The 57,671-nt window shown below is 46.4% G+C and carries 53 protein-coding genes and 2 tRNA genes (2 of these 55 running past the window's edge); 20 read left to right on the top strand and 35 right to left on the bottom strand.

The genetic code is table 11. The features are described from left to right. The 3 genes from J07HQW2_RS07965 to J07HQW2_RS07955 all read right to left on the bottom strand — a co-directional run. On the bottom strand, window positions 1-929 hold the 5' portion of the coding sequence (locus J07HQW2_RS07965) for a transglutaminase TgpA family protein (protein WP_021054930.1). It extends 1,396 nt beyond the left edge of the window; only the first 929 of its 2,325 coding nucleotides appear in the window; its start codon is at window positions 927-929; its stop codon lies off the left edge, out of view. Window positions 930-988: 59 nt separating this feature from the next. After that, the gene (locus J07HQW2_RS07960; RefSeq protein ID WP_021054929.1) at window positions 989-2,179 is read right to left on the bottom strand and encodes a DUF58 domain-containing protein; all 1,191 of its coding nucleotides are present in this window, start codon (window positions 2,177-2,179) and stop codon (window positions 989-991) included. Window positions 2,180-2,362: 183 nt separating this feature from the next. After that, window positions 2,363-3,292, bottom strand: coding sequence for an AAA family ATPase (locus J07HQW2_RS07955; protein ID WP_021054928.1), 930 nt, complete (start codon window positions 3,290-3,292; stop codon window positions 2,363-2,365). Between the two features lie 941 nt (window positions 3,293-4,233). Between J07HQW2_RS07955 and mutS the strand changes: the two genes are divergently transcribed. Both mutS and mutL read left to right on the top strand, forming a co-directional pair. Then, on the top strand, window positions 4,234-7,095 hold the full coding sequence (gene mutS / locus J07HQW2_RS07950; RefSeq protein ID WP_021054927.1) for a DNA mismatch repair protein MutS: 2,862 nt from the start codon (window positions 4,234-4,236) through the stop codon (window positions 7,093-7,095). After that, window positions 7,088-8,878, top strand: coding sequence for a DNA mismatch repair endonuclease MutL (gene mutL / locus J07HQW2_RS07945; protein WP_021054926.1), 1,791 nt, complete (start codon window positions 7,088-7,090; stop codon window positions 8,876-8,878). The genes mutS and mutL overlap by 8 nt, the downstream gene beginning before the upstream one ends. A gap of 142 nt (window positions 8,879-9,020) precedes the next feature. Here the strand turns inward: mutL and J07HQW2_RS07940 are convergent, their stop codons facing one another. Continuing rightward, window positions 9,021-9,416 carry a DUF7573 domain-containing protein gene (locus tag J07HQW2_RS07940; protein WP_021054925.1) on the bottom strand — a complete coding sequence of 132 codons (396 nt, stop codon included), beginning with the start codon at window positions 9,414-9,416 and terminating at the stop codon, window positions 9,021-9,023. A 327-nt stretch (window positions 9,417-9,743) separates the two neighbouring features. On the opposite strand from J07HQW2_RS07940, the gene J07HQW2_RS18135 reads away from it, so the two are divergent. Continuing rightward, on the top strand, window positions 9,744-9,875 hold the full coding sequence (locus J07HQW2_RS18135) for a hypothetical protein (protein WP_303704027.1): 132 nt from the start codon (window positions 9,744-9,746) through the stop codon (window positions 9,873-9,875). Between the two features lie 18 nt (window positions 9,876-9,893). On the opposite strand, the gene J07HQW2_RS07935 is transcribed toward J07HQW2_RS18135, so the two are convergent. Together J07HQW2_RS07935 and J07HQW2_RS07930 are read right to left on the bottom strand one after the other, a co-directional pair. Continuing rightward, complete coding sequence (locus J07HQW2_RS07935; protein ID WP_021054924.1) at window positions 9,894-10,898, bottom strand: 5,10-methylenetetrahydromethanopterin reductase; 1,005 nt, start codon at window positions 10,896-10,898, stop codon at window positions 9,894-9,896. Then, the gene (locus J07HQW2_RS07930) at window positions 10,891-11,631 is read right to left on the bottom strand and encodes a coenzyme F420-0:L-glutamate ligase (RefSeq protein ID WP_021054923.1); all 741 of its coding nucleotides are present in this window, start codon (window positions 11,629-11,631) and stop codon (window positions 10,891-10,893) included. The genes J07HQW2_RS07935 and J07HQW2_RS07930 overlap by 8 nt, the downstream gene beginning before the upstream one ends. 1,537 nt (window positions 11,632-13,168) lie before the next feature. Between J07HQW2_RS07930 and J07HQW2_RS07925 the strand changes: the two genes are divergently transcribed. After that, entirely contained in the window at window positions 13,169-13,552 is a 384-nt protein-coding gene (locus J07HQW2_RS07925) for a rhodanese-like domain-containing protein (RefSeq protein ID WP_021054922.1), read from the top strand. A 358-nt stretch (window positions 13,553-13,910) separates the two neighbouring features. Further along, the gene (locus tag J07HQW2_RS18130) at window positions 13,911-14,078 is read left to right on the top strand and encodes a Mov34/MPN/PAD-1 family protein (protein ID WP_021054920.1); all 168 of its coding nucleotides are present in this window, start codon (window positions 13,911-13,913) and stop codon (window positions 14,076-14,078) included. Between the two features lie 240 nt (window positions 14,079-14,318). On the opposite strand, the gene engB is transcribed toward J07HQW2_RS18130, so the two are convergent. The 4 genes from engB to J07HQW2_RS07900 all read right to left on the bottom strand — a co-directional run bounded on the left by engB (window position 14,319) and on the right by J07HQW2_RS07900 (window position 18,873). Further along, window positions 14,319-14,939 carry a GTP-binding protein EngB gene (engB, locus tag J07HQW2_RS07920; protein WP_021054919.1) on the bottom strand — a complete coding sequence of 207 codons (621 nt, stop codon included), beginning with the start codon at window positions 14,937-14,939 and terminating at the stop codon, window positions 14,319-14,321. A 306-nt stretch (window positions 14,940-15,245) separates the two neighbouring features. Then, on the bottom strand, window positions 15,246-16,175 hold the full coding sequence (gene cofC, locus J07HQW2_RS07915) for a 2-phospho-L-lactate guanylyltransferase (protein WP_021054918.1): 930 nt from the start codon (window positions 16,173-16,175) through the stop codon (window positions 15,246-15,248). 420 nt (window positions 16,176-16,595) lie between these two features. After that, a complete protein-coding gene (locus J07HQW2_RS07910; RefSeq protein WP_303704026.1) occupies window positions 16,596-17,165 on the bottom strand; it encodes a hypothetical protein in 570 nt (189 codons plus the stop codon). A 781-nt stretch (window positions 17,166-17,946) separates the two neighbouring features. Continuing rightward, complete coding sequence (locus J07HQW2_RS07900; RefSeq protein ID WP_021054915.1) at window positions 17,947-18,873, bottom strand: complex I NDUFA9 subunit family protein; 927 nt, start codon at window positions 18,871-18,873, stop codon at window positions 17,947-17,949. A 229-nt stretch (window positions 18,874-19,102) separates the two neighbouring features. On the opposite strand from J07HQW2_RS07900, the gene tmk reads away from it, so the two are divergent. Continuing rightward, window positions 19,103-19,723 (top strand): dTMP kinase, encoded by a 621-nt coding sequence (tmk, locus tag J07HQW2_RS07895; protein WP_021054914.1) that lies wholly within the window; start codon window positions 19,103-19,105, stop codon window positions 19,721-19,723. 111 nt (window positions 19,724-19,834) lie between these two features. Here tmk and J07HQW2_RS07890 read toward each other — a convergent pair whose 3' ends face one another. After that, the gene (locus tag J07HQW2_RS07890; protein WP_021054913.1) at window positions 19,835-20,152 is read right to left on the bottom strand and encodes a DUF7991 family protein; all 318 of its coding nucleotides are present in this window, start codon (window positions 20,150-20,152) and stop codon (window positions 19,835-19,837) included. Between the two features lie 169 nt (window positions 20,153-20,321). Next, the gene (locus J07HQW2_RS07885) at window positions 20,322-20,603 is read right to left on the bottom strand and encodes an Lrp/AsnC ligand binding domain-containing protein (RefSeq protein WP_021054912.1); all 282 of its coding nucleotides are present in this window, start codon (window positions 20,601-20,603) and stop codon (window positions 20,322-20,324) included. A gap of 134 nt (window positions 20,604-20,737) precedes the next feature. Here J07HQW2_RS07885 and J07HQW2_RS07880 point away from each other — a divergent pair, with 134 nt between their 5' ends. From J07HQW2_RS07880 to J07HQW2_RS07870, 3 genes are all read left to right on the top strand, one after another. Further along, on the top strand, window positions 20,738-21,406 hold the full coding sequence (locus tag J07HQW2_RS07880; RefSeq protein WP_021054911.1) for a potassium channel family protein: 669 nt from the start codon (window positions 20,738-20,740) through the stop codon (window positions 21,404-21,406). A 123-nt stretch (window positions 21,407-21,529) separates the two neighbouring features. Next, window positions 21,530-22,039 (top strand): DUF5813 family protein, encoded by a 510-nt coding sequence (locus tag J07HQW2_RS07875; RefSeq protein WP_021054910.1) that lies wholly within the window; start codon window positions 21,530-21,532, stop codon window positions 22,037-22,039. 226 nt (window positions 22,040-22,265) lie between these two features. Beyond that, window positions 22,266-23,675: a TIGR00341 family protein gene (locus J07HQW2_RS07870; protein ID WP_021054909.1), complete on the top strand. Its 1,410-nt coding sequence runs from the start codon at window positions 22,266-22,268 to the stop codon at window positions 23,673-23,675. 95 nt (window positions 23,676-23,770) lie between these two features. On the opposite strand, the gene J07HQW2_RS07865 is transcribed toward J07HQW2_RS07870, so the two are convergent. From J07HQW2_RS07865 to serS, 3 genes are all read right to left on the bottom strand, one after another. Beyond that, window positions 23,771-24,745, bottom strand: a complete 975-nt coding sequence (locus tag J07HQW2_RS07865) for an NOG1 family protein (RefSeq protein ID WP_021054908.1) — start codon at window positions 24,743-24,745, stop codon at window positions 23,771-23,773. 53 nt (window positions 24,746-24,798) lie between these two features. Beyond that, on the bottom strand, window positions 24,799-25,359 hold the full coding sequence (locus tag J07HQW2_RS07860) for a DUF367 family protein (RefSeq protein WP_021054907.1): 561 nt from the start codon (window positions 25,357-25,359) through the stop codon (window positions 24,799-24,801). Window positions 25,360-25,536: 177 nt separating this feature from the next. Further along, window positions 25,537-26,919, bottom strand: coding sequence for a serine--tRNA ligase (gene serS / locus J07HQW2_RS07855; protein WP_021054906.1), 1,383 nt, complete (start codon window positions 26,917-26,919; stop codon window positions 25,537-25,539). A 780-nt stretch (window positions 26,920-27,699) separates the two neighbouring features. On the opposite strand from serS, the gene J07HQW2_RS07850 reads away from it, so the two are divergent. Together J07HQW2_RS07850 and J07HQW2_RS07845 are read left to right on the top strand one after the other, a co-directional pair. Next, window positions 27,700-28,497: a transposase gene (locus J07HQW2_RS07850; RefSeq protein ID WP_343122480.1), complete on the top strand. Its 798-nt coding sequence runs from the start codon at window positions 27,700-27,702 to the stop codon at window positions 28,495-28,497. A gap of 174 nt (window positions 28,498-28,671) precedes the next feature. Further along, window positions 28,672-29,589 (top strand): MBL fold metallo-hydrolase, encoded by a 918-nt coding sequence (locus J07HQW2_RS07845; protein WP_048075553.1) that lies wholly within the window; start codon window positions 28,672-28,674, stop codon window positions 29,587-29,589. Between the two features lie 321 nt (window positions 29,590-29,910). Here the strand turns inward: J07HQW2_RS07845 and J07HQW2_RS07840 are convergent, their stop codons facing one another. Further along, window positions 29,911-31,128: a hypothetical protein gene (locus J07HQW2_RS07840; RefSeq protein ID WP_021054902.1), complete on the bottom strand. Its 1,218-nt coding sequence runs from the start codon at window positions 31,126-31,128 to the stop codon at window positions 29,911-29,913. Between the two features lie 203 nt (window positions 31,129-31,331). Between J07HQW2_RS07840 and J07HQW2_RS07835 the strand changes: the two genes are divergently transcribed. Then, window positions 31,332-32,438, top strand: coding sequence for an archaeosine biosynthesis radical SAM protein RaSEA (locus J07HQW2_RS07835; RefSeq protein WP_021054901.1), 1,107 nt, complete (start codon window positions 31,332-31,334; stop codon window positions 32,436-32,438). 56 nt (window positions 32,439-32,494) lie between these two features. Here the strand turns inward: J07HQW2_RS07835 and purQ are convergent, their stop codons facing one another. Both purQ and purS read right to left on the bottom strand, forming a co-directional pair. Then, window positions 32,495-33,181: a phosphoribosylformylglycinamidine synthase I gene (gene purQ, locus J07HQW2_RS07830; protein ID WP_021054900.1), complete on the bottom strand. Its 687-nt coding sequence runs from the start codon at window positions 33,179-33,181 to the stop codon at window positions 32,495-32,497. Next, window positions 33,181-33,453, bottom strand: a complete 273-nt coding sequence (gene purS, locus J07HQW2_RS07825) for a phosphoribosylformylglycinamidine synthase subunit PurS (RefSeq protein WP_021054899.1) — start codon at window positions 33,451-33,453, stop codon at window positions 33,181-33,183. Before purS ends, purQ begins: the two co-directional genes overlap by 1 nt. A gap of 760 nt (window positions 33,454-34,213) precedes the next feature. On the opposite strand from purS, the gene J07HQW2_RS07820 reads away from it, so the two are divergent. Next, the gene (locus J07HQW2_RS07820) at window positions 34,214-35,197 is read left to right on the top strand and encodes a formyltetrahydrofolate deformylase (protein ID WP_021054898.1); all 984 of its coding nucleotides are present in this window, start codon (window positions 34,214-34,216) and stop codon (window positions 35,195-35,197) included. Between the two features lie 113 nt (window positions 35,198-35,310). Here the strand turns inward: J07HQW2_RS07820 and J07HQW2_RS07815 are convergent, their stop codons facing one another. Beyond that, window positions 35,311-36,384 (bottom strand): phosphoribosylaminoimidazolesuccinocarboxamide synthase, encoded by a 1,074-nt coding sequence (locus J07HQW2_RS07815; protein ID WP_021054897.1) that lies wholly within the window; start codon window positions 36,382-36,384, stop codon window positions 35,311-35,313. Window positions 36,385-36,729: 345 nt separating this feature from the next. Here J07HQW2_RS07815 and cofH point away from each other — a divergent pair, with 345 nt between their 5' ends. After that, window positions 36,730-38,142 carry a 7,8-didemethyl-8-hydroxy-5-deazariboflavin synthase subunit CofH gene (gene cofH, locus J07HQW2_RS07810; protein ID WP_048075552.1) on the top strand — a complete coding sequence of 471 codons (1,413 nt, stop codon included), beginning with the start codon at window positions 36,730-36,732 and terminating at the stop codon, window positions 38,140-38,142. A 419-nt stretch (window positions 38,143-38,561) separates the two neighbouring features. Next, window positions 38,562-39,110, top strand: a complete 549-nt coding sequence (locus tag J07HQW2_RS07805) for a membrane protein (RefSeq protein WP_048075198.1) — start codon at window positions 38,562-38,564, stop codon at window positions 39,108-39,110. A 36-nt stretch (window positions 39,111-39,146) separates the two neighbouring features. Here the strand turns inward: J07HQW2_RS07805 and cofG are convergent, their stop codons facing one another. The 7 genes from cofG to J07HQW2_RS07770 form a co-directional block, all read right to left on the bottom strand. Continuing rightward, the gene (gene cofG / locus J07HQW2_RS07800; RefSeq protein ID WP_021054894.1) at window positions 39,147-40,325 is read right to left on the bottom strand and encodes a 7,8-didemethyl-8-hydroxy-5-deazariboflavin synthase subunit CofG; all 1,179 of its coding nucleotides are present in this window, start codon (window positions 40,323-40,325) and stop codon (window positions 39,147-39,149) included. Window positions 40,326-40,649: 324 nt separating this feature from the next. After that, window positions 40,650-40,826, bottom strand: coding sequence for a hypothetical protein (locus tag J07HQW2_RS07795; RefSeq protein WP_303704025.1), 177 nt, complete (start codon window positions 40,824-40,826; stop codon window positions 40,650-40,652). A gap of 4 nt (window positions 40,827-40,830) precedes the next feature. Then, complete coding sequence (locus tag J07HQW2_RS07790) at window positions 40,831-41,031, bottom strand: hypothetical protein (protein WP_048075197.1); 201 nt, start codon at window positions 41,029-41,031, stop codon at window positions 40,831-40,833. Between the two features lie 100 nt (window positions 41,032-41,131). Further along, window positions 41,132-41,216 (bottom strand) — tRNA-Leu (locus J07HQW2_RS07785). Between the two features lie 193 nt (window positions 41,217-41,409). Beyond that, on the bottom strand, window positions 41,410-41,817 hold the full coding sequence (locus tag J07HQW2_RS07780) for a ferredoxin (protein ID WP_021054891.1): 408 nt from the start codon (window positions 41,815-41,817) through the stop codon (window positions 41,410-41,412). A gap of 92 nt (window positions 41,818-41,909) precedes the next feature. Beyond that, window positions 41,910-42,449, bottom strand: a complete 540-nt coding sequence (locus J07HQW2_RS07775; RefSeq protein ID WP_021054890.1) for a peptidylprolyl isomerase — start codon at window positions 42,447-42,449, stop codon at window positions 41,910-41,912. A gap of 222 nt (window positions 42,450-42,671) precedes the next feature. Further along, window positions 42,672-43,751 carry an anthranilate phosphoribosyltransferase gene (locus J07HQW2_RS07770; RefSeq protein ID WP_048075550.1) on the bottom strand — a complete coding sequence of 360 codons (1,080 nt, stop codon included), beginning with the start codon at window positions 43,749-43,751 and terminating at the stop codon, window positions 42,672-42,674. 242 nt (window positions 43,752-43,993) lie between these two features. Here J07HQW2_RS07770 and J07HQW2_RS07765 point away from each other — a divergent pair, with 242 nt between their 5' ends. Beyond that, window positions 43,994-45,064: a siroheme decarboxylase subunit beta gene (locus J07HQW2_RS07765; RefSeq protein ID WP_021054888.1), complete on the top strand. Its 1,071-nt coding sequence runs from the start codon at window positions 43,994-43,996 to the stop codon at window positions 45,062-45,064. A 79-nt stretch (window positions 45,065-45,143) separates the two neighbouring features. Here J07HQW2_RS07765 and J07HQW2_RS07760 read toward each other — a convergent pair whose 3' ends face one another. The 6 genes from J07HQW2_RS07760 to trpD all read right to left on the bottom strand — a co-directional run bounded on the left by J07HQW2_RS07760 (window position 45,144) and on the right by trpD (window position 51,686). Continuing rightward, on the bottom strand, window positions 45,144-45,923 hold the full coding sequence (locus J07HQW2_RS07760; protein WP_021054887.1) for a PHP-associated domain-containing protein: 780 nt from the start codon (window positions 45,921-45,923) through the stop codon (window positions 45,144-45,146). A gap of 58 nt (window positions 45,924-45,981) precedes the next feature. Continuing rightward, window positions 45,982-47,091, bottom strand: a complete 1,110-nt coding sequence (locus J07HQW2_RS07755) for an NAD(P)/FAD-dependent oxidoreductase (RefSeq protein WP_021054886.1) — start codon at window positions 47,089-47,091, stop codon at window positions 45,982-45,984. A 296-nt stretch (window positions 47,092-47,387) separates the two neighbouring features. Beyond that, window positions 47,388-48,131 carry an aminodeoxychorismate/anthranilate synthase component II gene (locus tag J07HQW2_RS07750; protein ID WP_021054885.1) on the bottom strand — a complete coding sequence of 248 codons (744 nt, stop codon included), beginning with the start codon at window positions 48,129-48,131 and terminating at the stop codon, window positions 47,388-47,390. Then, window positions 48,128-49,921, bottom strand: a complete 1,794-nt coding sequence (trpE, locus tag J07HQW2_RS07745; RefSeq protein ID WP_021054884.1) for an anthranilate synthase component I — start codon at window positions 49,919-49,921, stop codon at window positions 48,128-48,130. The genes J07HQW2_RS07750 and trpE overlap by 4 nt, the downstream gene beginning before the upstream one ends. After that, window positions 49,918-50,661, bottom strand: coding sequence for a phosphoribosylanthranilate isomerase (locus J07HQW2_RS07740; protein WP_021054883.1), 744 nt, complete (start codon window positions 50,659-50,661; stop codon window positions 49,918-49,920). The genes trpE and J07HQW2_RS07740 overlap by 4 nt, the downstream gene beginning before the upstream one ends. Further along, window positions 50,661-51,686 (bottom strand): anthranilate phosphoribosyltransferase, encoded by a 1,026-nt coding sequence (gene trpD / locus J07HQW2_RS07735; RefSeq protein ID WP_021054882.1) that lies wholly within the window; start codon window positions 51,684-51,686, stop codon window positions 50,661-50,663. The genes J07HQW2_RS07740 and trpD overlap by 1 nt, the downstream gene beginning before the upstream one ends. 158 nt (window positions 51,687-51,844) lie before the next feature. Here trpD and J07HQW2_RS07730 point away from each other — a divergent pair. Next, a tRNA-Val gene (locus J07HQW2_RS07730) sits at window positions 51,845-51,919 on the top strand. Between the two features lie 162 nt (window positions 51,920-52,081). Here the strand turns inward: J07HQW2_RS07730 and J07HQW2_RS07725 are convergent. Then, window positions 52,082-52,516, bottom strand: coding sequence for a low molecular weight phosphatase family protein (locus J07HQW2_RS07725; RefSeq protein WP_021054881.1), 435 nt, complete (start codon window positions 52,514-52,516; stop codon window positions 52,082-52,084). A gap of 541 nt (window positions 52,517-53,057) precedes the next feature. Between J07HQW2_RS07725 and fer the strand changes: the two genes are divergently transcribed. Further along, window positions 53,058-53,861 (top strand): ferredoxin Fer, encoded by an 804-nt coding sequence (fer, locus tag J07HQW2_RS07720; RefSeq protein ID WP_343122435.1) that lies wholly within the window; start codon window positions 53,058-53,060, stop codon window positions 53,859-53,861. A 90-nt stretch (window positions 53,862-53,951) separates the two neighbouring features. After that, window positions 53,952-55,100: a CBS domain-containing protein gene (locus J07HQW2_RS07715; RefSeq protein WP_021054879.1), complete on the top strand. Its 1,149-nt coding sequence runs from the start codon at window positions 53,952-53,954 to the stop codon at window positions 55,098-55,100. 445 nt (window positions 55,101-55,545) lie between these two features. Here the strand turns inward: J07HQW2_RS07715 and J07HQW2_RS07710 are convergent, their stop codons facing one another. Then, complete coding sequence (locus J07HQW2_RS07710; RefSeq protein WP_021054878.1) at window positions 55,546-56,325, bottom strand: AAA family ATPase; 780 nt, start codon at window positions 56,323-56,325, stop codon at window positions 55,546-55,548. Window positions 56,326-56,589: 264 nt separating this feature from the next. Between J07HQW2_RS07710 and J07HQW2_RS07705 the strand changes: the two genes are divergently transcribed. After that, window positions 56,590-57,333, top strand: coding sequence for a hypothetical protein (locus J07HQW2_RS07705; RefSeq protein WP_021054877.1), 744 nt, complete (start codon window positions 56,590-56,592; stop codon window positions 57,331-57,333). A gap of 43 nt (window positions 57,334-57,376) precedes the next feature. Here the strand turns inward: J07HQW2_RS07705 and larC are convergent, their stop codons facing one another. Further along, a protein-coding gene (gene larC, locus J07HQW2_RS07700; RefSeq protein WP_021054876.1) for a nickel pincer cofactor biosynthesis protein LarC crosses the window boundary here: on the bottom strand, window positions 57,377-57,671 show its end. The gene runs 1,184 nt beyond the window's last position; the window shows 295 of its 1,479 coding nt (coding positions 1,185-1,479); its start codon lies off the right edge, out of view; its stop codon occupies window positions 57,377-57,379.

Raw genomic sequence — 57,671 nt, 5'->3', positions numbered from 1 at the left:
ATTCTGATTGGTTTCCATGCCGCTGGAAGAATCGATATCGGTTGTTGTGTCGTTATTGTCTGTTGAACGGGTTGTGATGACCCGGGCGGAGATGAAAGTTGTCCCCGATATGGCTGTGCCTCCCCAGTCCGGACCCAACCATCGCCAGTATATCGATTGTAAGCTCCCGTCCGCCAATATGACGGGCGAGAGCTCTCGACGGTAAATCGAACTTGTGGTGAAAGATCAATACTCCCTAATACCTCAATTCGCTGATCGGCGCTGGTGAGACTTGCATCAACCGTCTGCGGAGTTTTTTCAGGAACGAGTGGCGAATTTCCGCTGCCAGGAACAGCAGAGACCGATGTTGACAGGACAATAATGACCGAAAGAAGGACGATTATCGTATCAAATTGGTCTATGCCACCATCGTACTGATTAACTGTTGCCGCTGCGACTGTAACAAGAAATCCAACGACACCAGTCAGTGCTGTGATCAGACTGGCATCGCCCGTGAGGATAACAAGTCCAAGTGCAACGCCACCCGCCGCTGCACTAAGCACGTATCGACCAGCGCTCAAGAGCGCCCACGAAAGAAATACCGGAGCTGGAACGACAGCAATAGCCCATGCACCGGCGCGAACAAAGCGTAGAATTGAGAGACCAGTAAACAATGCAGCGGTGTCAGCAAGCAACCGCTGTGCTGTGAGGAGCTGTTGCTGTGCTTGCGAAAGGGTATAGATGTATACGATCAACCCGACAAGCAAAAGACCGACTGTCAGCACAAACGCCGACCTGGCACGCCCAACGATCCCAACTGTAGCACCGAGAGCACCAGCAAGGACGACAATAATTAAAAATGGCACTCGCCAGCCTGTGACTGTCGCGATGTCCGCAAGAACGCTCACATATGACCATGTTATCGCTATGATACCGCTAGTAGCGAGCATACTGGGACGAGACGCTACTCTGCCGATCTTAGCTACATTACTTGATATGTGCGATCGGTTCATGTGTACTTGCTTTGTGTTTTTGAATCATCTGAGGGCGGCTCTGATGAGATATTACTTGACTCAGAACGAACATCTGAGTATGCGTCGGTATCAACAGTGATGTTACTATCGTGATTATGATCCAGGGTCTGTGCCTTCGGATTATCAATCATATTCGCAGCGATGGACACGGCCTCATTATCTTGAGATTCTACATTTTCGATACTCAGTAAGTCCACAAAGTCAACAGTATGTTCTCCAAAGGAGACGGACACTGACTCTGTGCTCGCTGTCACATGTATGTCTGCATTCGTTATCGTATTCTGAGAAGTCGACGAAACTGAGAGCTCTGCAAGATATTCAAGAACTGAATGCTCACTCCCTGCAACAGCAGTCACACTCTCAGTTGCTGTCTGCAATTGGATAGCAGCCCCTCGACTAAGCGCTTCGACACATATACTTGCCGCTGCTGTTGCTGCGGCATCAACAAACTCAGATGGGACCCTATCTTGGCGCCCGATATTAATAGTAATTGTGAGTGCGTCAATTTGATTATTTTCACTCGCTGCACTCCCGAAGTCACGAGTGAAAAGCTCATCATATCGTGCTGAAGCTTTCCAGTGGACATCGCGGAGCGCATCTCCACGGGTGTACTCCTGAAGCCCTTCGAATGATCCTCGTTGAGCGCCTGCTGTCGGAGCAGCGGTATTTTGAACTGCATCAACGGCTATCGGTGTGAGTGGGTACATATCTGGAAAGACAGTGATCGAATCTGTATTATCAATCACAAACACACGCTCGAAGAGACCTAATCGATCACGAAGTCGCACAGTAACCGGACCAATGACATGACACCCACGGTCACGGCGGTTCAATTCATATTCAACATTGGTTCCATCCGCTATGGTTTCGATAACTGATGTCCCTGTAAGACCAGATGGAACGGTATCTATTGCTTTGACTGGGACCGGACGGTCAGCTTCAATCGTCAATGTAATTTGTGCTTTTGTTCCGGGCTCTGCTGGCGGTGGTAATGTTCGCTCGATAGATGGCTCTGAAACTCGTCCAACGTCAATAATCGACGCCAACAGTGCAACCACCCCAGGAATGACAACAGCATCGAGTGCCCGCGGACCATACATAATCCCGGCGCTAAATGCAGTGAGACAGATCAACGTAATCATATAACCGCGACGTGTCGGGCGCATCAGTACTCACACTCTCATAGTATTTTCATATGGTATATCGGAACAATGCTGCTGTGAAACGATATCGCACATCTAAACTAATACAACTATACATGGTGATATTACGTCCCAATGAAGAAATAGTTAATAGTCAACGTTTTTAGCTATATCGTTGAATCCATTAATCATTGTGTCAGTGATATATTATTCAATCGGAACCGCATCAACTGCATCATCAACAATACGTGCGCTATCGATTGTATCAGCCGTTTGGATCCGGTGTGACCACGTTGCGTGAATCTCAGCATGTATATCATCTGGAATCACAAAGTCACGACCCTCAAAGACAGCACGAGCCTGTGCAACACGAACGAGCGCAATTGCCCCACGAGGACTTACTCCCAAACGAGCATTATCACGTGTGTACCCTGCCAGTTGAGCGATATATGAACGGACTGACTCACTCACGGTTGTAGCAGCTACTGTTTTCCTTGCACGATTGACGTCTCTAGCAGTTGCAACCGCTTCAAGTGACTCTATTGGATGATTTCCTGCAATTCGCCCTAATAATTCAGTCTCTTCGGTCTCGTTGGGGTAGCCGAGCCGGATTTGCTTTGTAAACCGATCGACCTCAGCTACAGGAAGATCATACGTCTGTGTTGGTTCAATATCGTTCTGTGTTGCAATGACAGTAAACGGATCCGGAACAGCATGTGTCTCACCATCAACTGTTACTTGCTGTTCAGCCATCACCTCAAGTAATGCTGCTTGCGTCTTTGGTGGGGCACGGTTAATCTCATCACCAAGCAAGACATTGGCGAACACCGGACCAGGTTGAAATTCGAATACTTGTTGTTGTTGATCAAAGATATTCACACCTGTGACATCTGGTGGGAGCAGATCAGGGGTAAATTGAACACGATTGAACGAACATTCAACCGAGGTCGCAATTGATCGCGCAAGCATTGTCTTTCCAACGCCTGGAACGTCTTCAAGTAGAAGATGACCACGGGCGAGCATGGTGATTAGAATATCTTCTGCAGCGTCTCGATGACCGACAATAACACGCTCAACATTGTCAATGATACGTGTTGTCAACGCTGAAACCTCATCAACAGCAAGGGGAGAAGACACCTGTGAATCGCTATCGGCGGTGTTTGCATTTACGACTGTGTCTGTGTCGCGTGTGTGTCGGTGTTGGTGTCAGTGTCGGTCATTGTATGAGCATCTAAAGATCCGCATAGCTACATCGTACATTGATACAGACGGGTATATCGGTCAATAGTGCTACCATTCAGTACCTCAGTAAATATGTATATCGACCGAATACACCTAATTCTGCTGGAGAATCTCATCTGTTGAGAATGAGTTAAGAAGCAATGCTGTGGGTATACCGTTAGTAGAAGTGATTATTTTTATGTTGAGAGATCCTGTGTTCCCGTCTAACCGTGGGCGCTAAGTCTCTGCTCGAATGAGCGTGTGCGAGCAAGGGCTGAAATTCAGCGGTATTATCACTATATTTACTGACTCATATGTCAGCACAAATCACAGCGGTTAGTTGCATAGATTATACAACATAAATATTAATAACAGGATAATCTCGAATATAAACATAATCACAAATGCAAGATGGAAGGAACATATTTGACTCAGACTGAATAAGAAATATATTCAGATAGCGTGCAGTGTATGTAATATGGTATGGCAAATCACTCTATGTATAACAGCATTTATTACTTGTATGCAGTTTGACATAGATAATGATACGAACGCGGCTCTCATGCATCTGAAACACGAATATTGGGACAGTCAGAGCCAATGATGAGTATAAATACTGTGCTTCATATGTCCACGTTGCCGGATATTCTCGATAATATAAATACATATCACGCAATTAACACAGAAAGCTACAGTTTCAAGATCCTCCGTCAGCAGATGGGTAGGATGTAGCTCATATGTGTGAAGACATCAAAATCAAGCGATGTAATATCGATCCAAAGTAGCCATGTGATCATGTGGATTGCCCGCAAATTTGTATTGTAAAAAATAATATCTCTGAAATATGCTCAGCAAGGATGACAACAGACATCGATACTGACATTGAATCCAGCGCCGACGCCGAGTCACGACCTGAAGGACCACCAGAAAAGATGCTCGCACGACGCACAGAATTAACACCAATGCTATCACAGTATCTTGACTGCTGTGAGACTCACCCAGATGCACTTGTGTTATTCCAGGTTGGTGACTTCTATGAGGCATTCTGTGAGGCTGCAGCAACAGTTGCCCGAGTCTGTGAGGTAACTCTGACACAGCGTGAGGACTCAACAGGAACCTATCGAATGGCGGGTATCCCGATTGATAATGCTACATCATATATTAAATCACTATTATCGGCTGACTTTCGAGTAGCTATTGCTGAACAGGTTGAAGATGCTGGTGCGACAAATGGACTCGTTGATCGGGCAGTAACAGATATTATTACACCAGGGACTGTAACCAGTGGTGATCTGCTTGAGGACCCGACAGCAACGTATCTCGGTGCTGTGAGTGCGACCAATCTAGAAGATGATAGCTTGGAGACGACTGGGGCAATCGCAACAGTTGATGTCTCAACAGGTGCATGTCGTGTAACCAGTGTTGAGTATGATCGCGTCCATGAGGAGTTGAACCGACTCACGCCAGCGGAATTACTCATCGGTCCCAAAGTTGACACAGAGACAATCGAACCCTCATCACTCCCTTTCGAAACGATGCAGACAACACACACAGCGGAGGCTTTTGACATTACAGCAGCGACCAACACACTTGAAGCATATATTGATGAGCCGACAGCACTTCTTTCGTCTGTTGAACGGCGAGCAGTCGGGGCACTTCTTGATTACGCTGAATATACACAAGGTGATCGTGGACCGCTTGAGTATGTCTCTCGAATTAGACGATATCATACAGATACTGCTCTCCGGCTCGATGCAACTGCAATACAGAGTTTAGAGCTTTTCAATTCTCGACAGCCGCACGGTGAGACACTCATTGAAACGATCGACGAGACGGCGTCGGCGCTTGGACGCCGGACGCTTGAATCATGGATTCGACGACCGCTCGTAGATTCTGGAGCAATCGAGAGACGTCATGATGCTGTTAGCATGCTATCTGCGAATCCCCTTCTCGTTGAGACGCTCACAGAGAAACTATCACAAATATATGATCTTGAGCGCCTTACCGCTCGAATTGCACGTGAGCGAGCAGATGCACGTAACATGCGGTCACTGTTGCAGAGTCTTAACAATATTCCTGCACTCAACTCAGCTCTCACAGAAACGATTACAAAAATAGACTCACCGCCCAAAGCACTCGAACAGTTGCAAAGTGATCTTGACTCGCTTGATGATATCCGCGAGCTAATCGACGCAGCAATCTGTCCGGACCCACCGCAAACCGTGACCGACGGTGATGTGATTGCTGAGGGATTTAATGACGAACTCGATGATATCCGAGCAACAGAGAAATCTGGGCGTGAGTGGGTGAGTGATCTTGAGACTCGCGAACGCGAGCGGACTGGGATCGACTCACTTGAGGTTGGGTATACGGAAGTTCACGGTTATTATATTGAGGTAACAAACCCGAATCTCGACTGCGTCCCCGATGAGTACACTCGTCGACAGACACTCAAAAACGCTGAACGATTCTATACACCCGCGTTAAAGCGTCGTGAAGACGAAATTATCGCTGCCTCGGAGCGAGCAGATAATCTTGAATATGAACTATTCTGCGATGTTCGCACCGAAGTCGCTGCAGAAACGACTCGACTGCAGGCAGTAGCAGATACAATTGGACGTCTCGATGCACTTGTCTCATATGCAACTATCGCAACATCATATGCATATGTCCGCCCAGAAATAACCGCAGATGCCCCCATCATCGAGGGTGGTCGTCACCCTGTCGTTGAACAGGCGCAAGCAGAATTCGTCCCAAATGGGATTAATTTTGAGAACGGTCATCTCGCAATGATAACGGGACCAAATATGAGTGGCAAATCAACATATATGCGACAGATCGCACATATCTGTATCCTTGCACAGGCAGGGTCATTTGTTCCTGCAGATACCGCTCACATCCCAATTCTTGACCGGGTATTCACGCGAATAGGGGCATCTGATGATATCGCCGGTGGTGAGTCAACGTTTATGCGTGAAATGTCTGAAATGACCGATATACTTCATGATGCTACCGAATCATCACTTATTCTTCTCGATGAAGTTGGGCGTGGAACATCGACAACAGATGGACGTGCGATTGCACGTGCAACAACAGAGTTTATTCATGATGAAGTGGGCGCTTGGACGCTATTTACAACTCATTATCATAACCTAACAGATGCGACAACATCGCTCCCATCGGCATTCAATCTACACTTTAGAGTCCATCGTGAGACACACTCAGATAATAATGATCAATCAGTAACGTTTCTTCACCGGGTTGCACCAGGAACAGCTGATTCATCATACGGAATTGAAGTTGCCAAACTTGCCGGTGTTCCCACTCCGGTTGTTGAACAGGCACGACAGTATGTCCACAGCGATAGCCAAGGTCAGACGGCACACTCCGAGCAGAACACAAATATAAAGAACAGCACATCAGATAAATCACTGAAGAAGGATTCAGGTACTAACTCGGATAATATCACACCCACGCTCATAAGCGATAATACTCATACAACAAAAAGCTCCGATGAGGACGGGAGAAACAGAGATAACATAGATGCAGATACAGGCACGGAGTCAAACATAGATACGTCTGATTTAATCACTGATCAATACGCCAGGTCAGCGAATGTTGATGTGCTCAAATCACTACGTGATATCGACATCGCCCGGATGACACCGCTTGAAGCGCTGAATATGCTCGAGAATTTACAGAGACGATTAGATGAGTAATCAGGAGGATACCGAAGACAGTAATAATAGTATCTGCCGTCTCAGTGATGAGATGATTGCAGCAGTTGCTGCAGCAGAAGTCATCACTCGACCAGCAGATGTTGTTGTCGAGTTGATCGAGAATGCGCTTGATGCTGGTGCAGACCGAATTCATATTTCAGTAACTGGAGATGGCACCAATCAGCTAGTCGTTCGTGATAACGGCCAGGGAATGTCAAAACAAGACGCTATTCTCGCAGTGCAGCGACATACAACAAGTAAGATTGATACAACAAAACAGGCATCCGGTGAAATAATGCCAGCAGAACAGGAAGGCACTATCCCACCGCTTGAGACACTTGGATTTCGTGGTGAAGCGCTCGCAAGCATTGCGACTGTTGGCACGGTGAAAATTGAGACGAATAACGGGGGTCCACGCGGGACAATCGTCAAAACAAATGGTCCAACTGCTGAAACTGTCGAGCCAGCTGGACGAGCATGTGGCACGACCGTTACCGTTCGCGATTTGTTTGAAACAGTGCCAGCAAGACAGGAAGCACTCGCCTCATCACAAACAGAGTTCGCACAGATTAGTAAACTCGTCTCACGCTATGCATTATTGCACCCTATGACTGCTATGTCGCTCCAGCATGATGGAAACAAGGTGCTTTCCACATCTGGAGAAGGGTATACATCCGCATTGCTTGGTGTATATGATCGTGAAATAGCAGCACAAAGCACAACCATTGAATCCACGCAGACAGTTGATGTAGAGAGTAAATCCAATACACCTACACAGACACAGACTGCTACAATCGAGATTGATGGCGTGCTTGTTCATCCGACAATCACACGTGCAAGCCGTGATGCACTCTCAATAGCAATTGACGGACGACCGGTAAGTGATGAGACACTCACCACAGCAATTATGAATGGATATAGCGAGCTCCTTCCGAGTGGACGAAATCCAATTGCAGCAGTAACAATTTCACTTCCGGGATCACTGACTGATCATAACGTCCACCCACGGAAACAGGTGGTGCGAATTCAAACTACCGATTTGATTGCAGATATGCTTGAGACAAGTGTCAATGACGCATTATCAACAGTTGATCAGCGGCAAATAGACGCTCTCTCGACAGAACTCGATGCTCCATTTGAACCACTCACTGATTCTGATCATACTCCGTCAGCTGCCATTGCTGATGCAGATGTTCTTGGGCAATTCAAGAAATTATACCTTTTATGCTCGCTTGATGATACACTTCTCATCGTTGATCAACACGCCGCTCATGAGCGAATAACATATGAGCGGCTTTCTGCAACCATTGATGACAACCTCCCAACTGTCGCGATTGACCCACCAGTGCTCGTCTCACTCACACCAGGACAGCACGCAGCACTAGATCACATTACAGACCAGTTAACTCAGTATGGATATGAGTATACAACTGGTGACGGCAGTGCTCAAAAGACACACAGAACGATTAGCGTGCATTCGGTGCCAGCACCACTGGGACAACCGGCAGCTCCTATGAGTATCTGTGATGCTATCGATACGCTTCAAAATGATGACACACCATCAGCGGCTGATGAGCAGGATAAGGCACTTGCCGAAGTGGCTTGTCATCAGTCGCTTCGTGCCGGTGAGATGCTAGATCCGTCTGCAGGTGATGAGCTTCTGAGCCAACTTGGTGCATGTGAAAATCCATATGCCTGTCCACATGGTCGTCCGGTAGTGCTCACCGTTGATGAGATGGATCTCGTCCGTGGATTTGGGCGTCGAAATACTCGAATAAACTGACTGAGTAGCATGCTCTGTAAAACCCTGATTGTACTTTACTGTCTCTGACTACTGAATCATCATTTTATAAAAGTAATTTGACTCTTCTACCGAGACTATCGAATTTTAACAAACACTGTGAGAATCAAAACACCGATCTAACTCACCACTCTTTGCAATCCGCACAAATGTACACGGTCTTCTCTACGGTGTTGGCTTCGGTGTGCTGTTGTGTTCGCCAGCGTTGTGTGACAACGTTCTCACAATGAGGACATGAAACTCCGCCTGGGTCACACTGAAATATCATCACGGCTGGAGAAACATCTGTTTTTGATTCTATTTCCGTCTTAGATTCATCGGTACCGGTACCACCAGTTCCTTTTGATACTGTTGTGTTATGATCGTCGTGAGTGGCATCATCCGGTTTTCTTGTCTTATCACTTGCATCGTTAGCGCTGGAACTGGCGCTGTGGTCTGAATCGATCTTGATGTTTGCATCAGTATCATCATCGGTCGCCTCTGAATTGATGAACTCATCAAGCGAGCGGTCCTGTGTCACTATATGATAATTTGAGACAATACGGTATATTTTGTTCGCACCAATCGAATTCTCGTTTTCTAATTACGAAAGGGCAATATCATCTCTAATATATTGCACACAGTAAAGATGTGTAGTAACCATATGATGCGCTCATCATAATGGGTGACATCAACACCCAAGTAGTCTGAAAACGCAGCATCGATATGGTTCCGAGTATATATTTTGTGGCTGAACTCTTTTATGAGTAACAAGGGCAAGAGCCCTTCCTCAAGGAACGAACGGCACCGAGCTGTGAGTGAGTAGATCGGGGTAGTTCACCCCTGTGCTGCATTGACAACCGTTGCTGTGGGATATTTCAGCCTTCTCGCCGCTGGGTCGGCACTCAATGCGTTGACTGGATGGGGTGTAAGTGCTTGTGAGGAAGTATCAGCACAACCAGACACAGAATCAAATGAAAATATGAGCGAAGCTAGATAGAGACTGATATAGGCTGTATTATTGAGCCTGCTCGAACGCTGTTGCAGCTAATTCAATCGCACGTTCTTGCTCTGGACCAATTGGTGACCCGATAATAATCCCGTCTGTCTGTTCAAGCACACTTGCCATCTGGTCAGTCACCGCTGGCAGATCACCGGCGATACAGAATGCATCGATCATCTCAGGCGTCACAGTCTCAAATGCCTCTGAGAAGTCGCCTGCACCAATCTTTTGTCCAATCGACTCAGCTAATGATGCGTCGATATCATGTCGGTCAAGCACGGGCGGAGCTGCTCCAGCAGTAATATATGCAACCGGTGGACGGGCAGCCTCACGAGCTGCTTCTGCGTCATCTGCGACACTGACGCTGGCGTATGCTAACAACTCAAACTCACCGTATTCTGATGATCGATCTTCAATACCTTCGGCAACTCGGTCACTTGCCCAGGCAAGGTCAGTAGGATGTGATCCATTAAATAATAGCCCATCAGCGTGCTTTCCGGACATTCGACACATATGTGGACCTTCACCGCCAATATAAACTGGGATCTCACCAGGAACGGAGAAATTTAATCCAGCGTCGTTCGCTTCGAATGTCCCTTCATGTGTGATACGCTCGCCTGCCCAAAGATCTTCAGCTGCTTTGAATGCCTCAAGAACCGATCGCAGACCGCGCTCATCTGTCAGACCAAGATTTTGTAGTGTTGAGACGTCGCCAGGACCAATTCCGAAGAGTGCACGTCCATCGGTAAGCTCAGCGACAGTCGCCGTTTTCGATGCCAATGTAACAGGATGCAACTCGTACGGATTCGCAACACCTGGACCGATATGAAGCGTATCTGTCTTTGTAGCCAACTGGGCTAACGCTGCAAATGGATCTCGATTATTGTAATGACAGGAGATGAACGCTCCATCATATCCGGATTCCTCAGCTGTCACTCCGAGATCAACCACCGTTGGGATAGGGACTTCAGGTGTTAACTCGACGCCAAGTGTTGGTCGGTCCGCGGCAACATCACGCATACGACCACCCCCGAACAGCCTGACGCACAAAGTCTGTATCAACATCTCTGAAGTGAGCATCACTACTTCCGTGATCACCCCACTCAAAATCACGAATTACAACAACGGGTGTCCCATCATCACCTTCGCCGGCAAGCAGATTTGAAGCAGCGGCAAACTCGTCGACGACGTTCTCGACAGTTGCACTGAGTTCACGACCGTCTCTGTCGGTTTCTCCACGCCAATCACGAGCTGGTGGAAGTCCTGCCCACCCTAATGCAACACCACGTTGTCCGTGACGAAATGGTCGTCCGCATGTATCGGTAACAACAATCCGGTCAGCTGGTAATGTCTCACGAAGCCGTTCAGCACTCTCAGTTGGGCGTCTCGGTAATAATAGCAAATCAGCATCAGGCACGTTTGAGCGATCAATGCCCGCGTTGACACCGATATGACCAAACCGCGTCTCTGTGAGGAGGAACGGTGATTCAAGAATAATTTCAACACTCTCTTCAAGAACAGCTTGTGTGAATCGCGGGTCTATATCTGAATCAAGCGCCGCTGTAAGCTCTCTGGCACGTGGACCTGGTGAAAAGCGGTTGAGATTCATACTCCGACCTTCGGCTTTTGAGACGATTGTTGAAGCAACACAGACAATATCACTTGGTCTGAGATCAACCTGCTCAGTAATCAACGCTCCGAGGTCATCACCTTGATGTACCTCTGGGAGATCATTGACTGCAAATAATTCCATATGGTAACAGAACACCGGTTAGTGAAAAACAAGTAGGTGTTGGCTAGCGTATCCGGTTTCGATAGATTATGAAATTGCTGAAATGCAGGGTGAAAGCCTCGCCATTCACCGCAGGGATGAAACTGACTCAATATCTACAGATAAACAAGGCGAGTGCCTCGGGGCCGGGAGTCGGGGCTTTGATACTGTACTGTACTGATGTGACCCCGAGACTGGGAGGGTGAAGTCGATATACACAGTGATGACGCTACATGAGTTATAAATGTATAGTCAGAAAATCTCACAGACGGATTAATGACCGCAATCTACTGCTGTCTGCGGTAGTCTGGAGATGCGACCCCTGTCACCATCCGCCAGTGATGGTGCGACGGGACGGGGACGGGGGTTTCACCGGGTCATGGTCATGGTGGAGTGGGAGTGACAGTGACCGACTCCGACTCCGACTCCCACGGACGCTGCGATGTGGTGCGGTGTGTTCGGGTGTGACTTCCAGCCGATTTCTCATAGAAAACGAAGAGGTCGGGGTCGGGAGGCATTGACTGAAATTCTCTTGCTGGTGTAGTGTGGTCGACACAGGGAAGTCTCGGCACGGGGTTTGCCCCCGAGGTACTTCACTGTATATCCATACTGTAAAAGATATACCAGCACAATATCACAAAATCTCATACAATGAATATGAGATAAAATAAGATTAGTTCATGCTTGTCCTAGTCGATACTGAGTGGAATAGTCTTTATTACGTGCAAAGAGATTATTGAATCCAATAGCCGTAATTGATATACTCTCGATCATTGCTAGCGGTCACGGCGAATATCACAAGGCTTGATCTCGAGGTAGTCCATCCATGCACATCATGTCCGTATCTGGAGGTAGAAACGTGGATTCTTATTTCTCGGGTGTGACTTATTGATGGTGGCCATGATGACAGTTACCCCCACTGAGCCCCTTGTGATGTGGAACTTTATCTGAGCCACCATTCGAATCTATTAATACGTATGTTAATATCTGCAGGCCCAGCTTCTTCCATCGAAACTGAGATAATTCTCGATTGACAATGTTAAATATCATTGATATGACCTCTGAGAGAGTATTTCTGACTATACATCAAATTGTCTACTGGCGATGCGAATATGAGAAAGAATATACCGGTCGCTAGCAGTGTGGGTGGTACGACTCGGCGATGTTTAATATGTGACATTATTACTGTCCAGGCGAGTAGATCATCTGAGTGTCTGAACTGGAGACGAGCGCAATACACACGCGGAGCACAAATTGAAAGTATGGAGCTCCCAGCCCGACTGTAATTAAACGAATATACGCTAAGGTCCAGTATATCCACAGCATGTAGATCCCTTCTGTGGTATGGATGGAAGATGCGTCATCAAAAAATCAACTGCCCTTATGAGATATAATGGATAGTCCATAGGTAGCTCTCTGCACGAACAAGATAGGATTTAGTACCCCAAAATATTCTATGTATATATGCACACGAATATACGATTCACACAGATAATCAGTCAAAGTAAGGAGAACTTCGATGGTATCTGAGGTTGATCCTGAGACAGTCAAAGAACAGTTAGAAACTGACAATTTTGATGTCAAGGAGATGAATGAAATACAAATTATTGACATTCGCTCACAAACGCAGTTCGAGCAAGGACATCTCCCTGAAGCCATCAATATTCCATTAGATAAATTACCACGTCGTATTGAGGAAGTTGACTGGAAGCAAAATATCGTCGTTGCATGTCCGATTGGACAATCATCAGTCCAAGCAGCACGCCTCATTCAAAGTTATGAGAATATCCCTGACAGTGCAACAGTCCAGAGTATGGCTGGTGGATATGATGCATGGGAGTATGAACTCGTTCAAGATAATCAGTCTCAGTTTGAATCAGTATCTACTGAGTCGGACGAATGAAAAATTAGCTCTGTCAATATGACAGAGCCGCTATTCACTTCCATATTTGTCAACTCAGATAGATATCCGTAGACAAAGCGTTGTACGATTACATGATATCCAATAGAAGCATGCAGTAGCATCGTTAATATTCTGAATATCCATCATTGCTCAAATTATGATTAAACTCCCATCAACATGTTATAACACAATCCTCGCATAATCACACACGAGTAAGACTGAGATTTGTGGTGTTCTTTCCGGAATAGATCATAATTCTGAAACTGTGGTCACAACTGTGTATCCGATAGCGAATACCGCTGAGACGCCACGTACATGATATGAAATTAACCCTGAATGGCTTGTCGAAGTACTTGATATGATTCATAAAACCGGTCGCGAGGTAGTCGGATCCTACCACAGCCATCCAGACGGTCCATTAACCCCGAGTGAGACCGACACTGCACGGGCAATGTGGAGTGGATACTCATATCTGATCTTATCTGCTCTGTTGATAATATTCAAACTGAAGGCAGCTACAGTATGAGCAACCGTCCGAGTAACACTGCCCCAATATAATCGGTATCAATAGATTCCTGTCCAGTAGGCACACATCGGTATGCAAATAGCGATAATAGTATTGATACCGCTGGCAACAAGACCGACATTGAGCTAAACTCAAGTAATGACGGTCAATCTTGCTCGGCACCAATAGATACTAATTCAGCTTATGATCTGGGGTCGTGGCGATGGGACGGTAATCAGTTCAATCAAGAAATCGTCGTCATCACGTAACAAATTTCAAGAGGTCATCACGCCGCTGATCACTGAATATTATTTGAAGTGCTTCCTCAAGTGGCTCAATTGACCCACGTTTTGCACTAATTGGGGCAATCGTATCCTGCCACTGTTGCCATGGTGGATATAGCCCAAGACGATCACAGAGATTATCAAGTTCATCATCTCGACGTTCGACTTTATCGATTTTATTTACTGCAACCACGGTAGGAATATCGAGTTCCCAGAGAAAACTGAATAGCTCAACATCATGTGGAATCTCATCAGGTCCAGAGTGTCGGTCGATAATCTCAACAGCGCTTTTTCCATCGACAACAAGAACAGCAGCGAGGATTGAATCGGCATTTGACTCGATATACCGGATAACATCGGTCTTGATCTGCTCACGCTGACTACTTTCGACTCCAGACATGAACCCAAAACCTGGAAGATCAGTAAACATGAATCTTTCAGAAGCCCAATCGTAATGATTCGGTGATCGCGTCACGCCGGGTTTTCTGCCGGTTGTGAATCCAGTATGACCAGTTAGCTCACGCATCAATGTTGATTTACCAACATTTGATCGGCCGAGAAGAGCAACTTCATCGCAATCTGGACGATTTTCGAACATATTAATTATACATACAGGGTTTGACCACAATTAGCTAACCTCAACAGAATTCAGGATCTGAAAGATTTATGTGAGGATTATGCATATCACTTCCGCACTACTTCAATGAGTTCAATCGCGAACATACTGAACTATATTTGATGTTCCGTACGCGGAGTAGAGCAAGGTCTTCGAAGTTATCATTAAGAGTATTCGTGATAGTGTATCTTAGCATATCAGTTTGTGTAAACAATATTCATAAGCTAATGTTTGATCTCAATTTTGATCTTGAGTGTAGACTCAATGGCGGAATTTAAAAATTAGACCTTAATCCTCATCTGCACGGTTGCGTTGATGAGTGATACCGACACGTCCAGTGTCATCGTCAAGACTGAGTTTGATCCCGACCGATTGGAGCCACTCAGAAGCCATCCCGCTATTGTGAAATAGTACCTCCGGAAGGTCTGTAGGCTCATCGATATCAGTTCCGAGACGCATTGAATCAATAACGCCGACTGAAAGAGACGCATCAACCGCTATTTGATGATGATCCTGATATGATGCGCCGTGATAATTGACTGTGAATGATGGATGCCTGATAACAATTGCGTTCGTTCCTCCACCACGACCAGGAGCGAGTACGACGTCTCCTTCTCGAGCGAACAGCCGTTCGATCGCTGTAGGTGTTATGAGTGCCAGGTCAGCCATCACCACTGCAAGCTCACCAAACTGTGCCTTTGGATCAGATAGCCGGTTCAAACAGCCATTAACTGCGGGTGTTAGCGCTCGGTCATCAGTCGTTACAGTAATTTGATTTGGTTGTATTCCATCTTGAGTCGTATCTTTATGATTATTTCTATGTTGAATGCTCATTTCCCCATCAGAATCACTACTACCTCCGAGAATCATCATCACGACCTCAGGGGTAATACTGACCGCACTTGTCGGTGACTGTGACCAATGAGTGTCACTCTCAGCATCCTGTTCTACTGCGGTCTCGTGAGCCGGTGTAGATGCCGATCTCATCTCGGTGGTTTCTGCGGTTATATCCGTATTATCGCTTTCATTTACTCGTTTTCTTGCGTGTGTTACTGTTTTCGTTGGGGTAAGAAGCTCAACGGTATGCCCGTTAGCTTGCAGTGCAGAGATGACATCATATAGCATTGCCTGTGCAAATGCAGACCGCTCAGATGCTGTCAGTGTCGAGTCAAGTCGTGTTTTCGGCGATATATCTGTATATGGAACAATGACGTGCATTAGTGCTCACTATAATTTATCAGTCACTCGTGATATGACTCTGTTATTCCGCCACACCGCTATATTTTCTCCCCGATTTATTCTGATTCTATCGATCGTCTGTTGATTGTTTATACTGATTACTCATACTATTTGTCGAAGGGTCTCAGCCGCGGTCCTCAAAGAGTGTATTTAATCAATTGTCATACTTACTCTTCGGCATTGAGTCTCAGTTGGACGGTCGACGTCATAAGACACTACCAGGGAACGATAGGATGACGACATTATTTCTTGAAGTGTAATATCAATTTATCAGGACAATATCATCAATCAGCGCAATTTATTTTCTGTTCGTTGTTGTTGACGCCAATACACAATCCCCCCAATAATAACTAGTCCGGCAATTCCATAGAGCATATATCGGACCTTTTGATTCGATTGCTATGTTTGTTTAGCCACTGCCTCGGCTTCTGATGCAAGCTGCGTTGCAGGTGCAAACTCACCATTGTATGCATCAATGGCATCCTGCATTGTCTGACTGGCTTGGCCTGAATCGACAGTTGAGACGATCTCACGTGCTGTCGTCAGCCTCTCACGTGTTGATACACTCTGCTCTGTACCATGTGTCGCTGTCCAAATATCGACGACATTTGATGACTCTCCTCTACGAGTTTGTGTCAGCGAAATCACTCGAAGTGATTGTTTTGGATCATATGAGAATGACTCGACAAAAGGAATCGTTCCGACAGCTCGAATAGTGATCCGATTCGTTCCATCTGCTGCCGCAATACGTGTACCCGTGAGCTGCCGACCGTCATATGATTGCTGATCAACTTGTGCACCAGTTTGATCATATCGCGTCACCGTCCACGTTACATCCGTCAACCCTGTCGATTCAGCAAGTGTCGATGACTCAAGTGCTGGGTCTTGATATAATTCCGTGAGCGTCACAGAAACCGTATGTTGTGTTCCAACGCGTTCATGCTTAAATTCCGTCCGTCGTATCGACACCAACCGCACCAGTGGGTGTTATCGAAGATACAAGGCTAGACCCTGCCCCACCTTTGATTATAGTGTGGTCCGGAACGGGTCGGTGGTGGCGAATGCGAATCTCACCGATTTTTGAGAGCCAGAGCTAGAGTGTAGCCGTGCTCGTGTCTTAACCACTCGTGTTTTTGAGTTCGAAGCCAGACTGCGAATACATAATACTTTGATACTCTCGTGGCGACTTCTATTTCAGTTCACCAATCTTGTACCCTTTCTGCTTTTTTGCTGAGATTAGACAGGTTGTTGTAGAATCGTTCGACGGTTTTCCGAAGTGCCCTGGAATGAACGTCTCCAAATATCGAACACTTATTTTTCCAGTCTGGAAATCGTTTTTGATCTTCATTAATGACTTCCAGCATTGACCTGGTTTTGCTTGTTATTATATCCGTGTCGGGTATGGTTGTAGGCTTGGCGATGGATTTTAAGATGCTGTTCGACTTCCGAGATGACACCTGTGTGGTCAGGATAGGTTCGGAAGCGATATACATATTCCATCGTTGTACACTGATTTTATACGTATTGCTTCATATAAATTGTTATTTTTGTATCATAGATCTTAATCTATCCTTTTAGTTTATATTATTGGTAGTTATCACTTCCCTACTCGGCTATCGAGGATAGCCCCCTTGAGGAAGAGGCATCCTCCCAGATAATCTGGTAAATACCAATTTTGTATCTTTCAAACATACCCTGTGACCACGTGTCGTAGAGTATTATATATTGAGCGATCTTTAACCGGGAATCCTCATGCGGGAACGCGTGTGTCAGCTTCATAATCAGTTTCACCACTAAGATACGCTTCGAGCGTTGTAAGATCGTCTACCGTTCTTGCGAAAGCATCGATATTGTTTTTATCAGTCACATTATCAAACTGTAATGACCGATACTGGTCGACACCCATCGGAAAGCCTGGAATCAGATCCCCGACTGTAAGACCAATCTTAGCCAGCGACATCGGGACTGGTAGGATTGTCGTTGAACGACCATCCGCAGTATGAATCATCTGAGCAATCTCTGCGAGAGTTAATCGCTCAGGACCACCAATCTCATATATTTCACCGTGATGCGTGTCCGTCTCAACTGCATCAGCAAGCATTGGTACAAGATCATCAACCCAAATTGGTTGGAATCGTGTTTTTCCTCCACCAGGGAGGGCGCTAACATACGGTGGTGCGAGGAGTTTTGTGAATGAAATGAACTCACCACCATCACCAAATACAACCGACGGTCGAAAGATTGTAGAGTCAAGATCTGAATCTGACTCAGTGACAGCGGTCTCGGCGCGTCCCTTCGCCCGAACATATGCGGTCGTACCGTCTGGGTCGGCTCCAAGCGCACTTAATTGGACAAGCTGTGAGACATTATTCGCCTCTGCAGCGCGGACGATGTTTTCTGTTCCTTGTCGATGGACAATATCATGCATCTCATCACCACCACTCGGCTTAAATAAAGGCGAAAGTGCAACAAGATTATACACAACATCAATATCATCAAACAAACCACTCAGTGAGTCGTATGCGGTAACGTCACCCATCTCTGTATCAACGTCCCCCGGAAGTTCTGAGTCATCTGGACTTCGTGACACTGCTATTACCTCATGATCACGATTAGACAGTTCTGTGCATAATCGGACACCAATAAAACCACTTCCGCCGATGACGAGTACATCCATACCAATGTACTGTCATCCGACACAGACCTAAAGTTAACTGCTACAGAATCGCTTTACTTTATTCTAAGTTGCTGCATGACACCGAAAACAAGATATCGTCAACCATAGCGGATAGCTGACGATAGAGCAGGTATTAGTTATCCATTGTTCTGTGAGCTGCTAGAGAGGTTGCATATGATTTGATAACCCCAGGATAATATATGGACACGTCATCGAATATCACATACGAATGTCGACACTCATCACCTTAGAGGGGCTTGATGGAAGTGGGAAATCTACTGTTTGTGAGTCATTACAAAGCACATTGCCAGAAGCAACATTCACGTGTGAGCCAACCAACTCCTGGTATGGCGACCTTGTTGCTGAGTCGACACATAATAACGATGCAGACTCACTCGCCGAATTATTCTTATTTACCGCAGATCACGCTGATCATCTTAGCCGTGTTATCCGACCATCACTTGCGTCTGGTACGACTGTTATTTCCGATCGATACGCTGACTCACGATATGCATATCAAGCTGCAACACTCGAAGGCAGTTGTATTGACGCTCCATTAGAGTATATTCAATCGGTACATGAGCCATTCTCTCGGCGCCCTGATGCAACAGTGTATTTAGATATTGACCCAGAAACCGCAGTCACTCGTGCTGGAGCAACGAATAAATTTGAACGTGCACAATATCTTGAACGCGTCGCAACACAGTATGAGCGGCTTATTGCTGCTGAGCCGTCGCGATTTCATCGTGTTGATGCAACCGAATCAATTGCTGATGTCAGAGAAACGGTCACGATGATCGTTGAGACAGTGTTAGATGACAAGAAATCTAGTGAATTAAATGACAAATAAATAATATTTTTCACTCATACCTGTTGATACTACAATTGATTCCTCTCAGACCGGTTATCATATGCGATATAGTAGAAATGTCCGGCTAAGTGTCCCAATGATATGGAAGTATCATTGCGTCTCCGGAAGATCATATTCCTCAGGTGCAGGAACATAGAGCGTATCAATAGTGAATCCAAGTGCAAATGGTAGCCCAATCATCACACCAGTCGCTGTTGTCGGGTCGCCAAGATTCACTCCAATTCCAAAGATACCGGTGAAAAGTAATGTCAATATAAGCAATGCAAATGGAACTAATAAAAATGAATACATGACATACCCCAATTGCGTTTTCAATCGAATGCGGAAAAAACGGGTTATTACCGCAGCCACGAGCGTGTGGATAATCAGGACTGCAACGAAGAGGACGATCCCGACAGCCGAAGCCATATGATTGCTATATGCAGGGTGGTGACTTGAGCGTAGTGTTGTATCAATCAACACCTCTTATTAGCGTAATACTGTGTCTGAGATCCACATATACTACAAGCAGACGGAGTTCAGAATCTTAAACATCAATATTCACGAGGAGGAAATATACTGCATTAACGAAAGAGAATCAATCAACATCAATATTAGCGGTCACTGCCTGTTCTGGTCCACGACCCTCGCCATCAATCGCAATGTATGTTTTCGTATCGATGACACCCTCGATCCCTCGGATTCCGCTTGCGACTGGATTAAGTAGATCATATACTTCCTCCGCATCGGCTTCGATAATGATGTCATACGCACCTGCGACGATGTGTGCATCTGTGACGTTGTTAACTACCGCGATTGAATCTAATAGTGATTTGACGTCTGTCGCATCTGTTTTCACCATAATGAATGCATGTACCATACCATTATGATAGTTCATTATATACTAAAGCAGTTTCGCCCAGCCATGTGACTGGATAAATCAACATATACCGGATTTTCGCCGATAGACACCACGCAGCAATATTATCTATATTCACATTGTACAGATTGCGTATGGATATCATTATTATTGGTGCAGGACGAGTCGGTCTCCGGACTGCACGTGTGCTTCATGAGGAAGGACACGAGATTACAATCATTGAGACCGACTACGAGAACACAACACAAATTCAGGAGACGGGCTTTGAGGTTATTCGCGGCGATGGTGCACGTGAGCCAGTACTCATGGACGCGGGAATTGAATCTGCAGATGCCATTGGCGCGTTATGTGGTGATTTGAATGCAAACTTTGCAGCTTGTTCAATCGCAAAGCATTATCACACGTGGACAGTCCTGCGTGTTGATGAAGACTATCGCGAGGAAGTGTATCAAACATACGCTAAGGAGGTTGACAAGGTGATATATCCAGAACGGCTCGGGGCTATTGGGGCAAAGAACGCACTATTAGGTGGGTCAGTGCGAGCAATTGCAGATATTGCCCAGCGGCTTCAGGTAGTATTGATGACAATAACGACTAACTCACCAATGCGTGGATACACAATTGAGGAGGTTGCACTTCCTGCACAAACACGCGTGCTTGCATTCGGGAAAGCTGATGAACAAATGCGATTACCACTATCTGATGATTCACTTGAAGTCGGTGATCGACTCGCCGTTCTCGCAGATTTTGAGGTACTTGAAGAAGTTAGACAATTAATTGTTGGTCAACGGCTCGCCCCTTGATCGTAATACTGTTTAAAAAATTGTATTATGTCGGCATGATATATAGAATAACGGCGACGACAACAATCAAGCTAAAGATCAAATGACGAGCGGCTTTTGTTCATCCACGATGACCTATATGATATGAGCGATATACGTGAACGGACTGACCGTGCCACTTCACTACATGATTCAATTGAACCAGACGCAGATAATGATGGATATGTCGTGACGACAACCGTTTTTGATGGTTATATCACTGTTGATACATCAGACGATGGTGCTGTATTCTCAGTATTAATAACTGTTCCAATGATTGATGCAGTTGTTGATGGAGATGTCGCAGATCCCGTTCAGAAGGGCTGGGTCGACACATTCGGTCGTCGTATGGCTGATTCTGCGAGTGCGACACGCGGACATGACACACTTGATATTGAGACAACTCGTGAAGACGACACCGCAGTCGTTGAGACAACGTTCACTGATATCGACCCATCACGGGGGATTGATGATGCCGTTTCACTCGTTGAATTTGCTGAGGGAACGTATGTTGAAGGTGTGATTCCTGGATATGACTACACCGATCCAGTCACGCAACTTATCCAACGAGCATCTGATGCTGCTGGTGGAAAAAAAGGTGGGACGCCACTGTAGCGGACAGATCTAATATTTATGAATGTATTGGCTTGTGCACAACGAGTAGCGTTGAGATGAAAAAATAGTGATTACTCATCAGTTGTTTTTGTAAGTGTCCGATAAATAGAATGTAGAGCGCCTGATCACTGATATCAAAAATAAATGTCACACGATTTTTAATTCTAGTAATATCGCGGCAACGTTAACCATGAACACCTTTGATGATAGACGCTGAGATGCGGATGTGCGTTTTGTTCAGGTGTTAGTCCCGACTGGGAAACGTGAAGCTGTTGTTGAGGTTATTACCGATGAGAGCATTGAGTATGCTATTACTGATGAAACAGGCACCGAAAGATATGAATCTGTAATCACCCTTCCGCTTCCGACAGCAGCTGTTGAGTCGGTTTTAGATCAGCTTCGAGCAGTTGGCATCGACGAAGATGCAACAACAGTTGTACTTGAGGCTGAGACAGTAGTATCAGACCGATTTGACGAGTTAGATGAGGCGTATGCCAATGACAGCGACGATACGACTGATGGCGACCGGATTGCCCGCGATGAACTACTCGCCCGTGCAAACGAACTTGCACCAGGCATCGGTCCATTTGTGCTGATGACAGTCGTCAGCGCTATAGTGGCGACAGCCGGACTGCTACTTGACTCACCAGCGGTAGTGGTCGGATCAATGGTGATTGCTCCACTCATCGGACCAGCGATGTCTACAAGCGTTGGAACAGTCGTTAATGACACTTCATTAGTTGTCCGTGGTATCAAACTGCAGGTGCTTGGAGGTATTCTTGCTATCATATCAGCCGCTGGATTCGCATTCTTACTTCGAGCGGCACAGATTGTTCCGCTGAGTGCGATTGAGGTGTTCGCGATTGGTGAAGTGAGCCAACGACTTGCACCCGATGTTCTCTCGTTGGTGATTGCACTCGGTGCGGGTGCGGCAGGTGCTGTATCACTTGCTTCCGGCGTTTCGACTGCACTTGTCGGTGTAATGATTGCTGCTGCACTTGTTCCTCCGACAGCGGTCGTCGGTATTGGACTTGCATGGGGAACCCCACGGGTTGTCGCTGGGTCAGCCGTTCTCGTGTTAGTGAACTTCATCGCAATCAATCTTGTTGCACTCGTTGCGCTGTGGCAACTCGGATATCGACCACAGTCATGGTTTCGAACGTCAGAGGCTCGTTCAACGACCTTGACACGTATTGCTGTTCTAACCGTAGCGTTAATTATACTTTCTTCAGCACTTGCTGGATTTACATATAGCAGCGCACAGACGGCTGCCTTCGAAGAGCAGACTAACGCCGCAATTGAGACTGAGTTACCACCAAAGATGACAATGCTTGATCTCACTATCAGTTATACCGGATTTCCTGCTCGAACGCCGCAACAAGTAATTATTACCGTTGGATACCCGCCTGAAATTGACCCTCCTGCCGTTGCAGACGCAATTGATTCGCGAATTGAGTCAATTGCGTCAACCTCACTCTATATGGGTCCAGAAATACCGCTTGTTACTCAAGATTATCATACAGCAATATCAGCCGCTAACAGTAATGCCGAATCAACTGCAACGGAAGCAAACAATACCGACTCAATGGGATCAATTACTGTTGAACTCAGATACGTTGCTGTCGAACAGACATGATCATCAATCGAGATAGTGCCTAAAATAAATTAAAAAAGATACTGTCGTCAGTAGAAGTCTTAATTCAGAATCAGTATCAGTCATGTACCATTGAATTATGCTTGTCGAGACGGTGGAATATCAGGCTCCCACCCGGCGGCATCAACAGTGGTTGTAATCACATTGTCAATCCCTTCATTGTATTTAATACTCATCTGACAGTCAGCGGTGATCTCCTCTGATCGGTCACTCTTATTATTCACTGTCAACACCGGTATCTCGCGCTCACGAAATCTCTCCATGATATCATCGCGAAGTGCCAACTGTTCTGTCAGTGGATATCCACAGGCTTCACTGGCGTCACTCATAAACAGAATAACATCTGCAAGATGTTCAACCGCACTCACTGCTTGTCGCTCAATGTCATTTCGTTCGGCTGCTGGCCGGTCTAACAGTCCAGGAGTATCAACAATCTGGTATCTAATTCGGTCATGATCAAAATGCCCGACATGAATACCAGTCGTCGTGAACGGATAATGGGCGATTTCATTATCTGCACGAGTAACTGTATTGACAAATGATGACTTCCCAACATTGGGGTAACCCGCAACGACAATCGCAGGTTCATCTGGGCGAATATCTGGGAGGTCTTTTACCGCATCACGAGCCGATCCAATCTGTTTAAGATCGTCTGCGACATCTTCGACGAGATCTGCCATCCGGGCGAATGCTTGTTTTCTATGTTTTCGCGCTGTTTCCGACTCGGTCTTCCGCAGCTTTGATTGATATTCTCGTCGAAGTGTTCCAATCTGCCGACTTGTCCATGTTACCCGAGAAAGACTTTGACGTAGTGCATCGACATCAACAATGGCGTCAGCGAGTTCATAATAAAAAGGGTCAACAGTCTCGAAATCAGGCCATTGTGTGACGACATTTTCGAGATTATCAGAAAGAATAGATGATGCCGTCTGTAACATTGATTGTTGAGCTTTAAGCCCTGATTTCGCCCGTCCCGCCCGAGCAGCTCTCGAGAAGGCTTTATCGATAAGTTCCGAAGATCGTGGAGTCGTTGGAAGTGACTCAAAAATCATAGTATATAAAACACGTTATCGAATGATAAAAACACGTTTGTTTGCATTACAGATTAGCTTTCACCACGGTTAAGATACTCAGACTGCACCTCTACCACCGCAGCGGAGTCTTCACAGTCCGCATACCGTTCTAACGGTTCAGCATTGAGTTCAAGAAATGTTTTACCCCAGGTGAATTTTGCAAGGATCTGATGGGCGTGCTCTGGATAATCAAAAATGCATAGAGCAGCAGCGATCGCCTCGACTGTTGTCAGTTGCATTGGCTGACCGAAATTGATTGGATTTGCGGCTACAAGATATGGAAGCGCTCGATGAACACCAGGTAATGAAAACCGTGCCTCACCAGCAGATTCCCATGAGCAATCAAGTGCGACTAGTGTATTTCCAGCATTATCTGCGGGCGAAAGTGCACGATCGGCATGTGGATTGAGTACAATTCCATATGGGGTTGTGTGATCTGAGTTGTGTAGCGTTGCAAGATCAAATCGTTCAAGCTTCCGTGCCGTGCACTTTGCAGGGTCATCATCGCCCTCATACCGGATATGTAGTTGGTGTGATGACTCAAAGGAAGAGTTATGATCTTGTTTTTGATACTTTATATCAGTTAAAGACATGGACAATTATGAGTTAGATTGTTTTGTTTTGTTGTGTTGCGTTGTATTATATTCTTATTACGAATCCTGTGATACATCCATCATTGCTCTGCGTTGTTCACCACAGACATCTGAATAGTGACCGTTCTAAAAGTATTATATATTGGTCATCAATGCTCAAAACCTATTCGCAAGTGATCATTCATGCTTGCCAGCGCCAACTGCTGCCTCGCCAACCGGGTCATGACCGTCAATTGTACTCATACCGTTCATATATTGTTGAAGCGGCTCTGGAACAGTAATTGTGTTATCCTCATTCTGGTAATACTCAATAATTGCAACCATTACACGAGGGACGGCAACACCTGAGCCATTCAGCGTGTGGAGATACGATGCTGATTCATGTCGTTCAGGTCGATATCGAAGTCCTGCTCGCCGTGCTTGGAATGCACCAAAGTTGGAGACGGATGATACCTCAAGCCATCGACCACCAACATCCGGTCCAGCCGCCATGTCATCGCCTGGTGCCCACACTTCAATATCATATTTTTTTCGCTGAGTGAAGCCTAGATCACCCGTACACATTTCAAGAATCCGATATGGTAGTCCAAGTCGTTGTAGCACAATCTCCGCTTCCGCGAGCAGTCCATCAAATCGCTCAGCACTATCTTCTGGGCGAACAAAATTCACTAATTCGACCTTATTGAACTGATGAACTCGAACAATACCACGAGTCTCGGTCCCATGCTCTCCTGCTTCGCGACGGAAGTTTGGGGTATATGCCTGCATTTTCACCGGCAGATCACTGTCCAATAAAATCTCATCGCGATACATGTTTGTCACGGGGACTTCAGCTGTTGGGCAAAGCCATAGATCATCATCATCCCATGGCTCATCATTTGTCTCACCAATACGATATGCATCTTCGGTGAACTTCGGAAACTGTCCAGTTCCGACCATTGATTGCGAGTTAACCGGGATCGGCGGGAAAATATCCTGGTATCCCTGCTCACGATGAATATCAAGCATAAATTGCACAAGAGCATGCTCAAGTCGAGCACCGTCACCCTTCGCGAAATAGAATCCACCTCCGGTCACTTTGGCACCTCGCTCGAAATCAAGTATTTCTAATTCCTCACCAAGATCATAATGTGGAATAACGGCATCAGGCAGCGAACGAAGGTCATCAAATCCCTCACGCCGTCGCTCAACGTTTTCCGATTCATCTGCTCCAACTGGAACCTCATCATTCGGCAACTGTGGAATCTTGAGCATTGCTGTGTCAAGCTCAGATTTTAATCTGTCAGCCTCACGCTCCACATCCTCAATTTCTTCTTTTATTTCTTGTGACTGGTCAATCGCCTCTGACGCGGCGTCTTCATCGCCAGCAGCCTTTAGTTCGCCAATTTTTGATGAAATTTCATTTCGCTCATGTCGGAGGTCATCTCCGCGAGCTTTCAGCTCACGCCACTCCTGATCGGTGAGAAGAATCTGATCGAGATCAACGTCTGTTACGCCCTTTTGTTTTAGTGCTACTCGGATTGCATCAGGGTCCTCACGAAGTAATTGTCGGTCAATCATAGCTGGCGATTCTTGTGGATACGTCAAAACCGTGTCGCATCGATTACCAATTCTAATCAGATAGTCTCAAAACTAATTAAATAAAATAACAGATTTATTATACTAATGGAATATTCAACATTCAGACTCAAAAATGCTATTTTATCTAAATTCGAGGGCAAGACCCCTTTCTCAAGGAGTGAGCGAAGCGAACGAGTAGGGAGGGGAGGGGATGCGCCCGGTCAAAACCAAACTACCACGAAATATAACAGCTATTCTAACATAACATATAGCATGATAAGATGGTTCAAACGCTCCAGCAAAACCTCAACGGGCTCGACGCAGACGAGTACGAGGTGTTACAGACCTCTGCCATCTCTCGAAAAGCCTCTACAATTAAAGCCTCTACGAAGTGCGACAACACTATTTCAATAACGGCGAGTGCCTCAACTAGTACGACGCTTACGACCAGTTGAAACCCAACTGGAAGTATAAAGTACCCCCCAGTCAAGTTGCACAACAGATAACGAGATAAGTTGATAGGGGTTTTAAAATCCTTCTTCACCCTCGGAGAGAAGAAACAACAAAACAAGTACGATGCCGACATCAGTCCACCTTCGTACCTCGACAAGGACGGCTTCTACACACTCGAATTTCTATCGCAGTCATTCAGTCAAGGACGACCACATCCGACTTGGCATCTCACACTCGTATCGAGATGAGTTCGATTGCGACCTGACGGAAATCCGAATCCTGTTTGCGTACGAGGAGGTACGGGAGGCGAACGTCAAAAGAGTGTAAATCCTACCACGGGCTGATGCACAGTACTTCGAGTATCGAGTCCTGTACGAGCAGGACGTGGAGGAAATCGAGACGGTCGAAGGATCGTGGCTCGGTATCGACCTTGGTGTTGACAATCTCGCAACGTGTTGTGATTGGCGAGGTCAGTCATTCATCGTGGATGCAAGGCATCTCAAATCTCAAAATCGCCACCACAACCGTCGAATCGCCCACTACCAGTCCGTTAAGAGCAAACAAGGTCTCAACGGCACGACCCAACGAATCGAAAAACTGCATCAGAAACGTCGGTACGCTATCACTGATTACCTCAACAAAGCCGTCCGACTCATTACTGACTACTGCATCGAACACTGCATCGACGCGGTGTACGTCGGTGATGGGAAAGGCTGGAAGCAGAACGTGAGTCTCGATGATAGGACGACTCAGAATTTCGTCCAGATTCCGTTCGACAAGCTCAACCACGAGCTCGAAGCTCGTGGAATATCGTTCGAGTTAGTGCATGAATCGCATACCTCGAAATGCTCATTCGACGACGAGGAATCTGTGGACCATCACGAGTGGTACGTTGGTGAGCGAGTAGAGCGTGGGTTGTTCGAGGCGTCGGACGGCACTCGCTATAATGCTGATGTGAACGGCGCAGTAAATATGGCTCGGAAATCCACAGGTAAGCCCAATTCAGAACTATTTAGTTCTGCGGAGGGTGTAGAGCGGGCTGTGGACGCCCCGCAGCGAATAAGCCTCCCTGAGTTAGAAAATAGTCGGACTTTCCAGGAAACTTCGCTGGAAGCCCTACCCTGAAGAAAGCCGTCCCCGACGGCTGAGTAGGGTGGGGTAGTTCACACATCTATTGAGCGGCTATAGTTGATATCAAAACCAACTGACAGTGATAATGATATGATTGAAAATGTGAGTATTGCTCTCAGCAGCGGCCACTATGCGTACATTTTTGCTGATACAAACTGGCATACGAGTATGGATATCGGTGATATCGCTGCAGTAGAAACCGCTGATGACATATACTACATAGACACTGGGATGTATGATACGTCAGCATATGGATCAGTATATATTATCGATGCAGACCAGCCTGCGATCGTCGATACAGGTATTGGCACAAATTATGAACGTATTATTGATGCACTTGCTAGTGTAGATATTGAGCCTGATTCACTTGCACATTTACTCGTGACACACGCTCATCTTGACCACGCTGGTGGAGCGGGATTTTTGATTGCTGACTGCCCAAATGCAACAGTGCATACTCATGAGCGTGCTGGACCTCACCTCTCAGATCCGGCACGACTAATTGAAGGGACAAAAGCAGCTGTTGGTAACCAATGGCAGTATTACGTTGAGCCCAAGCCTGTTCCTGAATCTCGTATCAACACTCTCAGTGACGGTGATACGATTGATCTTGGAGATCGATCCATCACGACGGTTGCTGCCCCAGGGCATGCATTACATCAGATATTATTTTATGACCCAACTGAAGGCGTCTTATTTACTGGTGATTCTGCTGGTATCTACGTTCCCAAACGGGACCGCATCCAACAGACTTCACCACCATCGCAGTTCAATCTTGAGACGTGTCTTGACGATGTACGCACAATCGACGCGATGGCACCTGAAACATTATGCTTTGGACACTTTGGTCCTCGTGTATACGATGATGAATTACTGTCTTCATATAAGCGTGCGCTCGTCGAGTGGGTTGAGGCAGTCCGGCAGAAGCGAGCTGAGGCTAATTCAGACGAAGATGTAATCCAACACTTCGGTAATAATGCTGAACTTACAGATGTATGGGGCACAGAGAAGGCACGCGCTGAATCTCGACTGAACGTCCGTGGTGTCCTTGCATATCTAGATTGGCAAGCAGCACAGACAGAGTGATTGACATACTCCCGCGTCTGAAGACGCGGGTACTCTCCTTGCTCACTGTATTTGTCCTCAATCAGTGATGTGCTACATTTCTCAGGAGTTGTATATCGGCCACCCCACCCTCCCCTCCACCCTACTCATTCCTTGTGCTCACCTCTTGTGGACAGGGGATTGAGACCTGACACCTGTATCTGGCTACAAAGATAAATAGCCAATATAACTAGTTTCTGCAGTACATATTACTGCTATTCGTTATTTATCACAGTCCATCTGATTCTGTTTCATATATATACAACCGAAATCAACTACACGAAAAAAATAGTGAGACTTCACCTAATTGATCAAAAATCCATCGACGCCATCGCGAGCACGAATTAATAGTGTGCTTGTTTCGGTGAGAAGCACTGTCCGTTGTTGTTTGAGCAAGCGAGCGCTGTCTGATGATGTGGGTCCAGCAGTAATGAATAATTGATACGCCCCAGGACCGCGTAAAAAGTTTGATATACGCTTTATTGCTCCCTGATCAAGTCGTGTGCTAGCTGTTGCAACATCACGTCCATTCTGCTGCGCACGGACGGTGACTTCTCGTGGAGCGCGCTCATTACGCATTCGTAAATCAGCCGTTGCATCCGACCATCCATCAATACCAATCCCATCTGCAGAGACAATAGCCGGAATTATTGTAGGTCGTGTTCCATCGAACATTGATTCCCAGCGGTCATTTCCTGATTTAACCGTGATCCGAATCTTCCGAAGTGGTGGAATTGATGGAAACTGGAGCACTGTACCTGCGGGCGGGCGATATGCGTATTCGAGCACGCGACGGTCATCAACATCAATTATCACAGTAATCTTACGAGACATTGATGTCGTATTAGCAATCTTGAGTGTATATCCCGTCAGTGCGCCTGTTTGCGGCCACTGAGTATCATCAAGTGGCATTGTGTTGCCCCTAACTCCGATCTTCCCACAGTCTGGCGTGCAGCGGACAGGCTGTCGAATTCGAATTGACGGTCCTGCCGTGATTGTGAGATCATTATGAACAGCATCAACACGAACTACTCCATTTTTTTGTTGTCTATCAGCCGTCGAGACATGCACAGTGTACACTCCTGCGCGAGCAATACTGATAGGAATCTGACGCTGATGTGTGCGCCCGGTTGAAGCAACTGTCACACTTTCAGAAAGTATCTCCTTGCGTGCGGTAGTCGATTCTCCTGTTGTATTCCGTGGTGTGATATTATCCGTCTTTCCGTGCTGATTTCGCTGAGTAATCACTACCGTAACATAGCGGAGTGTTGACCCAGCAGCGCGTACGAAAATATTGACCGGTGAGTCAACATTCCTGGCTGGATCCTGAGCGCGATACACTTGTGCTGTATTAACTCCGTCAGTTGACGCAGTCTCGGATAGTGCGGACGTCTCAGTGGCTTTCTCACTTGTTGAGTTAGTTGAGTCATCATTTGCTGTATTATCAAAGCTACCACATCCGCTGAAGGTTGCTGTCCCGACAGTAGTGAGGGCTGCTAAGACTGTCCGTCGTGTTGGCACATAACGTATTCATACTGCATACTCATGAACAGTTCGTCATCTTTGACACAGCCATACGTGCTGGAAAGCACGCTCAATGTGACCACCAATTAATCATAATCAGACCACGTCTCGAATAAAACTAATAATCACGTCTGTATAATTGCTCGTTAATATGTCTCACAGACGATGCTGATATACCAAATTACCCAATATACACTACAATGAGTGACCCACCTCCGAACTCAGAGGTATCCGAACAGGATCGCGGAGTGGATACACATAATCAGATGATGCGAGAGACCCGTAGGGAGAAACATGACCAGTATAGCCTGCACGAACCAATAGAGGTATGCATTGATAAAGACAATACGCCTGACGGCGTGGTTAGCTCACTGAGCATTATTCTCAATACCGGTGGGTGCCGGTTAGCTCGTGCTGATGGGTGCACAATATGTGGTCCTGTCGCTGACTCCGTTGATGATGACGGTGTTAGTCACGACGCGTTGATGAATCAAATTGATTTCTGTATTAAATATGAACAAACAGTCACTAATGAGCCTGCCGAGCTGGTGAAACTGCACACACCAGGATCTTTTCTCGATGAGCGTGAGGTATCTGTAAAATCCCGTCAAGCAATTGCGGAGACCTTTGCCGACCGTAATCGGATTATCGTTGAATCACTCCCTGAGTTCGTGAATACTAATACACTCAGACCGTTCACTGCAGCTAGTCTGACAACAGACATCGCAATCGGAGTTGAGACGGCGACTGACCGCATTAGACACGATTGTCTGAATAAACAACTTAATTTCACTGACTTTCAAGATGCTTGTGGTGAGGTATGCTGTATTGATGCTATGACTTCTGAAAATATCGATATCGGTATCAAGGCGTGTTTGCTGCTGAAGCCACCGTTCCTATCAGAATCTGAAGCTATTGGTGACATGGTTGAGTCGGTCCGACGATGTGCACATATTGATGGCTGTCACACTGTGTCGATAAACCCAGCATACGTGCAACAGCATACAATGACCGATGAACTGTTTCATCGGGGTGGATACCGACCGCCGTGGCTGTGGTCTATCACCGAAGTTCTTGAATCAACGCGCAATGTCGATGCGATTGTTGTATCCGATCTTATTGAAGACGATTCAGACCGTGGTCCACACAACTGTGGTGAGTGTGATGAGCGTGTTCAAATTGCAATTGAAGATTTCAACCGACGACAGGAACCAAGCGTATTCACACAGGTTGAGTGTGAGTGCGAGGCAACATGGGCATACATATTAGACGCAGAGTCGAGTTATGCACAACCACTCACGCAGTAAAGACGGATTTCTAAGCTTTCGAGTGGGTCCACTAAGTGGTCACGCTCTGATCTAAATTAACTAAACGCCTGTAAAATTCCTTGTCCGTCGGTGCTCCGTCCGAGTTCAGGAAGCGTAGCGCGCTCAGGATGCGGCATTAATACAGCAATAGTGTCACGTTCTCCGATAACACCAGCAACATTACCTCGAGAGCCGTTTGGATTCGCATCGTCGGTGACATCACCACTCTCATCACAGTATCGAAAGAGGATCTGATCATCATCTATGAGCGTCTGATATTCGCTTTCTGTGAGTTCAAATCGACCTTCACCGTGTGCAATCGGGACCTCAATGACACTGCCTGGTTTATATGCCTCTGTCCACGGAGTGGTTGCGTTTTCAATACGAAGGTGCACTGTCTCACACTGGAACCGAGCACGGTGGTTTGTGGTGAACGCCCCAGGGGTAAGTCCGGACTCACATCCAACCTGTGCGCCATTGCAAACACCGAGAACAGGAACTCCCCGGTCTGCGGCTCGCTGAATATCACCGAGGATTGGCGATTGAGCTGCCATTGCACCTGCCCGAAGGTAATCGCCGTATGAAAACCCGCCAGGAAGAATAATTCCGTCAAGATCATCGACAGAGTCCTCCAGTCCATTCTCATGCCAAACACGCTTAGCATCAACACCAATATGTTGAACCGCGCGGACCGCGTCACGGTCGCAGTTTGACCCGCCAAATTGTATAACAACAACAGTCATTACTGTGACTCCGAGGGGACAGAGTGCTGCTCAACGGTGACTTCATAATCGTGAATTGTTGGATTCGCTAGAAGACGTTCTGCCATCTCATCTGCCTGTGTCGTTGCTGCCTCCGCAGAGTTAGCCTCAAGATCAACCTCAAATCGATCCGCAGAACGAAGTGCTTCAACCTCAAATCCAAGCCGCTCAAGCGCACGTCGCGTTGTTTCAGCCTCTGGGTCAAGAACACCCGATTTCAGTCGCACTATTACTGTTGCTGTATACATCTCCATCGAGTATTACTGAATGAGCATGAATAAAAGTCGTTTTGAACTCGTTGTATATACAAATATATTCTCTTAGATCGATAAACAATTCTCATGAGTACTCCGCCCTGCAGTGATATCAGTCACAGTTGATATTCTCCTCCAGTAAACGTGGAGGAATCCCACGGCACCGCACCGCTGAGTTAAGTTGGGAGGGGAGATGCAGGTTCACAGACTGCCAAGCTAACACAGCGTCCGAATCGGTATGTAACTGGGTAACGGACAGCCTCTTGGGAGTGCCAAACGCCCGGTACTCCTATGTTCAGCCGAAAACACACACGTATATTACTTTTGTCACAGGAGCGGTGGTCGGTGTCACCAGACTCGGAGTTGGAGTTACTCACATTGACGCTCGCCCGGTGTTGTTGTTTGCTTCCCACATGGGGCAACCCTGTTTCCAGCGTGGGCGGGCACTCGGCTACACGCTGGGATCATAGCCAGTGCGCTGCATTTATACGTGCACCATGTTTCAGCAGAATCGTTCGGAAATTCCCGGCTGCGACAGCGCGTATCCACGTCTTGAGGACCGTGGGATTGCGCCTATGTCATCTATAATCTGGTCTTGATATTCGGTTTATGATGGGTAACAGACCCGTTTTATTTCCCCAATTTGAATCGTTAGACAGACACGTTTTTTTCTGGGGACCAACGTGAGTATATTGATGCAATTGTTACCGCAGATGCACACACAAGTCTGCACTTCTTTCGGTATACAGAGGTGTAGACAGTGACAGATGAACTAACGGAGATTACTGTCGTTGGTGATGACAAGACCGGCATTGTTGCAAATATCACGACATTACTCTTCGAACGCGGTGTTAATGTCGTAGATATCGATCAGGCCATCCGCGACGGCATGTTTCGTATGACACTTCGTGCAGATACTGATGAGATGGTTTGTACTGAGGCGACACTTCGAGACGCATTAACTGAGCTTGGCGACGATCTTGGAGTTGATATTCAACTTCGTTTCCCGACAGATCGTGAAGCTAAGCGGATTGCTGTTCTCGTTACAAAAGAAAGCCATTGCCTCCAAGCGATACTAGAATCGTATGCGACCGGCGAGCTTGATGCTGAACTCTCAGTCGTTATTGGAAACCACGATGATCTCAAGCCACTCGCATCACAGTATGACATCCCATTCGTCGATGTTGGTGATGATAGTGGAATCCCAAATGAGGATCAGATTCTTTCGGTTCTTGATGAATATCAGATTGATCTTGCTGTCCTTGCAAGATATATGCGTATTCTCAGCCCAAAGATTGTCTTCCGATATGAAGATCGGATCATCAACGTTCATCCATCATTGCTCCCATCGTTTCCAGGAGCTGCTGCCTACCGACAGGCAAAAGAGGAAGGTGTCCGCATAGCCGGCGTAACTGCACACTACGTCACAACCGATCTTGATCAAGGACCAATTATCACTCAGCGGGCGTTTGATGTGCCCGATGATACCGATGTGGAAACAATTCGTAATCGCGGGCAACCACTCGAGGCTGATGCGTTATTAGAGGCGGTTCAACTACATCTCGATAACGCTGTATCCGTCCATCGCGGTCGGACTGGACTTCGATCTGGTACCGATTCATCCGGATACCAACTTGGTATGCCAGCGGATGTTGAGACAACTCAACCAGACAATCCAGTCGATAACCGTGAAAATCTAATTGATATGCCATCAGAGTCGACTCAAGATATAGCAAATGACTAGCTGCCAGTTGCCTGTAATCACGATTTAAACAAGAATTATACGAAGCGTCAGTGCGGAATAATTTGGTCATATTATAATCGCTTGCTGAACATTCAACACACTGTTACGCCCGCTTAGAGTTCCTGTATATTCTCAACAGCCACATCCATCGATGGAGCATCAAACCACTGTGTGTCTATATACCTATTTGCCCCAGCCGTATACAAATCTGCAACGGCATCTATTGCGGGTTGTGCTAATGATGTCGGCGAGCGATCACAACGATCTCGCCACTCAGCAACATTGTTTATTTCAGCCTGCTGTTTGGCGTCCTTGACGGCGGAAACCCACTCGGCATCAACCTCTTTGTATCGCTGTCGAATGACCTCTTTTGAAACCTCTTGATTATTATATTCAAATCGGTTTTCATCAAATGTTCCAGCAACATCAGCAACGATAATTTTACCATCGTGATATAAACATTCGATTTTCCCATCCTCATGAATAAATCCGTGTTTTTCTGCCTGATGCGTTATCACTCGATTCACACCCAATGCAAGTTCCTCTAACTTATCCAAACTCGCAACGCCAGCAATTTGCTCTGCTTCTGCCCGGTCAAGATATCGGTCTTGTTCTTCATATTTGGTTGAGAATTCAATAATTGGCTCAGAAAGTTCAACATGATCTGATGGCCATGCATCAGCATCGATACCGTACTCGCGTGGTGACTTCCGACGACGGAGGCTTGATCCAGTAGGCACGGTGTTCCGGAAAACGATTTCAAGCGGAATTAGATAGTTTCGACCGCCATTGTCGTGATATGATTCATAATCATATACGCCATCTGTATACGGAAGCGTTGGAACTTGCGTTAGATTAATTACCATTTCTGTTGGTGCTGTTGTGCATTCATCAAGAGCGTATACTGCAGTAATATGGTCAGAATCATTTGACGATTGATTATCTACGGTGGTCTCAGCCTCAGAGGAGCGTCCAACACCGAGATAATGTGTTGAAATATCATTCTGTTCGAGTAGTTCGAAATTGTATGCACCCATTGTACACAAAGAGGTACCTTTGTGGGGAATCTGGTCTGGCATTTCTCCCCAATCAAACACAGAGTAATGATCAGTGAACATGAAACGTCCATGACCATACTCTGTTGCTGTCGGTTCTGTCTCAACACGAAATTCTTTGACACTCGCCATACGCTCATGGGCGATAGCCGCGAGTAAGAAGCCTTCCAATTAAATTAATCTCATGACCCGTTTATAAATATGTCAAAAACTATTAACATATCAATGAAATATTACATTGAGTGACTAAATCGATATTCAAATTAAGACAAGCCTCTCAATCCAATGATCGGATATACCCAAAAACAATTCACTGCATTTGATACACCCATAAAATATACTCAGTTCTTCAGCTCAAACAACGGCGGTGTATCCTAATATGTATCAATAATCTGATTGACCCGTGTGACTGTATAGACACTGTCATAAACCGCCGATATCGGCTCCTTTTTGCATACTGGTATGCTGTATGTTGGTATGAATGCGGACGAGGCGGTGTTTGATGAGACATCTGAATCTACATTAGATCTTGAATTCTCGATTCGCCCAACGACCAATCAGTCGTTCGAGAACGCTCTTGCCGCTGCCCGCACTGGCGATCGACTTAGTATTGCTGACGGGATCGAATTAATAACTACAGGAACAGATTCTTCGGGAATTGATACAGCACGGAAACGAAAAGTGCTCGAAATTGCTGATCGAAGACGCGCTGAACGCGTCGGCGATGCTGTCACATTCGTTGCAAATCTCAACAACAACGTAACGACGGCATGTAACACTGGATGCTTATTCTGTAATTTCAAAGATAGTTCACAACAATTTGAGTCAAACTCAGACGCTGATCATGGCGGGTTCACAAAGACACCAGCAGTCTCACGAGAGACTGTTGCTGCAGCTGTTGACCGTGGGATATCAGAAGTGACGTCGGTCTCTGGATTACATCCTGCATTTGCCCTAAATGCCGAACATCGAGAAATCCTTACCAACCACGACAATCCTGCACGACAGGTGAATTACAAACCACCAGAGAAATACACAGTGGATCCAGGCACATATGTTCAGCAACTTCGTGCGATGTCAGTTGACGATGTTCATCTTCACTCAATTACACCTGAGGAAGCTCATCACGCTCGCCGTGGCACCAACTGGTCGTATGAAGACATTTACACTGAACTTCGAAAAGCAGGTCTTGATTCTGCGCCCGGAACCGCTGCAGAAATTCTGGTCGACGAAGTCCGAGAAGTCATTTGCCCGGGCAAGATGTCGAGTGCAGAGTGGGAAGCCGCAATCGAGGGCGCAGTGAATGCTGGATTAGATGTTACAGCAACAATCATGTATGGGCATGTGGAAAACGCTGCCCATCAAATCACCCATCTAAATCGGGTCCGTGAACTCCAAGATCGAACTGGCGGAATCACTGAATTTGTCCCATTATCATTTATCCATCAAAACACGCCACTGTATGAGCGCGGTGTCGTCTCGGGCGGAGCAAGTGACGCTGAAGATGAATTGATGATCGCTGTTTCCCGATTGTTCCTCGATAACATCGATAATATTCAATCATCATGGGTAAAATTCGGCGATGAAAAAGCACTGAAACTGCTAAATTGTGGAGCAAATGACTTCATGGGCACGATCCTTTCTGAAGAAATCACTACACGTGCAGGGGGGACACACGGTGAATTCCGCTCTGTTGCTGATTACGTTGAAATGATTTCTGCAATCGGTCGAACACCTGTAGAACGGTCAACAGATTATACCAGACGACATGAACTTACGCCAGACGCTAGGATACATGGACCAACACTTGGTCCGCGAGCGGATGGCACGCCTTTACTCGGCTCTGATGATAATGGACTGACTGCTCCAGGTATCGTTGCTGATGACTAGTATAGTATAGGCGCCAATATGCTTAGATCCTATGATGTCTGTGTGCACGATGCTTTTTTATTTGTCCGACATCATCGACTGAAACTGCCTTCGTGAGATTGCAGCTCTTGAACTGTTGGGCAGTATTCAACAATAGCTAAAACCCAGTAAATCCGACTCTTGATGTAAAAAAATCCTATCCACTGGGTGAGATGACACGAAGGTGAATCGTTCAGCTAAATGCAGTACAGCATAGTCTATACACACTCAACTGACACTGCATAGAGACATATTCATTCAGTTAGCAGAATGAACACAATAGCTGGTGCACAACGCGTAGTTATCGATATGAGATCTTCATTAATATTCTGTACCGGTCGTAAAAACATACGAATAAAATAAATACATCTACATAGAGCCGTTAGTTTCTCTTAGGAATAATGATGGTTACGACTCATGTGGCTGCGGGATTGCTACTTGCGGTCTCTGTGGCTACTCTTACGCCTAATTTCGCCATCCCTGCTGCCATCGGTGCTATTATTGGTGGGATACTCCCTGATATTGACTTATTTATTGGATCACACCGGCGGACATTACACTTCCCGGTTTATTATACAGCTGCGGGAGGAGTCACTGGACTCATCACAATAACAACCCCATCCGTACTCACTGTCGGTGTCTCTATTGGATTACTGGCGGCTGGGATACATTCTCTTTCAGACTGGCTTGGCGCTGGTGAAGAACTGCGCCCGTGGGAACGCACCTCACAACGCGCAGTGTATATCCATTCACGACGGCAGTGGCTCCAGCCACAGTATATTATCCGATACGATGGGGCGCCCGAAGACTTTGCATTAACCATTGTGCTCGCGGCACCTGCGGTGATTACTTTCGATGGGTGGCTTCGCGGAATTGTACTCGCTGGCATCGTTATCGCCGGTGGGTATACGATAACACGAAAATATATTCCACGATGGCTTGATCTATAGATTATTTAGATACCCATATCTAGTGCCGCATAGCTGCTAATCTGCGGACTCGCCGATGCTAATCGACTGATTGGTGTTAAGGGGACCATTTCGACAGGCAACACCACGATATCGTTGACCATGAACCCCATCAGACTCAATCGCATCGATGATACATTCTGCAAGCCACTTGCCACCAGCTGGCTGTCCAGTGAATCCCTTTCGTCTGATCTGTTTTGGAAGATATCTATCATATACTGGAAGTCGCTCATGTAGTGGCACACCAGCGCTGCTTGCGATGTCTGTGAGTTCAGTAAGTGCTGGCCAGGCGTAGTCCGGATTAATATAATCTTCTGTAACCGGTGAGACACCACCGAGATCATCAACACCGCAGTCAAGTAACTCACGAGTTGGTGAAAGATTTGGAGGAACCTGAACTGAGATAGACTCTGGAAGGCAGCTACGAGCCATCGCAACTACCCGCCGCATTGTTGCAACCGATGGTTGCTCGAAATCCGACCGTTCATTCGGAACAACGTTCTGAATGATTACTTCTTGAATATGATCATACCGCTCATGCAGTTCACGAATGGCGAGTAGACTTTCAGCACGATCACGCCATCCCTCGCCAATCCCAACGAGTAATCCGGTCGTGAATGGGATCCCGACCTCACCCGCAGCACGAATTGTGTTCAATCGTTGCCCTGGAGTCTTGCGCCGAGTGCCTGCATGGGCATCAATATCTGCGGTCGTCTCTAACATGACGCCCATACTGGCGTTGACCGGTGCGAGCGTTTCAATATCTGTCACCGTGAGATCGCCAGGATTTGAATGTGGGAGCAGTCCCTGTTCAATTGCGATATGACAACACATTTGAAGATACTCGATTATGTTATCAAATCCCCAGACATCCAACTGTGCATGAATCGCCTCATATCGATCGTCTGGGCGGTCACCAAATGTAAAAAGAGCCTCAGTACAGCCAGCATCTGCACCAACTTGGACACGATGACGAACTTCCTGTGGTGAGAGAAGCGTTGCTTCACCGGGAACATCGTAGTATGTGCAATAACTGCAGGTGTATCGACATGCGGTTGTAAGCGGAATGAAGACATTACGTGAGAAAGTAAGCGCTGCTGCTGGGTCGACATCCGCTGGAGACACAGAGAGAAGCCGATTAACATCAGTGGGCGACACTGTGAGACTGATGTCATACTCTGCTGCCGCAGGAAACATTGTAGCGGACGTTGTAGGTCGCCAATAAAAAGGGTTTGATTCTCGGACAGTCGTGCCGTGAATGTAAACAATACTATATTATCTAATCGCCATACTTCTCCAAAAACTAGAAGTTGAATATAGCAAATCCACAGCTACCTGAGTAGTGCAATAAAATATTCTCGGTTGTGATTGTGATTCCAATTCCAACGCATTGAGAAACGTCCTCCGCAGAAGTAATGAATCGAAAAGACACCGGGAGAGCCAGTATACTCTAAATTATCAATTGCTATCTAGTATCAATAGCACAGTGAATATAACTCGTTTTCAGGAGCTGGTCTTCTTCTACCAGTCATCCCGTGCCTCGGAGCCCGTACGATTGAATGTCGGTGACGTTTCATTTGGATTTACGAATCTATCCAGCCAGTAGCCGATATAATATCCGATATGATCACTATCTGTTGGAGAATCAATCGTAATCGTCGCGTTTGTATAATACTCAACTGCTAGGTCAGCATCCATTGAATTACCCATACACTGTCTTGATTGACGCGATGTCTCCAGAGAGTTTATCGGCTGTGACTACGGTATCTGCGTCATGACGTGTATTAATTTCTTTAATACTCAAATACGCTGGCATATTTCCGCGGGCATCAGTAACATACTCCAGTGTCGAAGCGACCTGATCATTAATTTTTGTAGAACTTATTATATTGAGATTCGACATATCAACGTGAACTGTCGGGGTCAAGCCCCGACCCCCGAGGCACTCGCCTTGTCTTCTCTGTAGAGACTATGAGATAGATATTGATAAAAGAGACGTCAAATGCGGGGGATGGGATTTGAACCCATGAACCCCTACGGGAGCGGATCTTAAGTCCGCCGCTTTTGTCCTAGCTCAGCCACCCCCGCGCCGGAACTCACAATTTATGACTATCAGACTCGCTGGGTTCGATAATAAATTGCTCGGCCGGTATTGTGCATTTCATTGTCTAGCAAATATTGGTTTCGCTTCAGTGCTGAGAATTATACCTCATTGACATCGTTGACATTGGGTTTTATACTATATTTTATGTAAGTTATCGATTCAGATGTATTGACTTTACTACCAATCAACACTCAATGTGCCATCACCATGAGGATCTGGAGCTATCTCCTCATCGGTACGACGATCAACGACGTGAATGACTCCAGCTTCCTTTTTAGCTGGACACACCTCCGCAGCACGAATATTCTCATCAAGCTCATTCTCACCAATAAAGAATGATTTTGGATTTGCAAGTCCAGATGTAATATCCATTTCCCAGTTATCTGCTACCTCCGCACACCGACCTGCACCAAAGCATTTGTTCGCTTCAAATATGATCTTATATGGTTTTTCTGCAATTGGTGGCGCGTCTGATGATCCGACGTCACTTGCACTCAAAGACTCATTCGTGTCCTTGATATCGGCATCAGTATCAGTATCTGTATTCGGATTTATGTCAGTGTTGGCAGTATCAATATCACTCATATGAATAAATATGTCGACGATGTTCTTTGCGATGTCGGTTCTATGCGTCTAAATAATAGCCAAAATCAAATCAAATCTAGATGAGGATTAGATCATTGCTCGATACTGATAGATTCAATCTCAATATCCTGCATCGGTTTATCATCTTGATCAGTTGGGACAGACCCAATATCCTCAACAGTATCCATCCCGTCAATGACATGCCCGAACACTGCATGTTTGCCGTTAAGATGCGGTTGTGAATCAAGTGTAATAAAGAACTGTGATCCATTTGTGTTTGGTCCACGATTTGCCATCGAAAGAATCCCAGCACCCTCGTGGTTTAGATCCTCATGGAACTCATCATCGAATGTGTAACCTGGACCACCACGACCTGTTCCCTCTGGGTCACCACCTTGGATCATAAATTCCGGAATGATACGATGGAAAATCGTTCCTTCATACAGTGAATCTGTTCGTGTCTCACCAGTATCTGGATCGCTCCATTCTATTTCGCCTGTTGCAAGTCCAAGGAAGTTCTCAACCGTCTGCGGAGCACGCTGTTCGAACAGCTCAAGCGTCATGTCACCGCGTGTCGTCTCAAGGGTGACAAGTGGGTTTTTCTCATCAGCGACTTCGTGGTCATCAACCATAACTAAAAATTGAGCGTCTGATACTAAATTGTGTCTTTCATGCTGTGATATTTGACACACTCACGGAGTAATCGTCTACTTTTGCATTCGTATGTGCACTCATCCGAGTCGATCACTGTCGTATCGAATATCGATGAGGTACACAATCGAATTATCACGGAGTGACCGGGTAGTTGATATTAATCTGACTGATATGACAACAGCTACCGCGAATAATATATTCTAGAACGCCTGGAGGTCCTGAAGCACTGCTGCTGCCGCACCGGACTCGATACTCTCATGTGCCATCTCAAGTCCTGATTCAATTGTTTCTGCATCATCCCGAGCGTAAATTCGGAAGGCAGCATTGAGTGTAACGGCATCAACGAAGTAATCTGTTCGATCACCAGAAATAATCTCACGGGTTAATTCTGCGGAGTCCCCGGCAACATTGTCAGGGTTAACCTCAAGATCTTCGTATTCAAAGTCCATGCCGTACTCAGGCGTCTCAATCTCATAGTCAGTAAATTCGCCATCAGTCCATTCACCGACCTTCGTATATCCAGGACGAATGTCATCGTATCCCTCCATTCCCTGAAACATAACGACTCGATGTGGGTGCTGCGTCTCCATCTGTTTGAACGTATCAACCATCTTCTTTGCAAATGCAAGATGATAGAATGATCCAAGATGGACATCAGCCTCTGCAGGATTCATGATTGTCTCAATTGTATTGAAAAACGTCCGAACGCCCATCATATCGCGACGATCATTGAGTGCATTGATATGAGGTGCAAACGCAGGCTGATAATAAAATCCAAATCCAGTCTCATCGACCATTGCTGCACTCTCTGTTGGTTCAATTTCGGTCTGGATCCCAAGTTCATCAAGCACGTGCTTGTATGCATCCTGTTTCTGTGTTGGGACACGATCGCCTGAGTGGACAACAACAGGTGTTCCTGCGCCAGCAGCGACGATGCCAGCAGCTGCGCCAAGAATTGCAGTGTCGCCTTTGCCGTCGTAGTTCGCGCCACAATCAACTGGGTCAGCATCTGGCACTGCAGTGGTTACATCCTCAGCAACGACATCAGCGTATGCAGCAAGCTCTGGCGCCACATTATGTTTCCAACGATTGGCAAGCCAAAAGGCTCCAAGCGTTGTCTGATCAGGTTCACGGGCAAGGATACGCCGAATTGCGTCTGTAGCCTGCTCACGAGACATATCTCCCGCAGATTTGACTCCTGACCCAACGACTTCTGTCATGAGACGCTTGAGTGGCCACTCACCAAATTCAGACTCGGCGGCTTCGGGCGCTTGTGCCATATCAAGCATAATGTGCGTGGACAACAAAAATTGTCCGTTTGGCTTTGTTAAACGATATTTTGACAGCGTGAAGAACTACCACTGCGACTCATGAGCAAACCGGTCATGATATCGTATATTGACATCGGGAAGCGACATACAGATATTATTTAGTGTTTATAACCAATTCTAAAATCACACATATGCTTCGTATGTCGAGTCACTCCGAAATATCTAGGTTATCTGGGTGTGTATGAATCACAATGAGTGAGACCGCCTTAGAGACAACTTGGGGACACGATCTTGATATTGAACTTGACGTTATCGATGCCGCGCTCATCGATGAATATCAAAGTGGATTCCCGATCACTCAACGACCGTTTCGAGTTGTTGGTCGAGAGCTTGATATCTCTGAGACGGATGCACTCACTCGAGTTCGTCAGCTTCGTGAAATAGGTATTTTCCGACGATTCGGTGCTGTTCTGAATCCACCTGTTATTGGAAGTTCGACACTAGCAGCCGTTTCAGCACCTGCAGGTTGTTTTGACGATGTTGCTACCACTATCAATGAATATCAGCAGGTGAATCATAATTATCGTCGCAATCACGAGTGGAACATGTGGTTTGTCGTCACCGCGGGTGCTCGTGAGAAACGCGATAGCATACTTGATTCAATTGAGACAAAAACAGATTGTGAGATTTTGGCTCTACCAATGCTAACTGACTATTATATTGACCTCGAATTTCCTGTTGTCAATACAGATACGTTTGCTAGAGAGAGCGTCTCAGAGACTGATGTATCCGCAACACGAATTTCTGAAGAAGCAACTGGCGGGCTCTCAAAACTTGAATCTGAGCTACTTGTTGAGATCCAAGATGGATTCCCGCTTTCGATAACCCCATATAACGATATTGCAACTGCAATTGAATCAGAAGCTGACACAGCAGCCGTTGTTACCGCTGTTGATCGACTCCGCACTAGTGGATGCATCAAACGTGTGGGCTGCGTTGTGAATCATATTGTAACTGGATTTGATGCGAACTGTATGGTTGTCTGGAATGTGCCAGATACTAAACTTGACACATATGGCGAAGCGGTCGGCGAACTCCCATATGTAACACTCTGCTATCACCGACCACGACGTCCTGAGCAAGGGTGGTCATATAATCTCTTTACGATGATTCATGGACGTGAAAGCAACGCTGTTGATTCAAAGATTGATGAGTTAGCAGCCGAACATCTTCCTTTCGAACATGAACGCCTCTATTCGACAGAAACACTGAAACAGACTGGTGCTCGGTATGATGAACTTGTGAGTGCTGCAGAAAAGTAATCAGACATATACTGAACTACACGGCAGAAACGTGTATATTAGAGATTGATCGAAAGATGAACCCAGATTCATGGAACTGTTACCGAGAGAACGGTGATACTTGATATAGTAACCGTCCTGCTCCAATCATACCAGTTTTTGCGAGTGCTCCGCTCCGAAGTGCCCCACGTTTCGCATAAAAGCCGCTTTTCGATATTCCTGCATTAAGATAATGTCGCGCTGATGTCGTCATCGGTGTTCGACGCCCCTCAACTCGAGTTGCTCCTTTTCGAATTGCATCCAGAATTATATCCGCAGTCAACATTGATCGTGTGAAATCCGTTATTTCGATTTCTGTGTATGCACGCCCGACATAGCCAACTTTGTGTGCATCACTTCCGGCAACACCCGGATATTCATTAACCTCCGCATATTGCCGTGCTCGACGGTTTTTGCGCCCGGTAAATACCCAAGAATTGTACACTTCAATTGCGTCCGGGTTAACCTGCCGAAGACGACGTTTCCGAATCCCGTGCCGACTACGCTGAAATGGATGTGGAACAATCGCAACACCGCCGCGATTGCGGATCCAGCTCACGGTTTCGGTCATTGGGACTTGACGCGGTGGAAGCGAGTTGACGCCTAGCGCGAGTAAATGTCCATCGGCTGTCGACACCTCGACACCAGGGATTCCAATAAGTCCATATCGCGGGGCAAGATCAGCTGCTCGGAGTGACTCATCGAGAATGTCATGATCAGTTACCACAATCGCATCTAATCCAATTTCAGCTGCCTGCTCCAGTAACAACTCAGCCGGATCATCGGCATCATATGAGGCTACCGAGTGGACATGTGGATCAATAGTAACCGTAAGCGTCACAAGCGACCATAGAACGCCGAAGAGCTAAAAAGTGCTTTGCGAGACGTTAACACAGTGATTATACTTGTTGTGAGATTGAAAGGGCATTCGCGATCCGCGTTCCAGTGTCATATCCGTTCCACAGTGCTTTATTGACTCTTCCCTCACCAACAATCCAGTCACCGGCGACATACAAGCCAGCGCTCTCTGCAACTCGGGCAGCTCGGTTATCAATTCCATTTTCCGGAAGTGCATACCGCCATCCTTGATCATCGATCCAATCTGGATTCTCATATCGCTCATCATCAAGTAAGGCTGCAATATGAGATGCAGTGTCTGACCCAGCAACATCAACAGGATCGTCGTATCGATTTGTTGACCACTCGGGGCTCATCTGTGCAATAAATAAACTTTCTCCATCAGGGACATGTCCATCCTTGCATTCTTCGCGTGAAAGCCACCCGACTGGGTGCTCTTTATCAACATTGACAAGTCCGTACCAAGGATATGATTTCATAAATGGATAATGAAGCACCACTGTTCGTATGGTGCGATACTCGACATCTCCAGCGGCTGCAATGAGTGTTTCCAATCGGTTATCCTGCCATGCTGTTGCCTCAAGGAGTGTCACTGTCTGTGGAGCAGGTGGTGTGATTAATAATGCGTCAAACGGTCCATGGTCTGTATTATCAGTATCAGTGAGAACCCATGCTTTCTCCACGCGTGAAATATCCGCCACCCGCGTTCGATGAGTGACATCCACATCTGTTTCTGCGAGAAGCCGCTTAGCTAACTGAGTGATTCCTTTAGTCCATGTCCATTTATGTTCGTCTCGGCTATTACCCTCAGTAATCTCGCCCGTTTCGTTGAATGTCCAGACTGGTTCATCAATATTAACCAGTTCCTCAGTTCCTAACGTTGGAATCAACTCGGCTGTTCGGGGGTCAGCATCCTTAATATAATTTGCACCGTGATCATATCGACATCCGTCTTTTCGCCGTGTTGCAGCGCGACCACAGACACCACCGCTTTTTTCTAAAATCGTCACATCCGCATCACTGTCACGAAGTGCATACGCAGCCCCAGCACCTGCCGGACCTGCCCCAACAATTCCAACTTGAAAGGATGATTCCACCTCATTCGACGTTGTCTCCGTTAACTCACCATTACCTCGAGAAGACTGAGACATATTGTATCAACGAGTCCAGTATGCTTGATTGTAATGGGTAGACCTGAATACATAATAATCCTGATAGTATTTCTATCTCCCTCATATATTGATCTTCAGATGCTGAATTCTAATATACTATCTTCATACCCAAATTCAAGAGATTGTCATCCAAGCAGATTGAAGCCGTATTTCTATTTTCTACTATGATAGAGATCAGATCAGATCGTTCATCAATAAACTTCGCGTATGTGGTATACGACACAGATAAAAATCTAAAACGGATCTCTCAGAGTCTTAATTTAGGAAGGGGTATCTCAGTTAGATGTCGTACTGGCGGGTTTGCTCTGAGTATTACTGTCATTGTCAGAATCATCAGTGCCAATATATGTGCATCTTCTAAGAAAGTTTTTGATAAGGTCATGTCCAATACCAGTCAATACTGACTCAGGGTGAAATTGCACTGCCTCAATTGGATACTCACGATGTCTAATCCCCATGATGAGGTCATCAGTATCCGAATCTGTGTCTGAGTCTCTTCGTGTTATGATGTCATGCGGCGAATCACCTGTTGGGTTTGCACTATCGTCAATTCTCGTTGCTGCTGATATTTCAAAGCACTCAGGCACATTCGTAGCGATTAGTGAGTGATATCGACCAGCTTCAAACGTCTGATCAAACCCCTCGAAAATACCAGCTCCGTCATGAGCGATTGTTGATGACTTCCCATGAACTGGTGCGGGTGCACGACCAACACTACCCCCATATACATACACTGCTGCTTCAAGTCCAAGGCATACTCCAAGGGTTGGCACGGTCTGTGATATCGTTGTCAGAACTTCATTTGTGACTCCAACATCACGAGCATTCTTTGGATGTCCCGGACCGGGGCTAATGACGATGGCATCAGGATTGATTGTCTCAATATCTTCAAGCGACGCGGTGTTCTTCAGAACATCGACATTGAGTGGTTCGTTATTAATCCGTTGTTCAGACAGATATTCGACAAGATTGTACGTGAATGAGTCAAAATTATCTATGACAAGTACCGAAAGTGTCATCGAGATGCTTCCTCCGTGTGTGATGATTCTGATTTCATATCATCACCCATTTTGTTATCTGTGTCTCTATCTCCACTGAGATTTCCGTTTGCTTGGGTGGTCTGAGTCTGCGTTTGTGTCTGTGCCATTTCTGCTGCCTCCGTCGTTATCATCTCAAGCGCTGAAAGAACACCATCCATCTTCTGCTCAGTTTCGCGATATTCAGATGCAGGATCGCTATCAGCGACAATACCGGCGCCAGCCTGGACACGGACAGTTGCAGGCGCCGTTTCAGCGATAATTTCTGTTTGGTGTGCATTTGAGATTGCTGTTTCGTTATCTTCGATTGTTGCAGTTCGAATGACGATTGCAAAGTCCGCGTCTCCAGACCACGAGTAATAGCCAACTCCTCCGCCATAGACTCCACGCGGTGTTGTTTCAAGCTTGTCAACAATCTCCATCGCACGAATCTTTGGGGCTCCTGTGAGTGTCCCTGCTGGGAACGTTGCCCGTGTTGCATCGAATGCATCAGCATCGGACGCAAGCGTTCCTGTGACGGTTGACTCGATATGTTGAACATGGCTATACTTTAAGACGTTCATAAACTCTTCAACGCGAACACTCCCTGGATCAGAAACACGTCTGACATCGTTCCGAGCGAGATCAACCAACATTGTATGCTCAGCTCGTTCTTTTCCATCTGCAAGCATCTCACCTGCGAGTCGTCGATCTTCGACAGGACTGTTCCCACGAGAACAGGTACCGGCAATCGGATTTGAGACAATCCGATCATCCTGAACGGACACGAGTGTCTCAGGACTGGCGCCAACAATATATCTGTCATCATGTCTGAGCAAATACATATATGGCGATGGATTTACCTCACGAAGCGATGCATACAGACCCAGTGGGTCAATATCGCCGTATTGTTCTCGAACACGAGAAATGACACCTTGATATATATCACCATCAAGAACACGTTGCTTTGCAGTATGAACTGCTGTCTCATAATCAGTCTGTGAGCCAGCAGCGCTATTCGTCTGGAGGAACCCATCAGGGTCAGGTGGAGCGGCTGATTCGAGCGTTTCCTGAATATCTATTGCTTCCGCAACAAGCTCATCATAAATGACGTCAAGATCATCATCAGGTGCGATGATCGGGGTAAGAACTAATGATACCGACCTGTCAGCATGATCAATAGAGAGTGTTTTGGTTGTAAGAACAAATTCTGCATCAGGGGTCTGTGTGTCGGGGCGGTCAACCCCAACCTCATTCAGCCATATATCATACACTGCCTCATAGGCAAGAAATCCAACAAGTCCACCACGAAGCCGGTGTCGGTCATCATCCGGAAATCCGACCCGAGGAAATGTTGGCATCGCCGTACGGAGATTATCAAGCACATCATCACCGCTGGTATTATTATCGCTATTATCTAAATTAGTGTCGGAAGTTGTGACATACTTAGCCGCACGACCCCCAAGCGTCGTACACTCAAATTCATCGGGAGAAATAGTAATAACTGCATCAGGGTCATAGCCAACAAACGAAAACCGTGCATGACGATCCGCAGTTACATGATCCGGTGCGAATGCTCCATCAGGATCACTTGATGGTGTCTTTTCAGCACTCTCAAGTAAAAATCCATAATCACTACGGGCTACAAGAGCCGCATATGCAGTAAGCGGCGTTACTGTTGGAAGCGATGCAGCCACATGTGCGATCAGTGGCTCTGAGGTCGACTCCAATTTATTCGTTATTTCAGCAATAAATGCTGACCGAGACTTTGAGAGTGGTGTCGAATCACTCATCTATTGTCCTCCGATGTAGTTGTGCTCATAGGTTCACCTACTGATGTACCGTCTGTGTTTGCGTCCTCTATTGATACGCCAGTCTCAGTATTGCTAGCGATATCAACGTTGGTCGCCCGATTAATGAACGCTGTCACAGCATTGTGATCTTTGTTGCCACCACTATCCTCGACACCGCTCGCAACATCAATACCAAACGGAGTAACCGTCTGAACGGCTGATTTGACATTTGATGGCGTAAGCCCACCAGCAAGAATCACGGGCGAATCTAATTGAGTGGCGATCTCAGCGGTTGTGGTCCAATCATGCGTATGTCCTGTTCCGCCTGCTCCGTCAGTATCCACAGAATCTATCAATACAGCATCAACTGTCGATGCAACTGAGCGAGCACGTGATGGCATCTCAGCGTCAACAACAGCAATGACATCTGCTGTGACTGATTCATTAATACGTCTAAAATCGGTGGCATCGTACTCACCATGAATCTGGATTACGTCCGATTGCACATGCTCTGCGAGAGCGATTGCATCAACAACAGAGTCAGGCATTGTCACAAGAACTGTATCGACAAATGGTGGGGTAGCGGCAACGAGTTGTGTTGCGCGTTTGACACTGACCGACCGTGGCGTTTCAACGGAGACATCGGCGATAATCCCAACTGCATCTGCGCCAGCAGCGACAACCGCCGCAAGGTCATCCTCAGTCGTGACACCACAGATTTTCACACGAGTTCGAGCCATTAGTTTTGCTCCGTTGACGACGAAGTTGGTGCACACAACGTCTCAAAGGTGGCTTCAGCGTCGCCAGTATCAATTGTTGTTGCAGCATATTCAACTCCACTCTCAATATCATCTGTGAGTCCGGCAATATAGATAGCTGCTCCTGCGTTCGCAAGAATAATATCCCGCTTAGCTCCGCTGATTTCTCCAGTGACAATTCCACGAAGGTCGGTCGCATTCTCCTCTGGTGTTCCTCCAGATACGGCTTCAACTGGCGCAGAGTCAAGCCCAATAGATGCCGGTGAAAGCGTATACTCATCAACAGTGTCACCAGTAACCTCTGCAACAGTCGTCGTATCATGGAGTGCAATTTCATCCATCCCACTGCCATGAACTACAAGTGCACGTTCAACAGGCAATTGTGTGAGAGCTTGCCCAAGCACAGGAACAAGTTCGGGATCATAAACACCGATAACCTGTGCATCTGCTCCAGCAGGGTTTGTAAGCGGACCAAGAATATTGAATACTGTTCGCATTCCTAGCTCCTTTCGCGGTCCAATAACAGCTTTCATAGCTGGATGGAATACAGGAGCAAGCATGAACCCAATTCCATCACGCTCGATTGCTGTTTCGACAGCAGGAGGTTCTGCCTCGACGTCTGCGCCAGCGACCGCTAGTACATCTGCACTCCCAGATTGCGATGATACAGAGTAGTTCCCATGCTTTGCGACCGCTGCCCCGGCACCAGCGGCAACGATAGCACTCGTCGTTGATACATTGATCGTGTCATAATCATCACCTCCAGTACCACAAGTATCAACGAGCGGTGTGCGGTCAGGAGTGATGGTCCGGGCTGCATCACGCATTCCACGCGCAAAACCAGCGATTTCAGTCTCAGTCTCACCTTTCGCTCGAAGCGCCGCTAGTAAAGCACCAATCTGTGCTTCAGTTGCATCTTCGAAGAGGAGCTTCGCTGCGTCTCGGGAATCATCATATGATAAGTCAATTCCCTCAGCTGCCCGCTCAATATAATCTTGTAGTGTCATCGTGGTCACCAATGTACGTCTTCGGGTTAGAATGTACAAATCAGTTCATTAGTATAAGCATACCGGAAGTTGCCTAGCGACGCGGTCCGTGACTATCGAAACGAAACCTTCAATTACGTTGTGCAGATACTGTGGAATGTAGTAAAACCGTGTCTAGCGGGTTGGTGGTCTAGTCTGGTTATGACACCTCCTTGACATGGAGGAGGTCGGCAGTTCAAATCTGCCCCAACCCACTGCAATCGATTATTCTTGTCTCAAGTAAATTACACTTACTACCGACAGTAATTATCATCTGAGTAGCTCATGGTATTTACTCCATGGATGGCAAACATACGCTCATATTCATGGAGAGAAATCAGCCAGTTTATTACTGTATTGAACTGACGATATACCTTCTATACTGTTGTCTGAGTGCCCACGTGGTCAAAGAGGGCTACGACTCGCCCTTCAATCTCATCTCGGATTACGCGCACTTGCTCAAGATCTTTATTATCCGGGTCGTCAAGTGCCCAATCACGGATATCAATCTCCTCAGCATCAATCTTCAGTGTCGAACAACCCATTGTTGCAACAATATCACACGATTCAAGTTCTTCTGTTGAGACCTTTCGTGGCGTTTGACCGGAGATATCGATGTTAATCTCATTCATTACTTTCACAACCTCTTCATGTACATCATCGGCTGGGTCGGTTCCTCCCGTGATGATATCAATACCATCATTAACTCCTCGACGGTCCCGCTCGCGCTCAGCGAATGCCGCTGACATCTGATTACGCCCAGCGTTTTGAACACAAATAAACCCAAGCTTTGTTGGCGAACCCTCTGACATAATCATACAGAGACTGACCATCAGATTAAATTCTTATATGTACTCTATATTACCGACAATAGTTTTTAATACATATATTATTACGCTCTAACCGTGATATGGTAAAGACGATCAACTGTCTTAGCAAGCGGTTCAAAAGCGTCTGTACCCCCTTGTTAGTAATAAATCCATCTTTAGGTTTGACAGTGACACCTGTCGGGTAACTTTCAGTTTATCTGGGTAACTTAGAGAGAATACAATACTCTCAGATAGCGTATAATCATTACTCCTAGTCATAACAAACGAGTCATCATGTGGTTATTGGAATTGCAAGGGTGAACTACCCCACCCTTCGGGATAGAGAAAATGTCAAATTTAGACAATTTTTACGAATGCTAATTCTATCCATCCAAGGAGCTGAGCGTACTTCTGTATATATAGTATATACCATTGAATGTCGATTTCGCTTAATTGCAAGTTGGTATTGGTCTCACGGTCGTGCGGACACTCACCAATCGCCTGAATAAGCGATCTCACTATACCCATCAAACAGGCTGATTTCTTGACAAAAGCGTTAGTCTATGAGGGAAAGCGCAATCAGAAGGAAGAGACTAATCAGCCTGACCACAGAGCAATGGTTGTGTCGTCGGTCTACGATATACTTGGCATATCCCCAAGCGCTGATGAAGAGACGATTCTTCAGGCATATCGCACGCGCATAAAAGAGGTACATCCTGACCACGGAGGATCGCTTACAGAATTCAAACGCGTCCGTCGCGCTTATGAGCATATTGACTCTGGGGCTCCCGCGAGTGAGTTTAATATAGCTACCGAAGCAGACTATACCACAACTACACAGAGTGGTGATACAGAGCCGACATCAACGTCAGCATCGAGTTCCAGTTCCGTTGATGAGGCGGATGAGACCGATACACTCGGACCAACCGTTGAGTATCTTGATTATGAAATTCTCGCTGACTATGGATGGAAACTCACGGATCCGGACCTCTTTGCAAAAGCCGATGCAGTTGATCTTGATATCGATACTCACGGAATCTTTGTTGTTGAACCTCGTGAATCATTACTTGAAGCCGCTGAGCGCTATGGATTCTCATGGCCATATGCCTGTCGAGGCGGTGCATGTGCGAATTGTGCGATTGCTGTCATTGATGGAGTTGTTGAGATGAGTGTCAGCACCATCCTCACCGATGGGATGGTTAATCGAGGTATCCGACTATCTTGTATCGGTCAACCCGTGAGTAATGATCTACAGGTTGTATTTAACATCGAACAGCTCCCTGGGTTGAAAGAACTACGTCTTCCTGCTGAGCAGTTTGGTAATACTCATAGTAATGATTTATCATAAAAATGTTCTCATTGCTCTCGATACGCAGAAAATAGAGCGAAGTTTCAATATGACGGCTGGTTAATGGATTGATTGGAAGAGTAAACCGCTATGGATATCACTACTATTGCCACTCCTGATTACGTTGAGGCTCATGCTGACAAGCGGTTAGGCAAAATTCGGTCTATCTTTGACCGTGAACGACCAAATGGAATAATCATCACTGAACAGGGAGAGTACACCGGTGTTGTCGGTGAAAAACAATTAGTCCGATCGCGGATGGATAATGACACAAAAGTGGCTGTTGTTACGAAATCAGCACCAAAACTAGACCGGGATGAGGATGTCCGCGAAGCCGCTCGGATGTTGGTTGAGGGCGATGTCAATGTCGCCCCTGTATTTGAGGGTCAGCAACTCTATGGTATTGTCACAGGCGAGAATATCTTGGAAGCTGTTCTTGAAAATCTTGATGCAATTTCTGTTGAAGATATCTTCACTGATGATGTTGTAGATGTCGCTGAGCAATCACCTCTCGGAGAAGCAATAAATAAACTCCGTGAACATAGCATTTCCCGTGTTCCAGTGGTCGAACAGGACGAATTAAGCTCACTTACCGGCATTCTTACCACACACGACATTATCGACTTTGTCGTTCGCGACGATGACCGACAAGGTCGTGGGGACCGCAGCGGTGACATTGACCGTATGCTTGATCTCCCTGTTTATGATCTAATGTCTGCACCAGTTATTACTGCCCAACCCGGTGAACCAGTAAGTGATGCTGTTGAGCGCATGTTTGATAATGATATCTCGGGACTGGTGGTGACGCCTGCTACCGGTGATACAACAGTCAAGGGAGTTCTCACGAAGACAGACGTGCTCAGAGCACTCACATTTACCGAAGAGGAGTCGATGGATGTTCAAATTACAAATATCGGACTTCTTGAAACGCTCACTCGAACAGAGATCGTTGAATCGATTACTGATGTTGTGGACAAATATCAGCAGATGCAGGTCCTTCATGCGCATGTCCGACTTCATGAACATAAAGAGAAACTTCGGGGGACACCGCTCATGCAGTGTCAGATTCGACTTCGAACGAGTCTCGGACAAGTCGCGGGAAGTGGCGAAGGATATGGTGCTGAAAATGCATTTCATGTTGCACTTGATAAGCTTGAACGGAATGTGCTCGAAATGAAAGGTGTCAATGCTGATGAACGATATCGCGGGCAATTGATTCGGAAGTTGGGTGAACTGTAATCTAAGTCTAAGTCTGAGTCTGAGTCTCTGTGAGGTCGGTTTTATACTTTCACGAAATATATGTCTGATTTCTTGCCGACTCAATTTTCATACCAGAAACCGACCAGTAATAATCACGACTAGGGTAGGTTAGACTAATTCTCGAATACGCTCCACTATAGTAATTAAATTAAAATTCAGTGTCAACATATATTTATATCTTACATAAACTAAGCTATTCGACAGCAAGAATTAATCTCCATTTTACCGATAGTGTTCGCAGTTAGAAACATACGAACACATAAAGATGGAAATCAAATCACAGTACAGACCTGATTGTCACCTGACTATACTAATATTAATTCCTATAGATGTGACAATCTGAATTATTTTGGAGTGTTCCTCTATATTTGGTTATTGGACGCACTATCAGGCCAAGCAGACGGCATTAAGCCTACTGTTGGTATTATTCAATCTTGTTATCTGCAACACCACTGTCAGTGATGACGAACGTTTCAGATTCACCGGTTGGCTTCGATCGGTGTTTCTCGAGAGTCGCCCGTCGTTTACCACCGCGAAACCGTTCAAGTCTAAGGACCGTCCCTGTCCAATGTTCTAAGGTATACCCGCCGAGTGGTCGAACCCGGTCAGTATCAGGATCGGTAAAGACCTGATTCGTAATGACGACAGCAAGGTCATGCTTTCGAGCAAGTGAGAGAAGATGTGTGATCTGGGTCGTAAGTCGGCGAAGTGTATCACCATCATCTGCATTCTCAGTGCGTTCTGTGTTCTCTGTACTTCCCGCCGAGGATTGCCTCGACTCGACATTATTCTCAAGAGTCCCTCCGAGCGTTCGTTGAAGTCGATAAAACCCGGTTGCACTATCAAGAATAATGATATCAGCGCGGTGAGCGAATTCTGCAGTGTCACGAACTGCGACTGCTTGTGCCTCGAAATCATGGGCGTCAGATATCATAACCTGTGAGGTGAGGGATTCACGATCCGCTGAGGATAGCTCATCAGTAACGCCGTTTGCAATCTGTCGAAAACGATCCGATGAGATTCCCTCAGTATCAACATAAATAGCCATGCTATCAGCTGCTGCAGTATGAAGAGCCGCTGAAAGCATAATGTTTGTTTTCCCTGCGGCAGGAGGTCCATAAACTTGCGTGACAGTTCCGCGCTCAAATCCTCCACCGAGAAGGGAATCAAGCGATTGACACCCTGTCGAGAGTGGTCGTGACACGCCGGTGAGTGAGAGACCTCAAGCGAAAAACCCCTCGATTTGAGCACTCTTGAAAATTCTCACCGCTGCTACATATATTGAATAAAATAACGAGATGATATACGGAAGCATACTTGAAACAGCATCTCAGTGTGATTGTGAAAATGTCTTATCTAAAACACAAGAACTCTATTTACTGAAATTCTCTGGAAGATGTCTGACGGTTTATAAACTGCACCAACAATACTGACAACTAATAACTGTAGTGGGTACTGAGTATAAGACGTGATTGTCGTCGCCACCGACGACTTTGAGTTGTATCACGATGTCGTCGGCGAGCTGCGGGACAGAGATGTGCGATTCACCACAATTGAATCAGGGACAGACCCTCCTCCGGGCACACAAGTCATTATTCGGACACCAGCCGATACAGTCTCGCTTCCTCCTGACGCTGAAAGTGTTGTTGTCGCTGGGTCAGAAGCACGTCGTGCAGTTGAATCAGCAGTCTCAATACTTCGCGGTGGTGATGATGGGCGAACGATTGTAGGTGTTGACCCTGGCTCGAATCCTGGCATTGCTATTCTCGTCGGTGATGAAGTGATTAGTGCATTCCAAGTCCCGCTATCAGAGGCTGTTGAAACGATCAAATCTGAACTGACAGACATCGATGATCCTGACCCAATTGTCCGGATTGGTGACGGCGCCCGGCTCCAAGGTGCGCAATTGGTCAATGACCTCGAAGATGTTGTCGTTGAGATTGTTGATGAAGCAGGAACGACACCGTATCTTGGGGCAGGCGCACGTGGAATGGGCGATGTACTTGCAGCAATCAATATTGCCCGGCGAAGCGGTGAAATTACGGAAACGCGAACACTTGAACCAACAGCCGGTGAAATCCAGCGTATAAAAGACCGTTCACGTCAGATGGCTCCTGAGAATCGAACTATTGATGCTGAGCTCGCCCGTCGTGTTGCCGTTGGAGAGCTCACACTTGGAGAAGCGCTTTCAGTTCATCGTGGCGACGAGTAAATAGAAACAAATTATCACTACCGGTCAAGTGTAGTGAGAGAATTCATGAATCTGAACTCACTATTGATCTGGCGGCTGCCTCTGCCTGACGACGTATCTCACGCACAGGACGACCGGTCGTTGTTGCGACTGCGAGTGCATCATCATACTCTGCACTGTAATCATACACTATCCCGTCACCATCACTTGCGATTTTGACCGTAATTTCGTACTCATTGTCATCAACTGTCAGCGTAATGGTCTGAAGTTTCCGATCAGCGCGCCAGCGATGCCGGGCAGGATGCTCGCGAATACCTAATGTACCAGTCTCAGCTGCAAGTCGCTGAGCAACACCCGAC

The organism is Haloquadratum walsbyi J07HQW2, assembly GCF_000415985.1.
GTDB classification, from domain to species: Archaea; Halobacteriota; Halobacteria; order Halobacteriales; family Haloferacaceae; genus Haloquadratum; species Haloquadratum walsbyi_B.
Note: the sequence above shows the minus strand (reverse complement) of the source record. Positions and strands in the feature narration are given on the sequence as shown.

Excerpts from the sequence above, each read along its gene's own strand:
- J07HQW2_RS07960 (WP_021054929.1), bottom strand. The coding sequence starts at position 2,179 with ATGCGCCCGACACGTCGCGGTTATATGATTACGTTGATCTGTCTCACT.
- mutS (WP_021054927.1), top strand. The coding sequence starts at position 4,234 with ATGACAACAGACATCGATACTGACATTGAATCCAGCGCCGACGCCGAG.
- mutL (WP_021054926.1), top strand. The coding sequence starts at position 7,088 with ATGAGTAATCAGGAGGATACCGAAGACAGTAATAATAGTATCTGCCGT.
- J07HQW2_RS07935 (WP_021054924.1), bottom strand. The coding sequence starts at position 10,898 with ATGCGTGATGTTGCCGCGGACCGACCAACACTTGGCGTCGAGTTAACA.
- J07HQW2_RS07930 (WP_021054923.1), bottom strand. The coding sequence starts at position 11,631 with ATGGAATTATTTGCAGTCAATGATCTCCCAGAGGTACATCAAGGTGAT.
- J07HQW2_RS07925 (WP_021054922.1), top strand. The coding sequence starts at position 13,169 with ATGGTATCTGAGGTTGATCCTGAGACAGTCAAAGAACAGTTAGAAACT.
- J07HQW2_RS18130 (WP_021054920.1), top strand. The coding sequence starts at position 13,911 with ATGATTCATAAAACCGGTCGCGAGGTAGTCGGATCCTACCACAGCCAT.
- engB (WP_021054919.1), bottom strand. The coding sequence starts at position 14,939 with ATGTTCGAAAATCGTCCAGATTGCGATGAAGTTGCTCTTCTCGGCCGA.
- cofC (WP_021054918.1), bottom strand. The coding sequence starts at position 16,175 with ATGCACGTCATTGTTCCATATACAGATATATCGCCGAAAACACGACTT.
- J07HQW2_RS07900 (WP_021054915.1), bottom strand. The coding sequence starts at position 18,873 with ATGGATGTACTCGTCATCGGCGGAAGTGGTTTTATTGGTGTCCGATTA.
- tmk (WP_021054914.1), top strand. The coding sequence starts at position 19,103 with ATGTCGACACTCATCACCTTAGAGGGGCTTGATGGAAGTGGGAAATCT.
- J07HQW2_RS07890 (WP_021054913.1), bottom strand. The coding sequence starts at position 20,152 with ATGGCTTCGGCTGTCGGGATCGTCCTCTTCGTTGCAGTCCTGATTATC.
- J07HQW2_RS07885 (WP_021054912.1), bottom strand. The coding sequence starts at position 20,603 with ATGGTACATGCATTCATTATGGTGAAAACAGATGCGACAGACGTCAAA.
- J07HQW2_RS07880 (WP_021054911.1), top strand. The coding sequence starts at position 20,738 with ATGGATATCATTATTATTGGTGCAGGACGAGTCGGTCTCCGGACTGCA.
- J07HQW2_RS07875 (WP_021054910.1), top strand. The coding sequence starts at position 21,530 with ATGAGCGATATACGTGAACGGACTGACCGTGCCACTTCACTACATGAT.
- J07HQW2_RS07865 (WP_021054908.1), bottom strand. The coding sequence starts at position 24,745 with ATGATTTTTGAGTCACTTCCAACGACTCCACGATCTTCGGAACTTATC.
- J07HQW2_RS07860 (WP_021054907.1), bottom strand. The coding sequence starts at position 25,359 with ATGTCTTTAACTGATATAAAGTATCAAAAACAAGATCATAACTCTTCC.
- serS (WP_021054906.1), bottom strand. The coding sequence starts at position 26,919 with ATGATTGACCGACAATTACTTCGTGAGGACCCTGATGCAATCCGAGTA.
- J07HQW2_RS07845 (WP_048075553.1), top strand. The coding sequence starts at position 28,672 with ATGGATATCGGTGATATCGCTGCAGTAGAAACCGCTGATGACATATAC.
- J07HQW2_RS07835 (WP_021054901.1), top strand. The coding sequence starts at position 31,332 with ATGAGTGACCCACCTCCGAACTCAGAGGTATCCGAACAGGATCGCGGA.
- purQ (WP_021054900.1), bottom strand. The coding sequence starts at position 33,181 with ATGACTGTTGTTGTTATACAATTTGGCGGGTCAAACTGCGACCGTGAC.
- purS (WP_021054899.1), bottom strand. The coding sequence starts at position 33,453 with ATGGAGATGTATACAGCAACAGTAATAGTGCGACTGAAATCGGGTGTT.
- J07HQW2_RS07815 (WP_021054897.1), bottom strand. The coding sequence starts at position 36,384 with ATGGCGAGTGTCAAAGAATTTCGTGTTGAGACAGAACCGACAGCAACA.
- cofH (WP_048075552.1), top strand. The coding sequence starts at position 36,730 with ATGAATGCGGACGAGGCGGTGTTTGATGAGACATCTGAATCTACATTA.
- J07HQW2_RS07805 (WP_048075198.1), top strand. The coding sequence starts at position 38,562 with ATGATGGTTACGACTCATGTGGCTGCGGGATTGCTACTTGCGGTCTCT.
- cofG (WP_021054894.1), bottom strand. The coding sequence starts at position 40,325 with ATGTTTCCTGCGGCAGCAGAGTATGACATCAGTCTCACAGTGTCGCCC.
- J07HQW2_RS07795 (WP_303704025.1), bottom strand. The coding sequence starts at position 40,826 with ATGGATGCTGACCTAGCAGTTGAGTATTATACAAACGCGACGATTACG.
- J07HQW2_RS07790 (WP_048075197.1), bottom strand. The coding sequence starts at position 41,031 with ATGTCGAATCTCAATATAATAAGTTCTACAAAAATTAATGATCAGGTC.
- J07HQW2_RS07780 (WP_021054891.1), bottom strand. The coding sequence starts at position 41,817 with ATGAGTGATATTGATACTGCCAACACTGACATAAATCCGAATACAGAT.
- J07HQW2_RS07775 (WP_021054890.1), bottom strand. The coding sequence starts at position 42,449 with ATGGTTGATGACCACGAAGTCGCTGATGAGAAAAACCCACTTGTCACC.
- J07HQW2_RS07770 (WP_048075550.1), bottom strand. The coding sequence starts at position 43,751 with ATGGCACAAGCGCCCGAAGCCGCCGAGTCTGAATTTGGTGAGTGGCCA.
- J07HQW2_RS07765 (WP_021054888.1), top strand. The coding sequence starts at position 43,994 with ATGAGTGAGACCGCCTTAGAGACAACTTGGGGACACGATCTTGATATT.
- J07HQW2_RS07755 (WP_021054886.1), bottom strand. The coding sequence starts at position 47,091 with ATGTCTCAGTCTTCTCGAGGTAATGGTGAGTTAACGGAGACAACGTCG.
- J07HQW2_RS07750 (WP_021054885.1), bottom strand. The coding sequence starts at position 48,131 with ATGACACTTTCGGTACTTGTCATAGATAATTTTGACTCATTCACGTAC.
- trpE (WP_021054884.1), bottom strand. The coding sequence starts at position 49,921 with ATGAGTGATTCGACACCACTCTCAAAGTCTCGGTCAGCATTTATTGCT.
- J07HQW2_RS07740 (WP_021054883.1), bottom strand. The coding sequence starts at position 50,661 with ATGGCTCGAACTCGTGTGAAAATCTGTGGTGTCACGACTGAGGATGAC.
- trpD (WP_021054882.1), bottom strand. The coding sequence starts at position 51,686 with ATGACACTACAAGATTATATTGAGCGGGCAGCTGAGGGAATTGACTTA.
- J07HQW2_RS07725 (WP_021054881.1), bottom strand. The coding sequence starts at position 52,516 with ATGTCAGAGGGTTCGCCAACAAAGCTTGGGTTTATTTGTGTTCAAAAC.
- J07HQW2_RS07715 (WP_021054879.1), top strand. The coding sequence starts at position 53,952 with ATGGATATCACTACTATTGCCACTCCTGATTACGTTGAGGCTCATGCT.